Origin of the sequence: Pseudomonas frederiksbergensis (assembly GCF_003732705.1) — a bacterium.
In the GTDB taxonomy this organism is placed as follows: domain Bacteria; phylum Pseudomonadota; class Gammaproteobacteria; order Pseudomonadales; family Pseudomonadaceae; genus Aquipseudomonas; species Aquipseudomonas frederiksbergensis_F.
Genome location: NZ_MOBR01000041.1, coordinates 1 through 57,671, shown reverse-complemented (window position 1 = coordinate 57,671; position 57,671 = coordinate 1). Strand labels below are relative to the sequence as shown.

General features: G+C 59.5%; 51 protein-coding genes and 1 tRNA gene (1 of these 52 running past the window's edge). 37 read left to right on the top strand and 15 right to left on the bottom strand.

All coding sequences use genetic code 11. The features are described 5' to 3' along the window. The 4 genes in view from pgaA to pgaD are tightly spaced (at most 12 nt apart) and all read left to right on the top strand, a layout consistent with a single transcriptional unit that may run on beyond the window. Positions 1-1,288 carry the 3' portion of a poly-beta-1,6 N-acetyl-D-glucosamine export porin PgaA gene (gene pgaA / locus BK667_RS27980; protein ID WP_123599515.1) on the top strand. It extends 1,193 nt beyond the left edge of the window, so only the last 1,288 of its 2,481 coding nucleotides appear in the window; its start codon lies beyond the left edge, outside the window; it ends in the stop codon at positions 1,286-1,288. A 12-nt stretch (positions 1,289-1,300) separates the two neighbouring features. Further along, positions 1,301-3,298, top strand: a complete 1,998-nt coding sequence (gene pgaB / locus BK667_RS27975) for a poly-beta-1,6-N-acetyl-D-glucosamine N-deacetylase PgaB (RefSeq protein WP_123599514.1) — start codon at positions 1,301-1,303, stop codon at positions 3,296-3,298. Between the two features lies 1 nt (position 3,299). Continuing rightward, entirely contained in the window at positions 3,300-4,652 is a 1,353-nt protein-coding gene (gene pgaC, locus BK667_RS27970) for a poly-beta-1,6-N-acetyl-D-glucosamine synthase (protein WP_123599513.1), read from the top strand. Then, entirely contained in the window at positions 4,649-5,176 is a 528-nt protein-coding gene (gene pgaD, locus BK667_RS27965) for a poly-beta-1,6-N-acetyl-D-glucosamine biosynthesis protein PgaD (protein WP_123599512.1), read from the top strand. The genes pgaC and pgaD overlap by 4 nt, the downstream gene beginning before the upstream one ends. A 103-nt stretch (positions 5,177-5,279) precedes the next feature. Here the strand turns inward: pgaD and BK667_RS27960 are convergent, their stop codons facing one another. Further along, positions 5,280-6,809 (bottom strand): FAD-dependent oxidoreductase, encoded by a 1,530-nt coding sequence (locus BK667_RS27960; protein WP_123599511.1) that lies wholly within the window; start codon positions 6,807-6,809, stop codon positions 5,280-5,282. 142 nt (positions 6,810-6,951) lie between these two features. Between BK667_RS27960 and BK667_RS27955 the strand changes: the two genes are divergently transcribed. From BK667_RS27955 to BK667_RS27935, 5 genes are all read left to right on the top strand, one after another. Then, positions 6,952-7,512 carry a YbhB/YbcL family Raf kinase inhibitor-like protein gene (locus tag BK667_RS27955; protein WP_123599510.1) on the top strand — a complete coding sequence of 187 codons (561 nt, stop codon included), beginning with the start codon at positions 6,952-6,954 and terminating at the stop codon, positions 7,510-7,512. Between the two features lie 88 nt (positions 7,513-7,600). Then, on the top strand, positions 7,601-9,298 hold the full coding sequence (locus BK667_RS27950) for a vWA domain-containing protein (RefSeq protein ID WP_123599509.1): 1,698 nt from the start codon (positions 7,601-7,603) through the stop codon (positions 9,296-9,298). 17 nt (positions 9,299-9,315) lie between these two features. Beyond that, positions 9,316-9,897 carry an RNA polymerase sigma factor gene (locus BK667_RS27945; RefSeq protein ID WP_123599649.1) on the top strand — a complete coding sequence of 194 codons (582 nt, stop codon included), beginning with the start codon at positions 9,316-9,318 and terminating at the stop codon, positions 9,895-9,897. Further along, positions 9,894-10,514, top strand: coding sequence for a hypothetical protein (locus BK667_RS27940; RefSeq protein WP_123599508.1), 621 nt, complete (start codon positions 9,894-9,896; stop codon positions 10,512-10,514). Before BK667_RS27945 ends, BK667_RS27940 begins: the two co-directional genes overlap by 4 nt. A gap of 20 nt (positions 10,515-10,534) precedes the next feature. Then, the gene (locus BK667_RS27935; RefSeq protein WP_123599507.1) at positions 10,535-10,807 is read left to right on the top strand and encodes a hypothetical protein; all 273 of its coding nucleotides are present in this window, start codon (positions 10,535-10,537) and stop codon (positions 10,805-10,807) included. A gap of 192 nt (positions 10,808-10,999) precedes the next feature. Here the strand turns inward: BK667_RS27935 and BK667_RS27930 are convergent, their stop codons facing one another. After that, positions 11,000-12,004: an Abi family protein gene (locus BK667_RS27930; RefSeq protein WP_123599506.1), complete on the bottom strand. Its 1,005-nt coding sequence runs from the start codon at positions 12,002-12,004 to the stop codon at positions 11,000-11,002. A 350-nt stretch (positions 12,005-12,354) separates the two neighbouring features. Here BK667_RS27930 and BK667_RS27925 point away from each other — a divergent pair, with 350 nt between their 5' ends. Together BK667_RS27925 and BK667_RS27920 are read left to right on the top strand one after the other, a co-directional pair. After that, positions 12,355-12,507 carry a hypothetical protein gene (locus BK667_RS27925; protein WP_259698203.1) on the top strand — a complete coding sequence of 51 codons (153 nt, stop codon included), beginning with the start codon at positions 12,355-12,357 and terminating at the stop codon, positions 12,505-12,507. A 393-nt stretch (positions 12,508-12,900) separates the two neighbouring features. Further along, complete coding sequence (locus tag BK667_RS27920; RefSeq protein ID WP_123599505.1) at positions 12,901-13,344, top strand: hypothetical protein; 444 nt, start codon at positions 12,901-12,903, stop codon at positions 13,342-13,344. Between the two features lie 491 nt (positions 13,345-13,835). On the opposite strand, the gene BK667_RS27915 is transcribed toward BK667_RS27920, so the two are convergent. Next, positions 13,836-13,912, bottom strand: a tRNA-Arg gene (locus tag BK667_RS27915). A gap of 348 nt (positions 13,913-14,260) precedes the next feature. On the opposite strand from BK667_RS27915, the gene gabD reads away from it, so the two are divergent. The 3 genes from gabD (at position 14,261) to BK667_RS27900 (ending at position 18,508) form a co-directional block, all read left to right on the top strand. After that, positions 14,261-15,703: an NADP-dependent succinate-semialdehyde dehydrogenase gene (gabD, locus tag BK667_RS27910; RefSeq protein ID WP_054050229.1), complete on the top strand. Its 1,443-nt coding sequence runs from the start codon at positions 14,261-14,263 to the stop codon at positions 15,701-15,703. 185 nt (positions 15,704-15,888) lie between these two features. After that, positions 15,889-17,166, top strand: a complete 1,278-nt coding sequence (gene gabT, locus BK667_RS27905) for a 4-aminobutyrate--2-oxoglutarate transaminase (RefSeq protein ID WP_123515981.1) — start codon at positions 15,889-15,891, stop codon at positions 17,164-17,166. 127 nt (positions 17,167-17,293) lie between these two features. Beyond that, the gene (locus BK667_RS27900) at positions 17,294-18,508 is read left to right on the top strand and encodes a response regulator (protein ID WP_123515979.1); all 1,215 of its coding nucleotides are present in this window, start codon (positions 17,294-17,296) and stop codon (positions 18,506-18,508) included. Between the two features lie 126 nt (positions 18,509-18,634). On the opposite strand, the gene BK667_RS27895 is transcribed toward BK667_RS27900, so the two are convergent. Then, complete coding sequence (locus BK667_RS27895) at positions 18,635-19,624, bottom strand: GGDEF domain-containing protein (RefSeq protein WP_123515977.1); 990 nt, start codon at positions 19,622-19,624, stop codon at positions 18,635-18,637. Between the two features lie 226 nt (positions 19,625-19,850). After that, a complete protein-coding gene (gene desA, locus BK667_RS27890) occupies positions 19,851-21,035 on the bottom strand; it encodes a delta-9 fatty acid desaturase DesA (protein WP_123515975.1) in 1,185 nt (394 codons plus the stop codon). 147 nt (positions 21,036-21,182) lie between these two features. Between desA and dibA the strand changes: the two genes are divergently transcribed. The 6 genes from dibA (at position 21,183) to BK667_RS27850 (ending at position 27,601) form a co-directional block, all read left to right on the top strand. Beyond that, positions 21,183-23,102, top strand: coding sequence for a phosphodiesterase DibA (gene dibA, locus BK667_RS27885; protein ID WP_123599504.1), 1,920 nt, complete (start codon positions 21,183-21,185; stop codon positions 23,100-23,102). Positions 23,103-23,387: 285 nt separating this feature from the next. Beyond that, positions 23,388-23,570: a sulfur starvation response protein OscA gene (gene oscA / locus BK667_RS27875; RefSeq protein WP_059404116.1), complete on the top strand. Its 183-nt coding sequence runs from the start codon at positions 23,388-23,390 to the stop codon at positions 23,568-23,570. Between the two features lie 145 nt (positions 23,571-23,715). Continuing rightward, on the top strand, positions 23,716-24,729 hold the full coding sequence (locus tag BK667_RS27870) for a sulfate ABC transporter substrate-binding protein (protein WP_123515969.1): 1,014 nt from the start codon (positions 23,716-23,718) through the stop codon (positions 24,727-24,729). A gap of 174 nt (positions 24,730-24,903) precedes the next feature. Continuing rightward, positions 24,904-25,722, top strand: a complete 819-nt coding sequence (gene cysT, locus BK667_RS27860; RefSeq protein WP_123402746.1) for a sulfate ABC transporter permease subunit CysT — start codon at positions 24,904-24,906, stop codon at positions 25,720-25,722. Positions 25,723-25,735: 13 nt separating this feature from the next. Next, complete coding sequence (gene cysW, locus BK667_RS27855) at positions 25,736-26,608, top strand: sulfate ABC transporter permease subunit CysW (RefSeq protein WP_054050211.1); 873 nt, start codon at positions 25,736-25,738, stop codon at positions 26,606-26,608. A 3-nt stretch (positions 26,609-26,611) separates the two neighbouring features. Further along, the gene (locus BK667_RS27850; protein WP_054050209.1) at positions 26,612-27,601 is read left to right on the top strand and encodes a sulfate/molybdate ABC transporter ATP-binding protein; all 990 of its coding nucleotides are present in this window, start codon (positions 26,612-26,614) and stop codon (positions 27,599-27,601) included. Positions 27,602-27,700: 99 nt separating this feature from the next. On the opposite strand, the gene BK667_RS27845 is transcribed toward BK667_RS27850, so the two are convergent. Next, on the bottom strand, positions 27,701-28,219 hold the full coding sequence (locus BK667_RS27845; protein WP_123599502.1) for an Mpo1 family 2-hydroxy fatty acid dioxygenase: 519 nt from the start codon (positions 28,217-28,219) through the stop codon (positions 27,701-27,703). A gap of 85 nt (positions 28,220-28,304) precedes the next feature. Here BK667_RS27845 and BK667_RS27840 point away from each other — a divergent pair, with 85 nt between their 5' ends. Together BK667_RS27840 and BK667_RS27835 are read left to right on the top strand one after the other, a co-directional pair. Further along, positions 28,305-28,991 carry a Crp/Fnr family transcriptional regulator gene (locus BK667_RS27840; protein WP_123599501.1) on the top strand — a complete coding sequence of 229 codons (687 nt, stop codon included), beginning with the start codon at positions 28,305-28,307 and terminating at the stop codon, positions 28,989-28,991. Positions 28,992-29,183: 192 nt separating this feature from the next. Then, complete coding sequence (locus BK667_RS27835) at positions 29,184-29,549, top strand: response regulator (protein WP_123515958.1); 366 nt, start codon at positions 29,184-29,186, stop codon at positions 29,547-29,549. 127 nt (positions 29,550-29,676) lie between these two features. Here BK667_RS27835 and BK667_RS27830 read toward each other — a convergent pair whose 3' ends face one another. Beyond that, positions 29,677-30,681, bottom strand: coding sequence for an AraC family transcriptional regulator (locus tag BK667_RS27830; RefSeq protein WP_123515956.1), 1,005 nt, complete (start codon positions 30,679-30,681; stop codon positions 29,677-29,679). 100 nt (positions 30,682-30,781) lie between these two features. Here BK667_RS27830 and BK667_RS27825 point away from each other — a divergent pair, with 100 nt between their 5' ends. Further along, the gene (locus tag BK667_RS27825; RefSeq protein ID WP_123599500.1) at positions 30,782-31,855 is read left to right on the top strand and encodes a fatty acid desaturase; all 1,074 of its coding nucleotides are present in this window, start codon (positions 30,782-30,784) and stop codon (positions 31,853-31,855) included. A gap of 113 nt (positions 31,856-31,968) precedes the next feature. Here BK667_RS27825 and BK667_RS27820 read toward each other — a convergent pair whose 3' ends face one another. The 3 genes from BK667_RS27820 to BK667_RS27810 are packed head-to-tail and all read right to left on the bottom strand — an operon-like array spanning position 31,969 to position 36,004. Beyond that, entirely contained in the window at positions 31,969-33,579 is a 1,611-nt protein-coding gene (locus BK667_RS27820; RefSeq protein ID WP_123599499.1) for an arylsulfatase, read from the bottom strand. Positions 33,580-33,593: 14 nt separating this feature from the next. Next, positions 33,594-34,409 (bottom strand): ABC transporter ATP-binding protein, encoded by an 816-nt coding sequence (locus tag BK667_RS27815; RefSeq protein WP_123599498.1) that lies wholly within the window; start codon positions 34,407-34,409, stop codon positions 33,594-33,596. Beyond that, positions 34,406-36,004 carry an ABC transporter permease gene (locus tag BK667_RS27810; protein ID WP_123599497.1) on the bottom strand — a complete coding sequence of 533 codons (1,599 nt, stop codon included), beginning with the start codon at positions 36,002-36,004 and terminating at the stop codon, positions 34,406-34,408. The genes BK667_RS27815 and BK667_RS27810 overlap by 4 nt, the downstream gene beginning before the upstream one ends. A 404-nt stretch (positions 36,005-36,408) precedes the next feature. Here BK667_RS27810 and BK667_RS27805 point away from each other — a divergent pair, with 404 nt between their 5' ends. Then, entirely contained in the window at positions 36,409-37,422 is a 1,014-nt protein-coding gene (locus BK667_RS27805; protein ID WP_123599496.1) for an ABC transporter substrate-binding protein, read from the top strand. 114 nt (positions 37,423-37,536) lie between these two features. Here BK667_RS27805 and BK667_RS27800 read toward each other — a convergent pair whose 3' ends face one another. After that, positions 37,537-38,457: a LysR family transcriptional regulator gene (locus BK667_RS27800; RefSeq protein WP_123515940.1), complete on the bottom strand. Its 921-nt coding sequence runs from the start codon at positions 38,455-38,457 to the stop codon at positions 37,537-37,539. A gap of 183 nt (positions 38,458-38,640) precedes the next feature. On the opposite strand from BK667_RS27800, the gene BK667_RS27795 reads away from it, so the two are divergent. Beyond that, entirely contained in the window at positions 38,641-39,546 is a 906-nt protein-coding gene (locus tag BK667_RS27795) for a TauD/TfdA dioxygenase family protein (protein WP_123599495.1), read from the top strand. A gap of 127 nt (positions 39,547-39,673) precedes the next feature. Here the strand turns inward: BK667_RS27795 and BK667_RS27785 are convergent, their stop codons facing one another. Both BK667_RS27785 and BK667_RS27780 read right to left on the bottom strand, forming a co-directional pair. Next, complete coding sequence (locus tag BK667_RS27785; RefSeq protein ID WP_123599494.1) at positions 39,674-41,290, bottom strand: alkaline phosphatase family protein; 1,617 nt, start codon at positions 41,288-41,290, stop codon at positions 39,674-39,676. Between the two features lie 193 nt (positions 41,291-41,483). Next, a complete protein-coding gene (locus BK667_RS27780; RefSeq protein WP_123599493.1) occupies positions 41,484-42,428 on the bottom strand; it encodes a LysR family transcriptional regulator in 945 nt (314 codons plus the stop codon). A 165-nt stretch (positions 42,429-42,593) separates the two neighbouring features. Here BK667_RS27780 and BK667_RS27775 point away from each other — a divergent pair, with 165 nt between their 5' ends. The 12 genes from BK667_RS27775 (at position 42,594) to BK667_RS27720 (ending at position 54,895) form a co-directional block, all read left to right on the top strand. After that, positions 42,594-44,945: a TonB-dependent receptor gene (locus tag BK667_RS27775; RefSeq protein WP_123599492.1), complete on the top strand. Its 2,352-nt coding sequence runs from the start codon at positions 42,594-42,596 to the stop codon at positions 44,943-44,945. Between the two features lie 210 nt (positions 44,946-45,155). Beyond that, a complete protein-coding gene (locus BK667_RS27770) occupies positions 45,156-45,482 on the top strand; it encodes a hypothetical protein (RefSeq protein WP_123515931.1) in 327 nt (108 codons plus the stop codon). A gap of 371 nt (positions 45,483-45,853) precedes the next feature. Continuing rightward, complete coding sequence (locus BK667_RS27765) at positions 45,854-46,669, top strand: energy transducer TonB (protein ID WP_123515929.1); 816 nt, start codon at positions 45,854-45,856, stop codon at positions 46,667-46,669. A 45-nt stretch (positions 46,670-46,714) separates the two neighbouring features. Further along, entirely contained in the window at positions 46,715-47,440 is a 726-nt protein-coding gene (locus BK667_RS27760; RefSeq protein ID WP_123599491.1) for a MotA/TolQ/ExbB proton channel family protein, read from the top strand. Between the two features lies 1 nt (position 47,441). Further along, positions 47,442-47,843, top strand: coding sequence for an ExbD/TolR family protein (locus tag BK667_RS27755; protein ID WP_003220570.1), 402 nt, complete (start codon positions 47,442-47,444; stop codon positions 47,841-47,843). A gap of 488 nt (positions 47,844-48,331) precedes the next feature. Next, a complete protein-coding gene (locus BK667_RS27750; protein ID WP_123515925.1) occupies positions 48,332-48,913 on the top strand; it encodes an alpha/beta hydrolase in 582 nt (193 codons plus the stop codon). Positions 48,914-48,963: 50 nt separating this feature from the next. After that, on the top strand, positions 48,964-49,893 hold the full coding sequence (locus BK667_RS27745) for a sigma 54-interacting transcriptional regulator (RefSeq protein WP_123599490.1): 930 nt from the start codon (positions 48,964-48,966) through the stop codon (positions 49,891-49,893). Between the two features lie 497 nt (positions 49,894-50,390). Then, positions 50,391-51,173: a MetQ/NlpA family ABC transporter substrate-binding protein gene (locus BK667_RS27740; RefSeq protein ID WP_123599489.1), complete on the top strand. Its 783-nt coding sequence runs from the start codon at positions 50,391-50,393 to the stop codon at positions 51,171-51,173. A gap of 759 nt (positions 51,174-51,932) precedes the next feature. Then, complete coding sequence (locus BK667_RS27735; RefSeq protein WP_123599488.1) at positions 51,933-52,598, top strand: amino acid ABC transporter permease; 666 nt, start codon at positions 51,933-51,935, stop codon at positions 52,596-52,598. After that, positions 52,579-53,238, top strand: coding sequence for an amino acid ABC transporter permease (locus tag BK667_RS27730; RefSeq protein ID WP_123515920.1), 660 nt, complete (start codon positions 52,579-52,581; stop codon positions 53,236-53,238). Before BK667_RS27735 ends, BK667_RS27730 begins: the two co-directional genes overlap by 20 nt. Then, positions 53,235-54,017: an amino acid ABC transporter ATP-binding protein gene (locus BK667_RS27725; RefSeq protein WP_123515918.1), complete on the top strand. Its 783-nt coding sequence runs from the start codon at positions 53,235-53,237 to the stop codon at positions 54,015-54,017. Before BK667_RS27730 ends, BK667_RS27725 begins: the two co-directional genes overlap by 4 nt. Beyond that, a complete protein-coding gene (locus BK667_RS27720; protein ID WP_123599487.1) occupies positions 54,014-54,895 on the top strand; it encodes a transporter substrate-binding domain-containing protein in 882 nt (293 codons plus the stop codon). Before BK667_RS27725 ends, BK667_RS27720 begins: the two co-directional genes overlap by 4 nt. 143 nt (positions 54,896-55,038) lie before the next feature. Here the strand turns inward: BK667_RS27720 and BK667_RS27715 are convergent, their stop codons facing one another. Then, positions 55,039-56,199: an AAA family ATPase gene (locus BK667_RS27715; RefSeq protein WP_123515914.1), complete on the bottom strand. Its 1,161-nt coding sequence runs from the start codon at positions 56,197-56,199 to the stop codon at positions 55,039-55,041. Between the two features lie 62 nt (positions 56,200-56,261). Then, a protein-coding gene (locus BK667_RS27710) for an IS3 family transposase (RefSeq protein ID WP_123599648.1) occupies positions 56,262-57,628 on the bottom strand; the annotation gives its coding sequence in 2 pieces (ribosomal slippage) (positions 56,262-57,160 and positions 57,160-57,628; 1,368 coding nt in all). Positions 57,629-57,671: the final 43 nt, after the last annotated feature.

Genomic DNA, 57,671 nt, shown 5'->3' with positions numbered 1-57,671 from the left:
CGAACTCAAGGGTTTGCCAGTGGGCAATCCCAACGATGAATGGATGGACGCCCAACAACTCGCCGCCCAGGCCGGGACCTACGGCGCCGACCTGCCGTCCGGTGAGCAGCGTTTGCAGACGTTGGTGGATCAGGCACCGGGCAATATCGGCTTGCGCCTGGCTCAATCCGATTTGTACCTGGCTCGGGACTGGCCACGTCGCGCCGAATTGCAGCTCAAGGAAACCGAGAGCATGGTCCCGCGCGACATGGGCCTCGAAGTGGCCCAGGCTCACACCGCCATGGATTTGCAGGAATGGCGGCAGATGGATGCGCTGACCGACGATGTGGTCGCGCGTTTCCCGGACAACCGTCAGGTCCAGCGTTTGCAGCGCCAGCGTGACGTGCACGACATGGCCGAGCTGCGGGTGCAGAGCTACGGCGGCAAGGGTTATGGCGGTGGCGACAGCGGTGCCGGTGCGGTGTCCGGCAGCAAGGATTTCGGGATCGAAACCGTGCTCTACAGCCCGCCGATTGACGAAGACTGGCGGGTGTTTGCTGGTGTCGGTTATGCCACCGGCGATTTCCAGGAAGGCACCGGCCGTGATCGCACGCAACGGCTGGGCGTCGAACGTCGCACCCGCGACATGACCCTGGAAGCGGAAATCTCCAATCACAACTTTGGCTACGGCAACAAACAAGGCGCACGCCTGGCGATTGCACGGGACATCGACGATCACTGGCAGTACGGCGGCAGCCTCGCTTACCTCTCGGCGGACACACCGTTGCGTGCGTTGAACAGCGACGTCACGGCCAACGGCGGCAGCGGTTTCATTCGCTGGCGCGCCAATGAAAGCCGCGAGTGGAAACTGGCGGTCAGCCCGTCGCACTTCAGCGACGGCAACAACCGTGTCGAAGCGTTGCTCACCGGGCGCGAAGGCGTCTACACCGCGCCGAAAGTGCAAGTCGACCTTGGCCTGGAAGTCGGCACCAGCCACAACTCCGCGTCCGAAGACGTGCCGTACTTCAACCCCAAATCCGACTTCAGCGTGCTGCCGACGGTGAACGTCAACCACGTGCTGTATCGCCGTTACGAAACCTCATGGAGCCAGCAGTTCCAGGCCGGCGCGGGCACTTACAGCCAGCGCGATCACGGCACCGGCGGCATCGGCCTGCTGGGCTACGGCCAGCGCTACAGCTGGAATGACGTGTTCGAGGTGGGCGGCTTGCTGACCGTGATCAACCGGCCCTACGACGGCGACCGCGAAACCGATCTGCGCCTGCTCGTCGACCTCACTTACCGCTTCTAGAAGAGTTTGAAGATGCCTTTTATCTCGCGTTTCATCCTTCTGCTGGGAGCACTGCTGGTCAGCGCCTGCGCCCAGCAGGCCCCGGCGTTTACGCCACCCGCCGAGCGCCCGGTGCCGGCCAGCGAAACCCCGTGGCCGAAAAACCACGTGCTCGGGATTGCCTATCACGACGTCGAAGACCGTGACCCCGATCAAGCGGTGGTCGCCGTGCGTACCGAACGCATGATCGAGCAGCTTGCCTGGTTAAGGGAGAACAACTACAAACCGGTCACCGTCGACCAGATCATCGCCGCGCGCAACGGTGGTCCCGAGCTGCCGCCCAAGGCGATTTTGCTGAGTTTCGACGACGGCTATTCGAGCTTCTACACCCGGGTGATGCCGGTGCTGCGCGCCTACAACTGGCACGCGTTGCTGGCGCCGGTCGGGGTGTGGATTGATACGCCGCTGAACCAACCGGTGGATTTCGCCGGCACACCGCGCCAGCGTTCGGACTTCCTGACCTGGGATCAGATCCGCGAAATATCCAAATCCGGACTGGTGGAAATAGCCGCGCACACCGACGCCAGCCACAAAGGCGTATTGGCTAACCCGCAAGGCAATCTGCAACCGGCGGCGGCGACCCGTCGCTATGACGCGGTCAACGGTCGTTACGAAACCGAGGCCGAGTTCCAGGCGCGGATGCGCAGCGACGTTGCGACCATCACCGAGAAAATCCGCAAGGTCACGGGCTCCAAGCCGCGTGTCTGGGTCTGGCCGTACGGCGCGGCGGATGGTACCTCGCTGCAAGTCGTTACTGAGCAGGGCTACCAAATGGCCCTGACCCTGGACGACGGCCTCGATGCCCTCGACAACCTGATGAGCAGCCCGCGCTTTCTGGTGGCTTCGGACCCGGACGGCGAGCACTTCGCCAACAGCATTGTTTCGGTGCAGGCCGAGTCGCCGATGCGCGTGGTGCATGTGGACCTGGATAACGTCTACGACGCCGACCCGGCGCAGCAGGAAATCAACCTCGGCAAACTGATCCAGCGCATGGCTGACATGGGCGCCAACACGGTGTTCCTGCAAGCCTTCGCCGACCCGAAGGGCGATGGCCTGGTGCACTCGTTGTACTTCCCCAACCGCCATTTGCCGGTGCGCGCCGACATCTTCGACCGCGTCGCCTGGCAGTTGCGCACCCGGGCTCACGTCAAGGTCTTCGCCTGGATGCCGGTGCTGAGTTTTGCCCTGGATTCGAAGCTGCCGCGTGTCATGCGCTGGGACCCGAAAACCGGCACCACCTCCGTGGACCCGGACCAGTACAAACGCCTGTCGCCGTTCGACCCGAACGTGCGGCGAATCATCGGTGAAATCTACGAAGACGTGGCGCGCCTGACCTCGGTGGACGGCATCCTTTACCACGACGACGCGGTGCTTTCGGATTTCGAAGACGCCAGCCCCGAAGCGCTCAAGGTGTATGCCGCCAACGGCTTGCCGGACTCGATGGCCGCGCTGCGCGACGACCCGGCCACGTTGCACCGCTGGACGCGGTTCAAGAGTCGCTACCTGATCGATTTCACCCAGGAACTCACCGCCAAGGTCCGCGCCATTCGCGGACCACAGGTGCTGACCGCGCGCAATATCTTTGCCGAACCGATGCTCAATCCCCAGAGCGAAGCCTGGTTTGCGCAGAACCTCGACGACTTCCTCGGCACCTACGACTGGACGGCGCCGATGGCCATGCCGCTGATGGAAAAACAAAGCCACGCGCAATCCGGGCCCTGGCTCGAAGCGTTGGTGGCGACGGTCAAGGCGCGTCCCGGTGCGCTTGAACGCACGGTGTTCGAATTGCAAGCCAAGGACTGGACCAAACAGACCGATGCCGACATCGACGGCGCGCAGCTGAGCGACTGGATGGGCCGCCTCAAGCGTCAGGGCGCCACCAGTTTCGGCTACTACCCGGACAACTTTCTCGAGAACCAGCCGGACTTGAAAACCGTGCGGCCCGCGCTCTCCAACAAGTGGAATCCATAACATGCTGGATAGACTGCTGGCCCTGCTGGTTCTGGCGATCGTCCTGGGGATTCCCCTGGGGCTGATCTTCCTGGCCACCGGGCAATTTCTGATGGACTTCGTGTTCTTTTACCCACTGTTCATGTCCGGGCTGTGGATCGCCGGCGGCCTGTATTTCTGGCTGCACTGGGAGCGGCACTGGCCTTGGCAGGACGACACTTTGCCGCCGCCGCTGGCCGGCGAGCCGCTGATTTCGATCCTGATCCCTTGCTACAACGAAGGCGACAACGCCGCCGACACCATCCACGCGGCGCTGGCCCAGCACTACCCGAACATCGAAGTGATCGCGATCAACGACGGCTCCAAGGACAACACCGCCGCCGTGCTCGACGCACTGGCCGCGCAAGACCCACGCCTGCGGGTGCTGCACCTGGCAGAAAACCAGGGCAAAGCCGTGGCCCTGCGCATGGGTGCCATCGCGGCGCGCAGCGAGTATCTGGTGTGCATCGACGGTGATGCGCTGCTGGCGCCCAATACTGCGGCCTATCTGGTGGCGCCGATGCTGGATAACGCACGCCTCGGCGCCGTGACCGGCAACCCGCGCATCCGCACCCGCTCGACGCTGGTGGGCCGGGTTCAGGTGGGCGAGTTCTCGTCGATCATTGGTTTGATCAAGCGCACCCAGCGGGTGTTCGGCCGGATTTTTACCGTCTCCGGGGTGATCGTCGCGTTCCGTCGCACCGCGCTGAACCGGGTTGGCTACTGGAGCCCGGACATGATCACTGAAGACATCGACATCAGCTGGAAACTGCAACTGGATCACTGGAGCATCTTCTACGAGCCCCGTGCCCTGTGCTGGATCCTGATGCCGGAAACCCTCGGCGGCCTGTGGAAACAGCGTCTGCGCTGGGCCCAGGGCGGCGCCGAAGTGTTGTTCAAGAATATTCGCGGCATCTGGCAGTACCGCCATCGCTACCTGTGGCCGCTGCTGTTCGAATACTGCCTGTCCACCGGTTGGGCGTTCACCTTCCTGCTGTCGGTGATCTTCTGGGGCGTGGGCAAGTTTGTCGAAATGCCCTCTGCAATTGCGGTGGATCACCTGCTGCCGCCGGCCTTTACCGGGTTGCTGCTGGCGATGGTCTGCCTGGTGCAATTTGCCGTCAGCATCTTGATCGACCGGCGTTATGAAAAAGGCCTGGGCAAAACCATGTTCTGGGTCGTCTGGTATCCGCTGGTGTTCTGGTTCATCAGTTTGCTCACCACCCTGGTCAGTTTCCCCAAAGTGCTGTTCGGGCAACATCAGAAACGCGCGCGTTGGGTCAGCCCGGATCGGGGTATCAAGCCGCTGGACGATGAGGAAGAGGTCATCCAATGAAAATTATCAGAACCCGGCAGCGGCCTTTTCTGGTCGTGATCGATGCCTTCTTCACGGTGCTGGCCTGGATCGGTCTGCTCTATTTGCTGGTGCGCGGGTTGTGGCCGCTGATCGATACCCACGACGGGCCACGCATCGATGCGTCGGTGTTCGACGCGCTCGGCACCTTGCAGATTTATTTGTGGGTGGCGGTGTTGAACGCGGTGATCCTGATTTCCTGGGCGCGTTACCAACATCGCAAAAGCAAAAGCTTCGCCCAGCGCCGGTTGCCGGCACCCGTGGTGGATGATCATGGGTTGAGCAAAAGCTTCAAGTTGAGCGGTGATCGGTTGGAGAAACTGCGCACGCCAGGCTCGATGACGATTCACAACAATCAGGATGGCGATGTCAGCCATGTGATTACTCACTACTTCCCGATTGATCCCGCGTTGCATCCGTCACCGTTGGCGCCGCTGGAACATCCGCTGGTGATTCGATTGCCGGCTGAGGATGACGACAATCGGCAACCCGTCGGCCATCTCTAAATTCGACACGGACCCTTGTAGGAGCAAGGCTTGCCCGCGATGGCGATTTTACGGACGCCATCGCGGGCAAGCCTTGCTCCTACAGATGGGGTTCGATTCAACGTCAATTCAGATCCCGCACCAGCCGCCAAGCCTCATCCACCGGCAACGGCTGTTTCATCCGCTCGGCCAGCATCGCCATCGCCCGCTCTTCTTCGCAGGCCACCGCAGCCACTACCACCCCGTGCTTGCCGAACAGGCCAATAAACGGCGGATGGTCAGGATCACCCTTGAACTCGACCTCATCCCAACTTTCGGCATGGCCAAGGTAGTCGTAGTTTTTGCCAAAGTGCCAGGTCCAGAAATACGGCACATCGAGATAATGTTCATCGCCGCCGAGCATGTTCGTGGCTGCGATCCGCGCCTGTTGCTGCGCCAGACGCCAGTGCTCGATCCGTTGCGGCTGGCCGTTGAGCGGGAAGGTGGCGATATCACCGACCGCCCACAGCCCATCGGCCAAACGCATCCCGCCGTCGACCTTCAACGATTGGTCTTTTTCCTTCGGCAGGTCGGCAAACACCGCTGTGGCCGGGCTGACGCCGATACCGACCAGCACCAGATCCGCCGGCAAGCGTTGGCCGTTGTCCAGAAGCACCGCTTCGACCTTGCCTGTGCCCTCGATGGACGCTGCTTCACCTTCGGTGTGAAACACCACGCCATGGGCCTCATGCAGGGCGCGAATCGCCTTACCGACGTTTTCGCCAAATTGGGCGGCGAAGGGCACGGCGTGCCGGGCCAGCACGGTCACGTCCAAACCATAGGTGCGCAGGGCCGAAGCGGATTCCAGGGCGATAAAACTGTCGCCGATGATCACTGCTTTTTGCCCGGGTTTGGCCGCGTCGAGAATCTGTTTTGCCTGATCTTTCGAGCGCAGCACAAAGACCTGCGGCAGGTCGGCGCCCGGCAGTTCCAGAGGTTTTGGTATCCCGCCAGTCGCCAGCAACGCCGCGTCGTAGCCAAGGGTTTGTCCGTCGGCCAGTTTTAAGGTTTTGTCCTGCGCGTTGAGGCTCGCCACTTCGCCCCGGATGCGTTCGATGCGTTGTTTGCCATAAAAGGCGTCATCGCGCAGGGGCGGGACTTCTTCCGGCGGCATTTCCCCGGCGATCACGAATTTGCTCAGCACGGTGCGGTCGTAGCCGGCGTCGGCTTCTCGGTCGATCAGCTGGATCCGGCCGCCGAAGCCTTTCTCACGCAAGGCGGCCGCTGCGGCGGTGCCTGCGGCGCCAGCACCGACGATGACAAAAATTCGCTCATCGTCTGCGGGCGGCGTATGGGCATCGACCATCGGCTGGTCGTCGACCCAGACTTCGTCTTCGCGCATTTCAAGCGGATAACGCTGGAGCCCATCCAATGACGGTGGCTCGCACAGCGCCCCGTCCTCGATTCGGTAGGCTGCCTTGTGCCACGGACAGATCAGCCGCCCATGACACAGCGCCCCCTCGGCGAGCGGCGCCCCGGCGTGGGGGCATTCGCCCTGGAAGGCGCGCAATTGATCACCGACCCGCAGCAAAACAATTTTGGTGTCATTGATCCGGACCTCAAGGCCCCGGTTTTCCGGCACATCGGCGAAACGGGCAACGCGGTGCAGGGCCATGAGCGCTCTCCAGGCAGGGGTTTCTCTATTGAGTTTGGCCCTTATCCCGAGGTTCAGCTCAATTGACACTGCCACCGCGCGAACGGTCCGGCTATAGTCTGCCAGCCGACGACGGCCCAACCCCGCACAAGGTGCTCCGGTAATGACCCGATTGACCTCTCTGAACCCTTGGCTGGCGGCCGTTGCAGTCGCCCTTTGCGTGCAATTGCCCGTGCAGGCCCAGGAGCGTTTCACCCTCAATATCCCAGGTGTCACCGACGATCGACTGTTTACGTCGGCAGCGGCCAGCGATGCGCCCAACTGCGGCGGGCACAACCAGTCCCCGGCCCTGAACTGGAACGCCGGCCCGACAGGCACCCTCAGCTATGCGATCGTCATGCACGACCCCGATGGCGCGAAAGGCCAGGGCGTTGATCATTGGGTGCATTACGGCATCAAGGCGACCACCCACCAGATTCCGGCCGGTGTCGGTGCGAAAGGTGCCCTCGAAGGCGTCGGTGGCACCAACGTCAAAGGCACCACCACCTACGTCGGCCCTTGCCCGCCGGCCGGCGACAGCGCGCACCACTACATCATCCAGATCTACGCCCTGGACCTGGCTCCGGACGCCTTGCCCGCCGGCCTGACCCGCGCGCAATTGCTGGAAAAAATCAAAGACCACGTGTTGCGCAACAGCAGCGTAGTGCGGCGTTATCACCGCTGAAGATTTTTTCTTAGCGGTTTAACCCGAACCGGGCGGGCTGTCCGTCTCAGAGGATGAATGGATCAATTTCCTCCTGAGGTCAGCCCCCATGTCCCTCCCTCTGCATGTCCTGCGCCCGGCCGCCCATGGTTTCGCCATTGGGCTGCTGCTGGCGGTTGCTGGTTGTGGTGTTTCGTCCACGCCTGATTCGGCTGTCGTGGCGCCGCCGTCACCGTCACCGGCTCAAGGTGAGTTGAAAACTGAAGCGATCAGGGCGGATGCCACGATGGCCAAGCGCAGTGTGCGTGCGGCGCCGATCGCCAGTTTTGCACCGATGTCTGAAGCCGCTCCGCCCGGCTATCGGGATGAGCAGCGCGAGCAGTATCAGGCGTTGGCCGACAACCCGATCCACAGCGTCGCCGAAGCGCCGGTTTCGACCTTCAGCGCCGACGTCGATACCGGCGCCTACGCCAACGTCCGCCGATTGCTGAATCAGGGGCGTTTGCCCCCCGAAGGCGCGGTGCGGCTGGAGGAGATGGTCAATTACTTTCCCTACGATTACGCCCTGCCCACCGATGGCTCGCCGTTTGGCGTGACCACCGAGTTGGCGCCGTCGCCGTGGAACCCGCATACCCGATTGCTGCGCATCGGTATCAAGGCTTCGGACCGAGCGGTGGCCGAGTTGGCCCCGGCGAATCTGGTGTTTCTGGTGGACGTCTCCGGCTCGATGGATCGGCGCGAAGGCTTGCCCTTGGTCAAAAGCACGTTGAAGTTGCTGGTTGATCAGTTGCGCGAACAGGATCGAGTGTCGTTGGTGGTCTACGCCGGCGAATCCCGTGTCGTGCTTGAGCCCACTTCCGGACGGGAAAAAGCGAAGATTCGTACAGCCATCGACCAATTGACTGCGGGCGGCTCCACCGCCGGGGCGTCGGGCATCGAACTGGCCTATCAAATGGCGCAACAGGCGTTTATCCCCAAAGGCATCAACCGCATCCTGCTGGCCACCGACGGCGACTTCAACGTCGGCATCAGCGACTTCGACAGCCTCAAACAAATGGCTGTGGATAAACGCAAGACCGGCATTTCCCTGACCACCCTGGGTTTTGGTGTGGATAACTACAATGAACACCTGATGGAACAACTGGCCGATGCCGGCGACGGTAATTACGCCTACATCGACAACCTGCGTGAAGCGCGCAAGGTGCTGGTGGATCAACTCGGCTCGACCCTCGATGTGGTGGCGAAGAACGTGAAGTTGCAGGTGGAATTCAACCCGGCGCAGGTCAGTGAATATCGGCTGTTGGGGTATGAGAATCGCGCGTTGAAGCGTGAGGATTTCAACAACGACAAAGTCGATGCCGGTGAAATTGGGGCAGGGCATACGGTGACGGCGTTGTATGAAATTGTCCCTGCTGGTGAGAAAGGCTGGTTGGAGCCGTTGCGGTATGGTGATGCAGCGTCAGTCACTTCCGGGAAATCCGGCGAAATGGCCATGTTGCGTGTGCGATATCAGCTGCCGGAGGGTGGGAATAGTCGTCTGATTGAGCGGCCGATTGCTGCCAGTTCAGCACCTGCCAGCGATGATTTGCGATTCGCGGCGGCCGTGGCGGCGTTTTCCCAGCAATTGAAGGACGGCCGCTACACCGGTGACTTCAGCCTCAAAGACACCGAAGCCTTGGCCCGTGGCGCTCGGGGCGATGATCGCTTTGGTTTGCGCGCCGAGTTCGTGCAACTGGTCGAGTTGGCCCAGAGCCTGCGGACGTCCACGGCATCGAATCAAATGCCCAATGCCAACCGAATCGAGTGAAAGGGATCATCATCGACATGACTGCTCCTGAAATGAGCACCGATGCCAGCAGCGACGAATCGCTGCTGGCGCGCTATCGATCCGGCGACGGGCCGGCGTTCGAGATCTTGTACGCCCGTCACCGCCAGGGCCTTTATCGATTCCTCCTCGGCCTCAGCGGCAAAGCCGAACTCGCCGAAGAGGTCTATCAGGACACCTGGCTGAGCCTGATCCGCAGCACCAGCCAGCCACAAGGCCGGGCGAATTTTCGTACCTGGCTTTACCAGATTGCCCGCAACCGACTGATCGACCACTGGCGCAAACATGGCATCCACAACCCTTTGCACGACAGCTACGACGAACAGGCCCACGCCGTGATCGACAACGCCGGCGACCCCGAACAACTGCTGAGCCTGAGCCGCGACACCCAACGCCTCGAAACCGCCCTGCAAACCCTGCCCGCCGACCAACGAGAAGTCTTCCTGCTGCGCGCCCACGGCGACCTCGACCTGCCCCAAATCGCCACCCTCACCGAAACACCGCTGGAAACCGTCAAAAGCCGCTTGCGCTACGCCCAGCAAAAACTGCGTCGGCTGCTGGCCGAGGAGGTACTGACATGACTGACGCTCGTAAAACACCGGTCGATCCCGTGATCGAACATTTCCGCGAACACGGAAGCGATGGCCCACCGTCGCATCTCGACGCCTTCATCCTGGCCACCGCCCACCGTGAAGCGCCTGTGCGCAAACCGAGCCTATGGCAGCGTTGGGTCCAGGCCTGCCAGAAACCCCGTTGGCAGGTGGCGTTTGCCAGCCTCGTTGGCGTCGCGCTGATGCTGGCGTTGGTGCAACGCACACCCGAGCAAGAGCCGCAGTTCGACTCCACCCCGGCACCCAAAACTTCGTCCTTTGCAGCCAAGAAAGAAGCCCCGGCACCGATTGCACGTTCGTTGTCCGCCCCCGCCGGCGCGTTATCCGCCCCTGCACCCGCAGCGCCAATAGCTGATTACGCCGCGCCCGCACAGAGCGAATCCATCAACGCGGAAATGGCCGACGAAGCCAAGGTCAGCAAACGCGCCGCTGCTCCGGTGAAAACCCTCGATGACCAACTACGTGAAGTCCTACGCCTACAAAACACCGGCCAAACCCAAGCCGCCGCCGACCTGATGAAGACCCTACACAAACGTTACCCCAACGAAAACCTCACCACTCGACTCAAGGCCCTGAAGAAAAACTGAGCCCCGGCCCCACCACCCATTTGGCAACCAGCCCCGAAAGCGCGCACTATCGGGGCATAGCCGATGCGTTGGAGGAAGCCGTGGCGAAAAAAATCGATCGCATCGCCCAAATGCTCAACTGCCCGCAGAAGGGGGAAGAGCTGAGGCGGGGAATTATTGAGAGTCGTAAGGAATTTCTGCTGAACAAGCAGGAAGCAGGCGTTCCCGAGGAAGATGCCGTTGAGGAAGAGGTGTTGGAGGAGGGGGACGAGGACGATGAGGAATATGACGAGTTTGATTGGACGACTGAATGATAAAAAAACCGCTTAGGCGGTTTTTTTGTGCCGTCTATCAACGCAGTAGTTCGGCGAAACCGAATAGCTGAATTTCAACGATTTGACGATACGTTCTCAATCTCTATAATTGGCCACAACACGGCCCCTGTCGGTTGATGCGCTGAGGCGCTGAGACTGCTCAGGGGTTTTTTATTGTCTACGTTTTGTGCTTCACCAGTCGCGATTCTGCCAATCCTGATCAATGCCCATCCCATCCAGGCTTAGGTCCAGGTGAGCCAAATTCGGAAAACCTTCTCCTAGCAGTGTTTTCATGCGCCCTCCCCAACTGGACGAGGGGTTTATGACCTTCATCAGATGCTGGGTGATGCATAGCAGAATGAACGGACGAGCTCGACGCTGGGCGTCATCATGGAAGGCGGACAGTGCCGGGGCTTGCTCTACAGGTGGCAGTTTTGGTTGATCAACAATGTTTCGATTCCACAGACGACTGTGATGAGCACAGACGTTGCGCAGATAGTTCAGGCTGCGTAACCAACTGGCGAAAATCCTGCCATTGCTTATGCGGTACTTCTGGGAGATAGCGTCTTGATCAGCCTCAGTCATGCCGGCATAAAGCGTCGATAGGGTACCGAAATCCCAAACTTCACACGCGACCCAGACTGCCAACGGAAGGCCGTACTTTTCCTTGTTGTGGCGAATAAAGTCCTCATTCGAGCGATTAATCAACGCGGCGTGTTTGCCAAGCCATACGTTATGTTTCGTCAGCCCGGTTTTGCTATCGAGTTGAGTGGAAAAGCTTTCGTGGAAGTGCTCGGGCCGCAGATAGGCAAACTTTTCGTGTCTGCCAAGGCCATGGGAAATATCCACCCGCAAGGCAATCTCAATGCGTTCCAGCGCATCCAGGGTCAATAAACGCAGTTTTTTATCAAACACATACAAGTCGACGGCATTGTGGAATGTCGTGCCGGCTTTGAAATTGTCGAGAGGTAGGCGTGTCACTTTGGTTTTGGAAAGTTTCTTGCCCTGCTGATTGAGTGGGCAACACAGCTCAGAGCGCTCGCGAAAGGCAAACCAGTAACCGCTGAGGCGGTAGTAGCCAATGCGCTCAAGATATTCCAACGCTTTAGCCTGATCAGTCACAGTCATGCCGCGGGTTATCAGTAGATCAAGTTGTGGTTGATAGCTTTGCCACGGTTTTGGATAGCTTTGCATCATTTGCACGTCACCTTAGCCGTCCATGGCAATCTTGAATTTTTAGGGGGAAAGGGGGGCAAATTTACTTCTAGGGTGAATTTGACTGGACATACTGAAGCCGCCGACCCAATACGAAAGCTTTGGTTGGCGAGGTTGATTGAGGTATGGGTCAAGCAACATGGAACACCTCCAGCCCAAAAATAAGGCGCGTATGAAAACCTTAATGGGCGTATGACGGAAGGGGAGAGATGTATCGGAATTTGTTTAGCCCAGAGGCCAAGGCCGGTTGTCCGCAAGCCAGATTGGCGTTGACCACACGATAAAAAATCAAGTTCTATCAGGAACCTATTTTCCGTGCCTTGGAGCCGCTCATGGAGCAACTACTTGATCGTTTGAAAGCTGCCGAAATTCGCGAGGCGATCGCTGCCAGTAGAAATGATCCGCGTCCAGCTATTGATGCGGATACGGTTTTTTCGGAGTTGGATGCGATTGTTGATGATGCCGCTGCGCAAACTCGCCGATGACGTGACTGGTGTTCACCGCGATGGCGGGTGACGGTTTACAGAAAATTGCCGATTTTTTGCCAGGCATTGAGAGTCCGAGGCTCAGAGTGTTTCTAGCATCCACAAAAAAGCCCCAAACCCTACGGGCCGGAGGCTTTCTCGTTTCTTCTATATGGTGCCCAGACGTCGTTTGAACTGGAGGCTGAGAGGTCCGGTTTATATGGCTTCCGTTGTTGGTGTTTCGATTAGGCATACACGTGGGCATACACGAAGTGGATTGCTAGACCTGCAACGGGGTGAACCTTTGAAAATACTTCTGTCGCCTACACCGGTTTCGGCGCTACAGCAGTGGCGTTCTGCTGCTATACATCACAGCAGCATATTCAATGCCTCGGCAAATAGAAGGAATTCAGGATGAAGATTCTTGCAGGGCTGGTCGGTGGCTTAATATTAGCCATTCTTGTTTCGATGGTCGTAGCCATCGCCGGAGCGGCATCGCCAGCGGCTGGCGGCGCGACAAGCGCGATAGTTTTCTTCGTCGTGTGGATCATTGCACTAGTCGTCGCGGTTTATGCTCCCACTCCTGGTAAGGCATGGCGTCGGCTTCTAGTCACCTCGGGCATCGCTGCGTTCATGCTTCCTTTGGCCGGTATTATTTTCACTGGTAGCCATATCGCCACCAATATTAGTGGCGCTCACTCAAGTGCAGAAACGGCAGGAGCAGCGATCGGTGGCACCTTGGTTAGTGGATTCCTAGGATTTGTTGGCTTCTTCCTGGGAGTGATCTTCCTCATCGTCGGTCTGTTGGTGGGACGAGATAAACAAGTCGTTTACATTCAGTCTCCACCAAATTCATAAACGCATTCATTTGAATGGCATTCCAAAGATTTTTGCTCTGTGTGGAGTATCGAGCCTTCGGAGCAATGATCGTCGGATTTCGTGGCTGATAGTCGCCGGGGGACCCTGGCGATTTACGGAAAAGAGGGACAGATTTATTTTCTCGTAGCCCATCAGAATCCAGATGGTAGCTGGGTCTATGGAGGCGCACATGCCGAAGGTCATCAGAATCCCAATGGCACCTGGGTTTGTGGCGGTGCCCACCAGAATCCAAATGGACCATGGGTTTGCGCATAACTGAACGAGACACCACTAATCCCTCTCTTCCGGATTTCCGAATGCTGCGGGGGACTCGCGAGAGGTGGTTCACGGCAGTTGTAAACTCTAAGTTGACAACTGCCCTACCGACCCAAGCCCCATAGATCAAACCCCTGAATTGCCCACTTGGGATACCAACACCCACAAAAAAGCCCCAAACCCTACGGGCCTGAGGCTTTCTCGTTTCTTCTATATGGTGCACCAGGCGGGATTCGAACCCACGACCACTGCCTTCGGAGGGCAGTACTCTATCCAGCTGAGCTACTGGTGCAAGCGGGCGCCATGATACTCATATGCGTTGCGGGCGTCCATGCTGCTGAATCGCCTGTGTTTTTCTAACCTGTAACAGCCGTTTGCTACGTTGATCAGAAAAAATAGGCAAATGCGCCGTTTTCGTTCTTTTTTTCGAACGGCCTATTGTCCTTTCCCGGCATTGATCCTAGGATTCGTTCGAGATTTCAAACGCTCTTGTCTGGGTGCTGAACCGCACGAGTCCAATCCGTGCGCTATTTATGTGCTTCAGCCCGGTGAATGATTTCCCTGACGGCAGCCTTCGAGGCGCCTTTCTACAATCATAATTCGCTCCGCGCTGGTCGCGGTGCTGTTAAGGAAAGCCGACATGCAGCTTAAAGACACCCAGTTGTTCCGCCAGCAAGCCTTTATCGATGGCGCTTGGGTCGATGCGGACAACGGTCAGACGATCAAGGTCAATAACCCGGCAACGGGCGAAATTCTGGGCACTGTGCCGAAGATGGGCGCTGCCGAAACCCGCCGTGCCATCGAAGCCGCTGACAAAGCGCTGCCGGCCTGGCGTGCACTGACCGCCAAGGACCGTGCGAACAAGCTGCGTCGCTGGTTCGAACTGATCATCGAGAACCAGGACGACCTGGCTCGCCTGATGACCCTCGAGCAAGGCAAGCCATTGGCCGAAGCCAAGGGCGAAATCGTTTACGCCGCTTCCTTTATTGAGTGGTTCGCCGAAGAAGCCAAGCGCGTCTACGGTGATGTGATTCCGGGCCACCAGCCAGACAAGCGCCTGATCGTGATCAAGCAGCCGATCGGCGTGACCGCAGCGATCACCCCGTGGAACTTCCCGGCCGCGATGATCACCCGTAAAGCCGGCCCGGCCCTGGCCGCCGGTTGCACCATGGTGCTCAAGCCTGCTTCGCAAACCCCTTTCTCCGCATTCGCTTTGGCTGAACTGGCCCAGCGTGCCGGTATTCCGAACGGTGTGTTCAGTGTTGTGTCCGGCAGCGCCGGCGATATCGGCAGCGAGCTGACCAGCAACCCGATCGTGCGTAAATTGTCGTTCACTGGCTCGACCGAAATCGGTCGTCAGTTGATGGCTGAATGCGCCAAGGACATCAAGAAAGTGTCCCTGGAATTGGGCGGCAACGCGCCGTTCATCGTGTTCGACGACGCGGACCTGGATAAGGCCGTCGAAGGCGCGATCATTTCCAAGTACCGCAACAACGGCCAGACCTGCGTCTGCGCCAACCGTCTGTACATTCAGGATTCGGTCTACGACGCGTTCGCCGAGAAGCTGAAAGTGGCTGTGGCCAAGCTCAAGATCGGCAACGGTCTGGAAGAAGGCACCACCACTGGCCCTCTGATCGATGAAAAAGCCGTGGCCAAGGTTCAAGAGCACATTGCTGACGCGATCAGCAAAGGCGCGACCGTTCTGGCCGGTGGCAAGGTGATGGAAGGCAACTTCTTCGAGCCAACCATTCTGACCAACGTGCCGAAAAACGCTGCGGTGGCCAAGGAAGAAACCTTCGGTCCACTGGCGCCGCTGTTCCGCTTCAAAGACGAAGCCGAAGTGATCGCGATGTCCAACGACACCGAGTTCGGTCTGGCTTCGTACTTCTATGCCCGTGACCTGGGCCGTGTGTTCCGTGTGGCTGAAGCCCTGGAATACGGCATGGTCGGCGTCAACACCGGGTTGATCTCCAACGAAGTCGCGCCGTTTGGCGGCATCAAGGCGTCGGGCCTGGGCCGTGAAGGCTCCAAGTACGGCATCGAAGATTATCTGGAAATCAAATACCTCTGCCTGGGCATCTAAGTCCAGCCAGACGTTTTGCTTCAAGCGGAAAGGGCACGAGAGCGCTGTCCCTTTCTGCGCTTCAAATGGAATTTTCTCTGTGGCCGGGAAAGCTGTGGCAGTCGATCATCGCATGCTGCCGTAGTTGCCTCCCCGCCGCATTTTCCTTGAACCACGCCGCCCGATGAGCGGTGAATGAGGACTTTATGAGCAAGACTAACGCATCCCTGATGAAACGCCGCGAAGCCGCTGTACCACGCGGTGTTGGCCAGATTCACCCGATCTTCGCCGAGTCCGCGAAGAACGCCACCGTGACCGACGTTGAAGGTCGCGAGTTCATCGACTTCGCCGGCGGTATCGCCGTGCTGAACACCGGTCACCTGCACCCGAAAATCATCGCCGCCGTGACCGCGCAGCTGAACAAGCTGACTCACACTTGCTTCCAAGTACTGGCCTACGAGCCGTACGTTGAGCTGTGCGAAAAAATCAACGCCAAGGTTCCGGGCGATTTCGCCAAGAAAACCCTGCTGGTGACCACTGGTTCCGAAGCCGTGGAAAACGCCGTGAAAATCGCCCGTGCCGCCACTGGCCGTGCCGGCGTGATCGCGTTCACCGGCGCTTACCACGGTCGCACCATGATGACCCTGGGCCTGACCGGTAAAGTCGTGCCTTACTCGGCCGGCATGGGCCTGATGCCAGGCGGCATCTTCCGCGCGCTGTACCCGAACGAACTGCATGGTGTGAGCGTCGACGACTCGATCGCCAGCATCGAACGCATCTTCAAGAACGACGCCGAGCCGCGTGACATCGCTGCCATCATCATTGAGCCGGTTCAGGGTGAAGGTGGTTTCTACGTCGCGCCGAAAGAATTCATGAAGCGTCTGCGTGCTCTGTGCGACCAGCACGGCATCCTGTTGATCGCTGACGAAGTACAAACCGGCGCTGGCCGTACCGGCACTTTCTTCGCCATGGAACAGATGGGCGTTGCTGCCGACCTGACCACCTTCGCCAAATCCATCGCTGGCGGCTTCCCGCTGGCCGGTGTGTGCGGTAAAGCCGAATACATGGACGCCATTGCTCCAGGCGGCCTGGGTGGCACCTACGCCGGTAGCCCGATCGCTTGCGCCGCGGCCCTGGCCGTGATGGAAGTGTTCGAAGAAGAACACCTGCTGGACCGCTGCAAGGCAGTCGGCGAGCGTCTGGTGACTGGCCTCAAAGCCATCCAGGCGAAGTACCCGGTAATCGGCGAAGTCCGTGCCCTGGGCGCGATGATCGCCGTCGAGCTGTTCGTTGATGGCGACAGCCACAAGCCGAACGCTCCAGCAGTGGCAGCGGTGGTGGCCAAGGCGCGGGACAAGGGTCTGATCCTGCTGTCCTGCGGCACCTACGGCAACGTTCTGCGCGTCCTGGTACCGCTGACCTCGCCGGACGAGCAATTGGACAAAGGACTGGCGATCATCGAAGAGTGCTTCTCGGAACTCTGATTGCAAGTGTGACCTGATCGACAAAAAAACCCGCTTCGGCGGGTTTTTTCGTGTCCGCAGAACACATCGCGCTGTATCGAATGGCCAGCATTGACTAAGGTTCATGCATTGCCGTTGGAGTGTACGAATGACCGCTGTGGTGTTACCCGCTGTTCCGCGAGTGCTGATTGCCGAGGCCGACCCCTGGTCGCGTGACCTGCTCAAGCAAGTGTTGTTGAATGTGCGCTGCGACGCACGGCTGGACCTGTGTGCCGATGGCCAGCAAGCGATGGAGCTGCTGGCGGAGGTGCCTTACGACCTGGTGATTGTTGACTGGGAATTGCCCGGTATCGATGGCCTGAATGTCTTGCGCAGTGTCCGTCAGCGCAAACGCAATCCGCCGTTGCCATTCATTTTGTTGAGCAGCCGCAACGACAGTGCCAGCGTGCGCGAGGCTCTGCCCTTGGCGCCCACGGCGTACCTGACCAAACCCCTGGATATGGAAAACCTGACTCAGCGTCTGCAGGAGTTGCTGCTGAACGCGGGCGAAGAGGTGTCCTGCGAAGTGCCAACGCTGTCGCCGGGCATGACCTTGTCGGTGTACCTGGAGCGTCGACGTGAGTCGACAGACGGCGCGCCGCTGATGACCGACGTGCAGTTGGCGGTCAAACGCAGCCTTAACCCCAATGGCCTCGACCTGACGCTGCTGGAGGGCGAGATCCGTAATGACCCGCAAATCACCGCGGTGTTGATCGCGGCGGCCAACAGTGCGGCTCAGCACCATGGTGTCGGGGTACAAACCCTGTCCCAGGCCCTGCATCGCTTGGGCACCGCGCAAAGCATGAACCTGATTCTGGGCCTGGCTCTAAAACGCTGCGCGCGACTCAGCGATCCGCTGCTGGCGGACTATGCCGAACGCTATTGGGACCTGTCGCTGCGCACCGCCGAATATGGCCGGACCTTGGCGCGCTTGCTGGACCTGGACCAGGAGCGCTGCTATTGCGCGGGAATGCTGCATCGCCTTGGCGATCTGGCCTTGCTGCGTTGCTTGCAGGAATGGAAGCAGGCCGGTGGCGAACTGGATGAGTGGGAAGAGATCGGCGATGCGCTGGCCGAGTTCGGCGCGGGCTATGGCTCGGCATTGCGCACCCGCTGGCGCCTGCCGCTGGAGTTGCGAGAGCTGATTGCGGCGGTCTACCAGCTCGGTGGCGGGGTTTACTCCCGCGAAGCGCTGGTGATGAACATGGCCGCCCAACTGGCGCGCCTGACCGAGCATGAGGGCATTGAGGAACTGTCCAAAAGCCGCACGGCGCGGTTGCTCAAGATTGGGTTGCCGGAGTTGATGCGCCTGCGCAAAAAGTAACGCCGCGAGATCGTTCCCACGCTCTGCGTGGGAATGCCGCCCGGGACGCTCCGCGTCCCTTCCAAACGCGTGACGCGGAGCGTCACAGGATGCATTCCCACGCGGAGCGTGGGAACGATCACGAACTCAGGCCGAGATGATGCGGTTTTTGCCCTGGCGCTTGGCTTCGTACATCGCCGCGTCGGCGCGGGCGAACAGGCTGTCGAGGCTTTCGTCCTCGCTGGTAAGGCTGGTCAGGCCTTGGCTGACGGTGATGCCGAAAGTCTGTTGGTCATGGCTGAAGCTCAACCGCTGAATCTCCCGTTGCAGACGCTCGGCCACTTGCATGGCCATGTCCGGCGCACAGCCCGGGAATACGGCAGCAAACTCTTCCCCACCAATTCGCCCGAACAGATCACCCCGGCGTAACGCTGCGCGACCGCTTTCAGCAATGTGTTGCAGCACGGTATCGCCTGCCGGATGGCCGTAGCTGTCGTTGACCACTTTGAAGTCATCGATGTCCAGCAGCAGGAATGCGAGTTGCGCCCCTTGCAGCTTCGCCTGTTCAAATTCGCGATGAGCGCATTCGAAGAAGTGCCGGCGGTTGCTGCTCTGGGTCAACACGTCGGTGGTCGCCAGGCGTTGCAGCTCGGTTTCCATTTGCTTCTTTTCGGTGATGTCCTCGGCGATGCCGACGATGATCACCGGTTGCCCTGGATCGGCCTGACGGTTGATGAAGCACTTGTCGCTGAGCCAGCGCACCTGACCATCGGCGGCGATGATGCGGTATTCGCGGTCTTCGACGGCACCTTTGACCAATACTTCGGCCAGGCTGCGCTCGGCGTAGTCCAGATCGTCGGGGTAGATGCTGTCGCGCCACTGGTTGTAGTCAGCCAGCAACAGGCCGGCGGAACGACCGAAAATCCGTTCATAAGCCGGGCTGACGTACAGCACTTGCCGGGTTTCCCAGTTGAAGGCCCAAAGCACGGCGTTGACGCTGACCAGCAACGAGCTGAAGAGTTGTTCGCGTTCGCTCAGGCGTGCGACTTCACCTTGGGCATGCATCAACGCCATCAGGGTTTGCGCGGCCTCGGGCCACTGCGGGTGGGATGAGTCTTGTAGGTTTTTGGTGACCATCGGCACAGATCTCAAAGGGCGTGCGCCGCTCGAGGTTCGAAAGCGGCCACTACGTGGGCCCCTTATCGATTATTTCTTGTGCCACAGCAGGCGCTGTCACGCTTTGGTGGGAAATAATTGATAACAGGTCTCGGCCCGCCTGGATGGCGAAGTGTCTTTGAGATAGGGGATTTGGAGCTTAGTTCCGAAGGGTGCGCCCGCGAACGGGGCGCACCGATCAACGGCGTCAGACGGCGGCAGGGCGCAGGGAGTAGGTTTTCAGCTGGTCGGCGAAGTCGCGCAGGGACTGAATCCCGCTGGCTTCGGCTTCGTGTACCCAATCCTTGATAGCGGCAAGCATATCGTGACCATTTGAGCTGGTCTTGACCCAGATCTGCTGCAAGGCCAGGCGTTTCTCGTAAATTACCTTCAGCGCCTGGCTGTGCTCGAGCATGTTCTGGATGCGGATATGGTGTTTGTCATCCAGCAGGCTGGTTTCCCGGGAGAGCAGACGCTTGGCGCGGTGGAATTGGTGACGGACCGAGTGATCGACCTTCTCCAGCTCCTGCTTGACCAGCGGCGCGATCACCAGCTTGCGGTACTGGGCCATGATCTGGAAGCGGTTGTTGAGGATGGCCATGGCGGTGTCCATGTCCAGGCTGCCCTTGCCTTCAACCCGGTGGGCGATCGGCGCAACCCGCTGGACCTTGGCCAGACGGAAGAAGCTGAAGACTTGTATCCAGGCCCAGCCGAGGTCGAATTCCCACTTCTTCACCGACAGTTTTGCCGAGTTAGGGTAGGTGTGATGGTTGTTATGCAGTTCTTCGCCGCCGATCAGGATGCCCCAGGGCACCAGATTGGTCGCCGCATCGCGGCATTCGAAGTTGCGGTAGCCGATGGCATGGCCCAGGCCATTGACCACGCCGGCAGCCCAGACCGGGATCCACATCATCTGGATGGCCCAGATGGTGATGCCGATGGTGCCGAACAGCAGCAGATCGATGACGCCCATGATCGCCACACCCAACAGCGGGAAACGGCTGTAGAGGTTGCGTTCGATCCAGTCTTCGGGGCAGTTCTTGCCGTAGATGCGCAGGGTTTCCGGGTTTTCCGCTTCTTCGCGGTACAACTCGGCGCCCTTGCGCAAAACCGTGGAAAGGCCCTTGATGACCGGGCTGTGCGGGTCATCGACGGTTTCGCATTTGGCGTGATGCTTGCGGTGGATGGCTGTCCACTCGCGGGTGTTCTGCGCCGTGGTCAGCCACAGCCAGAAGCGGAAGAAATGTTTCAGGCCGGCATTGAGCTCCAGGGAGCGATGGGCTGAATAACGATGCAGATAGACCGTGACACCAACAATGGTCACATGGGTCATCAGCAGGGTGACTGCCACCAGTGACCAGGGCGACAAGCCGAGAAAACCTTCGTACCACATAGGCTATTGGGCCCTCGATAAATAAAAAAACAGCCGTTGCATTATCACTAAGCCCACAGATAAAACCAGTCGCCCTTTCAGATAAGAGTGGCTGGATGTTTCTTTAACCTATAATTCCAACCCTTTTGCAGGGACATGGACGGCCTGATGACAGCCACACACCGCGATGCCTTGCGTGCAGCGCTGCTTTACCTGGTGCTTTCAGTAGTCTGGCTCCAGTTCAGTGGTTATTTATTGAACAGTTTCTTCGATAGCTCTCATGAATTGCTGCGATGGCAACTGATCAACGGTTATGCGTGGGTGTTGCTCAGTGCCGGATTAATTTTCCTCGCACGGGCCCGATTATTCCGTTGCCTGGGGATCGGCGCGAAATTGCGCGAGCGCAGCGAAGACCGGGAACGCCTGCGCCAGGCCGCCGCCGTGTTCGATTGCACCCGGGAAGGGGTGCTGGTGACCAACAGTAAAGGCCTGATCGTGCATGTGAACCGGGCGTTTATGGAAATCACCGGTTACCAAAGTGAGGAAGTCCTCGGCCAGCAGCCCAGCCTATTCAAGTCCGGTCACCACCCGCCGGCGTTCTATCAGGCGATGTTCGCCATGCTCGACAGCGTCGGCGAATGGAGCGGAGAGATCTGGAACCGGCGTAAAAGCGGTGAGATCTACCCGCAATGGCAGACCATCCGCCTCATTCATGACGATCTGGGTCGGCTCAGTCATTACGTGGCGGTGTTTTCCGACATCAGCGCGATCAAGAACTCCGAGCACGAACTGACGCACTTGGCGCACCATGACCCGCTGACTGACCTGCCCAATCGCCTGCTGTTCACCGATCGAGTCGAGCAGGCACTGACCTCGGCGCAATTGCACAAGCGCGGCTGCGCGTTGCTGATGATCGATCTGGATCACTTCAAGATGATCAACGACAGCCTCGGGCACAACATCGGCGATCAACTGCTCAAGGCCGTGGCCGAACGTTTCAAGGGGCTGTTCGTGCCGGGCATCACCCTGGCGCGCCTGGGCGGCGACGAGTTTGCCGTCCTCGCGGAAAACTGTCCGCAACTGGTGCAGGCCGCGGCATTGGCGCAGCGGATCATCGATGGCCTCAAGCAGCCGTTCGAGATCGATGGGCATCAGTTGTTCATCAACGCCAGCATCGGCATCAGCCTGTTCCCCAGCGACGCCTTGAGCGCCGAGCAACTGCTGCGCAACGCCGACTCGGCGTTGTTCAAAGCCAAGAGCGCCGGCCGCGATGGATACGCGCTCTATACCGAAGAGCTGACTGCCCATGCCCAGCAACGGGTCGAGATTGCCTTCGAACTGCGCCGTGCCCTGGAATTGCAGGAACTGCGGGTCTATTACCAACCGGTCCATGACCTTAAAAGCAGTCGCCTGATTGGTGTCGAGGCGTTGGTGCGTTGGGAACATCCGCAGCGCGGGTTGATCTCGCCCGCAGAATTCATCCCCGTTGCCGAGCGCACCGGGCTGATTTCCGAGATCGATGCCTGGGTCATGCAGCAGGCCTGCCGGCAGATGTGCCATTGGCAGCAGGCTGGCGTGGTGTTGTCGTTTGTCGCGGTGAATGTGTCTTCGCGCTTGTTCGCCCGCCGCGAGTTGTATCAGCAGGTGGCGCAAGTGCTGCACGAAACCGGGCTGGACCCGGCGTATCTGGAACTGGAAGTTACCGAGAGTGCGGTAATGGATGATCCGGAAGTGGCGCTGGAGCAGATGCATCGCCTGCGTGAACTGGGCGTTCGGCTGGCCATCGATGATTTCGGCACCGGGTATTCGTCGTTGCTGCGGCTCAAGCGCTTGCCGGTGCAGAAGCTCAAGATCGATCAGGGGTTTGTCGCCGGGTTGCCGTGGGATGAGGACGATGGCGCGATTGTGCGGGTAATCATCGCGCTGGCCAAAAGCATGGGGATGCAGGTGCATGCCGAGGGGATCGAGCAAGTGGAGCAGGCCGGGTTCCTGCTCGAACAGGAATGCGATCTGGGGCAGGGCTACTGGTTTGGGCGGCCGGTGCCGGCAGAGCAACTGGATTGGGCGCGGGCTCCAGACATTCGCTGACGTTTGATCGTTCCCACGCTCCGCGTGGGAATGCCGCTCGGGACGCTCCGCGTTCCATTCCCGGGAGTGACGCGGAGCGTCACAGGATGCATTCCCACGCAGAGCGTGGGAACGATCAGGCCTGGAAAACCCCCGCAACCCCTTGTCCCATCAAATAATACTTTCTGGTTATATAAACATTCTTAAATAGTCTTTTTAAGAATATCCGCGCCTATCTACTATTGCCCTCACGCCGCAAGCAGTGCCGCCACTGCCAGGCAACCTCTCAGTCGAAGGAGCAGCACCATGAGCGCATCCCTACGTAGCGTTGACGGCCAGGACGAAGCAACCATTTTGCGTGAGATCCAGAGCGCCCTGCGCGATCTGCGTTTCGGCGCAGTGGAAATCACCGTGCACAACGCTCAGGTGGTCCAGATCGAACGCAAAGAGAAATTCCGCTTGCAGAACCCGGCCAATAAACCGAGCTGAAGCGAAAGAAAAATCACCGTCTTCGACAGTTCCTGCGGGGGACCCAGGCAGGAGCTGCCGAAGGCTGTGATCGTTTGACCGGCAACCGCGATCCCAGAAACCCATAAGAAAAGCCAACACAACCAGAATTCCAGGAGCTTTCACCATGTCGTCGATTCGTCATTTCGCTTTGGCCGCGCTGGCCAGTGCCCTTTTTGCAGGCTCCGCGGTTGCCAAGGATTACGAGCTGCTCAACGTGTCGTACGACCCGACCCGTGAGCTGTATCAGGACTACAACGCCGAATTCATCAACTTCTGGAAGAAAGACCACGCTGGCGACACCGTGAAAATCCAGCAATCCCACGGTGGTTCGGGCAAGCAGGGTCGTGCGGTGATCGACGGTCTGCGCGCTGACGTGGTGACCCTGGCCCTGGCCGGTGACATCGACGAAATCGCCAAACTCGGCAAGACCCTGCCGGCCGACTGGCAGACGCGTCTGCCGGATGCGAGCACGCCTTACACCTCGACCATCGTGTTTCTGGTGCGCAAGGGCAACCCTAAAGGCATCAAGGATTGGGGCGACCTGGTCAAGAACGACGTGTCGGTGATCACGCCGAACCCGAAAACCTCCGGCGGCGCCCGCTGGAACTTCCTCGCAGCTTGGGCCTACGGCCTGAAAGCCAACGGCGGTGACGAGGCCAAGGCCAAAGACTACATTCAAACCCTGTTCAAACACGTGCCTGTGCTGGACACCGGCGCTCGCGGTTCGACCATTACCTTCGTCAACAACGGTCAGGGCGACGTGTTGCTGGCCTGGGAAAACGAAGCGTTCCTGGCACTGAAAGAAGACGGCGGCGCCGACAAGTTCGAAATCGTCGTGCCTTCGCTGTCGATCCTCGCCGAGCCGCCAGTGGCCGTGGTCGACAAGAACGCCGAGAAAAAGGGCAACGAGCAAATCGCCGAAGCCTACCTCAAGCACCTGTACAGCCCGGCCGGTCAGGAAATCGCAGCGAAAAACTTCTACCGTCCACGTGATAAAGACGTAGCGGCCAAATACGCCAAACAGTTCCCTAAACTGGACCTGGTGACCATCGACAAAGACTTCGGCGGCTGGAAAACTGCCCAACCGAAATTCTTCAATGACGGTGGCGTGTTCGACCAGATTTACCAGGCGCAGTAACTTGATTTGAGCCACACACGAGCCTGATGCTCAGGCACGGACCATGTGGGAGCGAGCCTGCTCGCGAAGACGGAGTGTCAATCGACAGTGATGTTGGCTGACTCGACGCCTTCGCGAGCAGGCTCGCTCCCACATTGATGCGTTTAGCAGACTGCTTTTTGACCAAGGACTTTTATGTCGCGTCGTATCTCCCCCGTCATACCCGGCTTCGGGCTGACGCTGGGCTACACCTTGGTGTACCTCAGCCTGATTGTGCTCATTCCACTGGCGGCCATGTTTGTGCATGCCGCCCAGTTAACCTGGGATCAGTTCTACGCCATCGTCACCGCACCTCGGGTGCTGGCGGCGTTGAAGCTGAGCTTCGGCACCGCGCTCTACGCCGCGATCATCAACGGCATTATCGGCACGCTGCTGGCCTGGGTGCTGGTGCGCTACACCTTTCCCGGCCGCAAGATCATCGACGCGATGATCGACCTGCCGTTCGCCCTGCCCACCGCCGTGGCCGGTATCGCGCTCACTGCGCTGTATACGCCGACCGGACTGGTGGGGCAGTTCGCCGCCGACATGGGCTTCAAGATCGCCTACACCCCCCTCGGCATTACCCTGGCGCTGACCTTCGTCACGCTGCCGTTCGTGGTGCGCACGGTGCAACCGGTATTGGCCGACATTCCCCGTGAAGTCGAAGAAGCCGCTGCCTGCCTCGGTGCCAAGCCGCTGCAGGTGTTCCGCTACATTCTGGTGCCCGCGCTGTTGCCCGCCTGGCTGACCGGTTTCGCCCTGGCGTTTGCCCGTGGCGTCGGTGAGTACGGTTCGGTGATTTTCATCGCAGGCAACATGCCGATGAAAACCGAGATCCTGCCGCTGCTGATCATGGTCAAGCTCGACCAATACGATTACACCGGTGCTACCTCCATTGGCGTGTTGATGCTGGTGGTTTCCTTCGTCCTGTTGCTGCTGATCAACTTGCTGCAGCGGCGCATCGAAACCCCATAAGGAGGCGCGAACCATGTCCCAATCGTCTATTGCGGCCGCCTCTTCGGCCAACGCCGCCCGCCGTGGCAGTGCTACGTCGCGGCGCATCCTGATCGGCCTGTGCTGGCTGGTGTTCACCCTGTTTCTGCTGTTGCCGCTGTTCATCGTGGTGTCCCAAGGCTTGAAAAACGGCCTGGGCGCATTCTTCACCGCGATCTTTGAACCGGACGCCTTGTCGGCGCTGAAACTCACGGTGATTGCCGTGCTGATTTCGGTGCCGCTGAACGTGGTGTTTGGCGTCAGCGCGGCGTGGTGCGTCAGCAAATACTCGTTCCGTGGCAAGAGCATGCTGGTGACGCTGATCGACCTGCCGTTCTCGGTCTCGCCGGTGATCGCCGGTCTGGTCTATGTGCTGATGTTCGGCGCCCAGGGCCTGTTCGGGCCGTGGCTTCAGGATCACGACATCCAGATCGTCTTCGCCTTGCCGGGCATCGTGCTGGCGACGATTTTCGTCACCGTGCCGTTCGTGGCCCGTGAGCTGATCCCGCTGATGCAGGAACAAGGCACTCAGGAAGAAGAAGCCGCGCGGCTGCTCGGCGCCAATGGCTGGCAGATGTTCTGGCACGTCACCGTTCCCAATATCAAATGGGGCCTGATCTACGGCGTGGTGTTGTGTACCGCGCGGGCGATGGGTGAGTTCGGTGCGGTGTCGGTGGTTTCCGGGCACATTCGCGGGGTGACCAACACCTTGCCGCTGCACGTCGAGATCCTCTACAACGAATACAACCACGTGGCCGCGTTCGCCGTGGCGAGCCTGTTGCTGATCATGGCGCTCTTCATCCTGCTGCTGAAGCAGTGGAGCGAAAACCGTATTAACCGCCTGCGCGCCAGCGCCGCGGAGGAATAATTCATGTCGATCGAAGTGCGTAACGTCAGCAAGAATTTCAACGCGTTCAAAGCTCTGAACGACATCAGCCTGGACATCCACAGCGGCGAACTCGTGGCCCTGCTTGGCCCGTCCGGCTGCGGCAAGACCACGCTGCTGCGGATCATCGCCGGCCTGGAAACCCCGGATCAGGGCAACATCGTGTTCCACGGTGAAGACGTCTCCGGCCACGACGTGCGCGATCGCAACGTCGGGTTTGTGTTCCAGCACTACGCCTTGTTCCGCCACATGACGGTGTTCGACAACGTCGCGTTCGGCCTGCGCATGAAACCGAAAAACCAGCGCCCGAGCGAAAGCCAGATCGCGGTCAAGGTGCATGAACTGCTGAACATGGTGCAACTGGATTGGCTGTCGGATCGCTACCCGGAGCAATTGTCCGGCGGCCAGCGCCAGCGTATCGCCCTGGCCCGCGCCTTGGCGGTGGAACCGAAAGTCCTGCTGCTCGACGAACCCTTCGGTGCACTGGATGCCAAGGTTCGTAAGGAACTGCGTCGCTGGCTGGCGCGGTTGCACGAAGACATCAACCTCACCTCCGTGTTCGTGACCCACGACCAGGAAGAAGCGATGGAAGTCGCGGATCGCATCGTGGTGATGAACAAGGGCGTGATCGAGCAGATCGGCTCACCGGGCGACGTCTACGAAAACCCGGCCAGCGATTTCGTGTACCACTTCCTCGGCGATTCGAACCGTTTGCACTTGGGTGATGATAACCATGTGCTGTTCCGTCCCCATGAAGTGTCGCTGTCGCGGCATGAACTGGAGGATCACCACGCGGCTGAAGTGCGGGATATCCGGCCGCTGGGCGCCACCACTCGGGTGACGCTGAAGGTGGAAGGCCAGAGCGAGTTGATCGAGGCTGAAGTGGTGAAGGATCACGACAGCCTGGTTGGGTTGGCCAAGGGTGAGACGTTGTTCTTCAAGCCCAAGGTTTGGCAGAAAGTCGCCAACATCTAAGGCAAAAGCTTCGCGGGCAAGCCTCGCTCCTACAGGGTCAACGTTGTCATCACGACCGACGAAAATCCTGTAGGAGCGAGGCTTGCCCGCGAATGCGATCTACGCCGCTGCGTTTTTCTGACGCACACGCACACCCCCAACCCGCGCCTCAATCTGCTCCTTGAGGTCCCGCCGCAACCCCACCAAAAACGCCAACTCCGCCACCACAAACAACGGCCCGACAATCAACCCCGTCACATCATCGACAAACGCTGGCTTACGCCCTTCGTAATGATGGCCGACAAACTGAATCGCCCAACCAATCACAAACATCGCCACGCCGCTGCTGAGCCAGATCATGGTGCTTTGTTGCGCGAGGATTTGCCCTGCCCAAATGCACAAGCCCAGCAACACCGTCATCAGCACCCCGAGGCGCAACTCCAGGCGCAAGTAAAACCACGCCGATGCCAGCGCCAGCAACACCGCCGGCGAAACCCAGCCGCCGGCCCATTGCGGCCGCGACAGCAACACCGCCACGGCCACCACAATCAGCGGAATGCCGATAAAGTGGCTGGCAATATTGCGCGGGTCACGGTGGTAGGCGGCGTATTGACTGAGATGGTCAACGAGGCTTTTCATTGTTATTCCTCCTGTAGGGTGACTGATCATGCCCCGGGGGCCGACGTTCGCTCTGTCAGCCAGGCGACAATCTCTAGGAGACTTCATGGATATGCAGGTCTGGCGTCCACGCCTGATGAGTGGGCAGTGGTTCAGTCATTTACCCGTTTCCTTACAGGATAGTCTGCTGGCAGCGGCCCGCGTGCGACGCCTGACGCCGGGGCAACGGCTGTTCAAGCGTGGCGATCCGCCGTGCGGGTTGTACGCGGTGCTTGAAGGTTCGGTGCGCATCGGCGCGGTAAATGATCAGGGCAAGGAGGCGCTGCTGAGCCTGGTCGAGCCGCCGCACTGGTTCGGCGAAATCTGCCTGTTCGATGGCCAGCCACGGACTCACGACGCATTCGGCGCAGGCCAATGCACCTTGCTGCACATCCCGCAAACCGCGCTGCTGAAGTTGCTCGACGAGCAGCCGCTGTACTGGCGGCAACTGGCCCTGCTGATGAGCCACAAACTGCGCCTGACTTTCATCAATCTCGAACAACTCAGCCTGATGCCCGCCCCGGCACGCCTGGCCCATCGACTGCTGATGATCGCCGAAGGTTATGGCGAAATCGACCCACCGCGTCGGGTGCTGCAACTGCCCCAGGAGCAACTGGCGTCGATGCTGTCCTTGTCGCGCCAGACCACCAACCAGATGCTCAAGGAGCTGCAGGGGCAGGGGATTATCGGCTTGGGCTACGGCGAAATCGAAATCCTCGATGCCGAGCGGCTCCGAGCATTAGCCACAATCTAACCTCCAACACAAACCCCCGTAGGAGCAAAGCTTGCTCGCGAAGAGGCCCGGCCAGTCAACAAACATTCGCCGACTGGCCCGGCCTCTTCGCGAGCAAGCTTTGCTCCTACAGGTTTTGCAATCTTCGAAGTTTGTGGTGGGCAACCGACCCGAACGCGCCTAGCCTGTACCCCTGATTAATCGAGGTGTGCCATGCGTGTCCTTTTAGTGGAAGACGAACCCGAAACCGCCAAACTCCTGGCCAACGGCCTGAGCGAAGCGAGCTATTCGGTGGATGTAGCGCTGAACGGCATGGACGGCCGGCGCTTCATCGAATCCGGCGAGTACGACCTGATCATCCTCGACGTCATGCTCCCGGGCCTCAACGGCTGGCAGCTACAGCAACAAATCCGCAAACTCGGCGAAACCCCGGTGCTGTTCCTCACTACCAAGGATGGTATTGAGGATCGACTGCGTGGGTTGGAGTTGCATGAGGATGACTACCTGCTCAAGCCGTTCGCCGTGAGTGAATTGGTGGCGCGGGTTCGGAAGTTGTTGCGGCGGGATCGGGGGCGCTGAGGTTTTTGCGCCGTCCGGGCTATCGCCTTCGCGGGCAAGCCTCGCTCCTACAAGGAATACGCATAACCCGTAGGAGCGAGGCTTGCCCGCGAAGAGGCCCGTCCAGGCAACCCACCTTCCAAATCTGTCACCGCAACCCATCCCGAAACTGCCCCGGCGTCATCCCCGTCCAGCGTTTGAACGCCCGGCTGAAGCTGCTCGTATCCGCAAACCCCAGCAAATAACTGATCTCACTCAACGAGCACTGCGGATCCCGCAGGTGCAGCAGCGCGAGGTTTTCGCGGCTTTCGTTGAGCAGGGTGTCGAATCGGCAACCCTCGTCCGCCAAGTGCCGTTGAAGGCTGCGCAGGCTCAGGTGCAGGGTCTTGGCGATGTGTTCGGCGCTGGGTTCGCCTTCGGGCAGTTGTTCTTCAATCGCATCGCGCACTTTGCGTTCCCAGGTCAGCGGTTTGAGCTGGGCCAGGGTGCGTTTGAGCACGGTTTCGTTGTGTTCGGCCAGTTCCGGGTTGGCGTCATCGAGGTGGCTTTCGAAATCCACCAGAGCGAATTCCAGTCGATCTTCATCGGCGGCGAAATACACCGGCGAGCGGAAGACTTTGTGCCATTGATGCGGGTCCGCCGGTTCCGGTCGGCGCAGGTACACCGCCAGTGGTGCGTAGTCGCGGCCCAGGCGATTGCGGCAGGTGCGCACGTAAATCGCCGCGAAGGCGTCAATCGCTTCGAAGGCCGGGGCCGGGTTGCCGGGTGGGACTTTCAGGCGAAAACGGTAACGATCCTCGCCGCGGGTCAGCTCCAGTTCCAGGGCATCGCTGACCACCTGGTGATAACGCACGATCCGCTCGAACACCTCCCGCAAACTGCCGCTGGCTACCAGCGCATAACCCAGCGCGTGGAACGTGGTCGGGCTGACGAACCGCGACACCCGCAGACCAATCGCCGGGTCACCGCTGACTTGCACGGCGATTTCCCACAGGCGTGTGGTGTTGGACAACGGATAACGGGCGTTAGGGTCGTCCATCAACTGCGGGTCAAGCCCCGCCTGGTGGCACAGGGCGGTGCTGTCCAGGCCCAACGCATCGAGTTGCTTGCGCAGGGCGCGAGTCCAGCTGGCGAGGGAGGTCGGTTCAGTCATGCTGATTGGCGCTTCCGGTCAACAGGTTGGCGTTCACGGCTACTACGTTGCGAGGGTTCACAAGGCAGGATGCGAACATCAATAACCAGAGGATGGAAGCATGGACGGTACTTCTGCAAGTCCCCAGCGACTGAATGCAGCCCAACGATCAGCCCATATTCGCGAAGTAGTGCTGGCCAAGGGCGTCGAATTGCGCAAACGCTACCCGATTCTCAACCATCAGGACGCCTTGGGCGCAGGCATTCTGGCCTTCGCCCTGGCCGGAATGATCGGTTCGGCGGCGCTCTACATCACCGGGCACATGGCCTGGTGGGTGTGCCTGTTGCTCAACGCATTTTTTGCGTCGTTGACCCACGAACTGGAACACGACCTGATCCACAGCATGTACTTCCGCAAACAACGCGTGCCGCACAACCTGATGATGGGCCTGGTCTGGCTGGCGCGGCCGAGCACGATCAATCCGTGGATTCGCCGCCATCTGCACCTCAATCACCACAAGGTCTCCGGCACCGAAACCGACATGGAAGAACGGGCGATCACCAACGGCGAGCCCTGGGGCTTCGCGCGGTTGCTGATGGTTGGTGACAACGTGATGTCGGCGTTTATCCGCATGCTGCGGGCCAAAACCTGGGCGCACAAATTCAGCATTATCAAACGCACCTTGAAGGTCTACGCGCCGCTGGCGCTGGTGCATTGGGGCGCGTGGTATGTGTTTCTCGGCTTCCATGCCGCCAACGGCATCGCGTACCTGATGGGCACGCCGATTGAATGGTCAGCGACCACGTTGTCAGTGATGCAGGTGATCGATATCGCGGCGGTGGTGATCATCGGGCCGAACGTGTTGCGCACTTTCTGCCTGCACTTTGTCAGCTCGAACATGCATTACTACGGTGATGTGGAATTGGGCAATGTGATCCAGCAAACCCAGGTGCTGAACCCTTGGTGGATGTGGCCGATGCAGGCGTTCTGCTTCAACTTCGGCAGCAGCCACGGGATTCATCATTTTGTGGTGAAGGAACCGTTTTACATCCGCCAGATGACCGTGCCGGTGGCGCATAAGGTGATGCGCGAGATGGGCGTGAGGTTCAATGATTTCGGGACGTTTGGGCGGGCGAATCGGTTTGTGCGCAAGGAGGAAGTACAAGGGCAAACCGTAGAGGGTGTGCGGGTGTGATGATCGTTCCCACGCTCTGCGTGGGAATGCCTCACCGGACGCTCTGCGTCCGCTTCTGGGACGCGGAGCGTCCCTGGCTGCATTCCCACGCGGAGCGTGGGAACGATCGGTGGTTAGTCGGGCTGAAACGGCGATTCACTCAAGATCACCCCGGTCTCATCCACATACCGCTGCCAATGCTCGATCAGCGCCGTAAGTTTGTCCGGCTGCAACAGCGCCAAATCATGAATCTCCCCCGGATCACTCCCCAGGTCATAAAGCTGCCAGGTCGCCGGCCCCACCGGCCCGGGGATGTACACCGCTTTCCACTGCCCCTGCCGAATCGCCCTGCGCCCAAACAGCTCCCACCCGGTGACCGTGTGTTCGTCATGCACCTGCGCCGTTTCGCCGGACAGAAACCCCAGCCACGATTTGCCGCGCAGTTCCGCCACGTCCTTGCCACGCCAACGCTTGCCCGGATGGCGCACACCGGCCAGGTCGAGAATCGTCGGCGTGATGTCCATCACCGTGCCAAACCCATGGCTGATCTGGCCCTTGAGCGAGAGCTGCGGGTAGTGCACCAACGCCGGCACGCGGATCCCGCCTTCGGTGGTGAAGGCCTTGAACAACCGTGATGGCGCGGTCGCGACCTGGGCCCAGCTCGGTCCGTACCAGACGTAGGAGTTGGCGCGGCCGATGTTGTCCAGGCTGTTGTTGTAATGCTGATTCAGATACGTCAGCAGCTCCGGGCCGAATTTCGGAAAGGCTTCCAGCAGCGCCCCTTCGGCGCCGTTGTCGGACATGAACAGGATAAACGTGTTGTCCAGTTGCCCCTGTTTGCGCAGGTACTCGACGACGCGCCCGATGTTCCAGTCCATGCGCTCGACCATCGCCGCATAAACCTCCATGGCCCGCGCGGACACCTGCCGTTGTTCGTCACTCAAGGCATCCCATTGCGCGTTGAGCTGGATCAGCGGATGGGGTTCGACATCGTTGTCTATCAGCCCCAGGGATTTGAGTTTTTCCAGACGCTCAAGGCGCAACACTTCAGGGCCGGCGTCATAGCGACCACGGTATTTTTCGACCACGTCCGCGGGCGCCTGCAACGGCCAATGCGGCGCGGAAAACGGCAGGTAGGCAAAGAAAGGACGCGTCTGATCGCGCTCCTTGAGGTACTGCAAAAGCTTGTCGCCAAAGGCGTCGGAGGAATAGAAATCCTTCGGCAGTTCATCGACAAAAATGTCGTCTTCGATGTACAGCGCTGGCGTGGATTTCAACAGCCCCGGCGTGTGTTCATCGTAAGTCGGCTCAAATCCGTAGTGGTTGGCTGCCCCCGGCAGCAGCGAGAACGAACGCTCGAAACCCCGCGCGTGCGGCGCCAATTCTGCAGTCAGACCCAGGTGCCATTTGCCGCTCATCAACGTCTGGTAACCGGCGTCGCGCAGCAGTTCTGGCAACGCTACCACGCGGTCGTTGAGATGACCTTCGTAACCCGGTTTGCCGATCAGGTCCGGGGTCAACGCTTCGGCCATGGTGCCGATGCCGGCGATGTGGTGGTCGGTGCCGGTAAGCAGCATCGAACGGGTCGGCGAACAGGTGGGCGCGGTGTGGAAATCGGTCAGGCGCAGGCCGTTGTTGGCCAGGGCATCAAGGTTCGGCGTAGCGATTTCGCCACCGAACGCGCCGATATCGGAAAAGCCCAGGTCATCGGCCAGGATCACCAGAAAATTGGGACGTTGCGGCATCAAAAGTCTCCTGTTCAGCAGGCAATGTAAGACAGCGGCAGGTCGCGGATCTGTACCGGCACGGTGGGTTGGTAATGGTCGTCGCTGGTGAGCTCGTGCAGCAGCTCTTCGCGCAATTGGTGGAAGTCGAAACTGCTGCGCTGGCGCGGGTGGGGCAGGGCGATGTCCACCACTTGCTTGATCCGTCCGGGACGCGGTTCCATCACCACCACACGGTCGGCGAGGAAGATCGCCTCTTCCACATCGTGGGTGACCAGGATCGTGGTGATCTTGGCTCGGCTGCGAATCGCCAACAGCTCGTCCTGCATCTGTTGGCGGGTCAGGGCATCGAGGGCGCCGAAGGGTTCATCCAGCAGCAGAATCCGAGGGCTGGCGACCAGGCCGCGAGCAATCGCCACCCGTTGCGCCATGCCGCCGGAGAGTTGATGCGGGTAGGCACGGGTGAAGTCTTTGAGGCCGACCAACTCGATGAAATCGTCTACACGTTTTTGCTTTTGCTCGGCGCTCAAGGGTTCGTTGACCAGGCCCAGGCCGATGTTGTCGGCCACCGTCAGCCACGGGAACAAACGGTGTTCTTGGAAGACGATCCCACGCTCGCCGCCGATGCCGCTGACCGCTTTGCCGTCCACGGTAATCTGCCCGCGAAACTGTGTGTCGAGCCCCACCAACAGCCGCAATAAAGTGGATTTTCCACAACCGCTGGAGCCGACAATGGCGACGAATTCGCCCTCGGCAATCTCCAGGTTGAATTCGCGAATCGCCTCCAGTTCAAAGCCATCGACATCGAAGGATTTGCCCACGTGGTTGAAGCTGACAATCGGTGCGTTCATGCGTGTCTCCAGCGGGTCGCGCGGATTTCCAGGCGTTGGCCAATAAGGTTGAGCAGGGCGCCGGTCAGGCCCACCAGGAGCATGCCGGCCATGATCAGGTCCATGCGCAGCAGTTGTTGCGCGCCGATCATCTGGCTGCCGATGCCGCCGTTGGACGGCATGAAATATTCGGCGCCGATGGTGCCGAGCCAGGCGTAGATCAGGCTCAGCCGCAGGCCGGCGAAAATCCCCGGCGCGGCGCCCGGCAAGACCAGACGGCGCAGACGTTGGCCAAGGTTCAGGCGCAGCACTTGAGCGGCTTCATTGAGTTGTGGCGAGAGGTTGGCGACGCTGCGTTGGGTGGCGATGAACAGCGGGAAAAATGCGGCGAGGGCGACGAACACCCATTTAGCCAACTCCCCCAAACCGAACCACGCGGTGAGCAACGGTACCCAGGCGAAAATCGCGATCTGGCGGATGGCGGCGAGGGTTGGGCCTAGCACCCGTTCACTGGTGCGCGACAGTCCCAGCAGCAAGCCCAGCGCAAATCCAAGTCCGCCGCCCAGCAACAGACCGCCCAGTGTGCGGCCCAGGCTCAGGGCCATGCCGCCGGTCAAGGTGCCGTCGAGCAAACCGTGCCAGGTGGTTTCCAACACGGCCAATGGGCTGACCAGAATATTCGCATCGATCCATTGCTGATCCGTCGTCACTTGCCACAACGCCAACAGCGCCAACGGCAGCAGCCACGGTTGCACTCGCTGCCAACCTGCGTAACGCGGCCCGCGCCGAATCTCTGCGGTGGCCGGGTGCGGCCAGTGCACCAGTTTTTTGTCCAGCAGACCGATACCGCGATCCATGGCCACACCAATAAAACCGATCACCACGATGACCACGAAAACGATGTCGAGCATGAACAACTGCCGCGCCCAGACCATCAAGTAACCGATGCCTTCGCTGGAGGCCAACAGTTCCACGGCCAGCAACGACGTCCAACCGGCCGCCAGCGCCAGCCGCACACCGGCCATGAACGCCGGCAACGCGGCGGGCAACACCAGGCGCCGAATCAACAATCGGGTGGGCAGGCGCAACACGGCGGCGGCTTCGCGCAGTTTGGGTTGTGCATCCCGCACGCCGACCAACGTGTGCAACGTCACCGGCACCACAATGGCCTTCACCAGCACCACCAGTTTCAACACTTCACCAATGCCGAAAAACACCATGAACAACGGAATCCAGGCCAGGGTCGGGACCTGCGCCAACCCGGCGAAGGTCGGGAACACCAAACGTTCCAGACGCCGACTGAAACCCAGCGATGCACCCAACACGGCACCAGCGCTGACCCCGGCGAGCAAGCCCCAGAACAAGCGTTGCAGGCTGATCCACAGATGACTCCACAATTCGCCCTGGGACAGTTCGACGGCGCTGCTCCAGACCAGGGATGGCGCCGGCAGGATTTGCTCGCTCATCCAGTGATTGCGGCTGGCCAGCCACCAGAGGGTGAACAGGCTGATGGGCAGCAACCAGGGCAACAACCGATGGCTCAGGCTTGGCCAAAGGCGCCGGCCATTGAGCGGCGGGGCGGCCAGCGGCAGGCTGAGAAGGGAAACACGGGCCATGGATGACCTCCGTTTTTGACCTTGTGTAGGAGCGAGGCTTGCCCGCGAAGAGGCCGTCAGATCCAGCATTGATGTTGGATCTGGCATCGCCTTCGCGGGCAAGCCTCGCTCCTACAGAGGATCGGTGTACGCAAAAGAGGATCGGTGTATGCAAAATCGATCTATAAAAATTCAAATCAATACTATTGAGAGATAAGCCAAGCCATTTAAGGCCTCCAGGCCACACGCATCCAATGCATTCGAAGAATATTTTCGATGCTGTTTATGCATACCCACCGGAAAGCCCCGCGTTGACTGGTATAGATCCAAAAGATATAAAAATGTGAATTTATAGTATTTAAGTGCTGGCTCCGATTCAGCCTACGTTCTGCTCCTCAACGCTGTCGCCACCAGGAGCCGCACCCATGAATCGTCCCTTCAAACGTGTCATCAGTCTGTTCGCCATACCGGCGCTGGCGGGGTTGCTGGCGTTTACCGCCAACGCTGACGAACTCAAGGAAATCCGGATCGCCGTGCCCGACCTCAGCGCCGGCACCCAGCACAGTGGCGGCGGCATCGCGGATGTATTGCGCGACCAGCAGATCTACGAAAAAGCCTTCGCCGATCAGGGCATCAAGATTCAGTGGAGTTTCTTCAAGGGTGCCGGCCCGGTGATCAACGAAGCGTTCGCCAACGGTCAGGTGGACCTCGCCTATCTGGGTGACCTTGCGGCGATCATTGGCAAGTCCAACGGGCTGGACACGCGCCTGCTCAGCGCCTCCGCACGCGGGGTGAAACAGTATCTGGGCGTGGTGCCCGGCTCGGGGATCAAAACCCTGCAAGACCTCAAGGGCAAACGCGTGGCGATCTTCCGTGGCACCGCCACGCAGTTGTCGTTCGATGCGGCGCTTGCCAGCCAGGGTTTGAGCGAGAAGGATGTGAAGGTGATCAATCTGGACTTCAACGGCGCGGTGGCGGCCCTGGCGGCCAAGCAGATCGATGCGTCGTGGGGCAGCTCTGGGCTGACCGCGTTGCAAGCCAAGGGCCTGGCCGAGTTGCCGTTGAATACCAAGGATTTGGGTGGGGCGGGCAGTGTGCAGGCCGTGTTGGTGGGCACCGGCAAGTTTGTTGACGAGCATCCCGACGTCGTCGCGAAACTGCTCAAGGCGCAGCAGCAAGCGGTTGAGTGGTTGACTCAGGACAGCAACAAAGACGCGTACATTCAGTTGGTGTCGGGGCTGGCGAGTTATCCACCGTTGATTCTTCAGCAGGATTTGCAGGATCAGAAATTGAGCGAAGTGTTCCCGTCGACCCTGGATCCGGTGTTCCTGGGGAAATTGCAGGATGCGGTGGATCTGGCGTCGCAGCAGAAGCTGATTCGCAAACCGTTCAAGGTGACGGATTGGGTGGTGCCGGAATTGGCTGCGGCCAAACTTTAACCGATCGTTCCCACGCTCCGCGTGGGAATGCCTCAACGGACGCTCCGCGTTCGGCTTTGGATGGGACGCGGAGCGTCCCGGGCTGCATTCCCACGCGGAGCGTGGGAACGATCATCACACCGCGACGGCGATCTGCTGCTTATCCACCGCCACCAATGTCTCAATCATCGCCCGCGCTGCCGGCGACAACCGAAACCCCGTGCGACTGACAATCCCGCACCGCGCATTCATGCTTTCAATGTTCTGTGGCAAGTTGCGCCAGTGCAGCAACATCAGCGAACCCTTGGCAATGTCCTCGACAAACGCCTCTTCCGTGCCGACGCCAATCGCGTTGGATTGCAGCACGATCTTCACCAGCGCCGGAAAGTGTTCGGTCTCAATGGTCGGTGAAAAATCCATCCGCCCACTGAGGTTCGCCAGCAGTTTGCGAATGCCCGGCGGGATCAGCGTGGTCGCCAGTGGATAGTCGAACATGTCGTTGGTCGACAGGCTGTCCTTGACCAGCAGCGGATGCCCCGGCCGGCAGAAAAATACGCCGCGCTTGGGCGTCAACGCCTGGGTCTGGAAATTCGGGTCGGCCTCGAAATGGCGAATGTCGGCGATGAAGAATTCGATCTCTTCGCGGCTCAGGGCGCGGCTGAGTTTTTCCCAGTTATCCACCTGAAAACAGGTGCGCACTTTAGGGTGTGCGTTGATGAATTGCGCCACCGCATCCGGCACCAGTTTCACCGCTGGCGCGGGGCCGCAACCGAAGCGCAGTTCACCGGCATCGAGCTTGGTCATCTGCGTCACTTCGGCGCTGAGCAGCGCTGCGCCTTGTACCAGGGTCAGGGCGTGTTGCAGCACCACCTGGCCCTCGGGCGTGGGGCGCAAATCCTTGTTGCCACGGTCCACCAACACACAGCCGAACTCTTGCTCCAGCCCTTGGATACTGCGGCTGAACGCCGGTTGAGTGATGCCCATGGCGTCAGCCGCGCGGACAAAACTGCGGTGTTCGTTGAGGGCGATGAAGTAGCGCAACTGGCGAAGATCCATATGCTTTTGCGGCATCCTAAAAATAGCTCGAAGGCATTTGCGACGAAGGTTGCTTGAGGTTTTAAATGCAAGCTCTTATTCCGTCAACGAAGCATGTGAATATCTATTAGACCTAAATTGAATATAGATAGAGCATTGTTTCGCTGTCGTTCAACCGTCAGCAGTCCGATCGAGGGTCTACCCATGAGCAATGCCGCTTTAGCTGTAAAACCCGCTGTTCACGCGCTTGAAATCCATCCGGTGGCCGGTCGGATTGGTGCCGAGATCCGCGGCGTGCAACTTTCCGGCGAGCTGGACGCCAGCACCGTAGAAGCCATTCAGCAGGCGCTGGTGCAGTACAAAGTCGTGTTCTTCCGTGAGCAGACCCAGCTCGACGATCAGAGCCAGGAAGCCTTCGCGCACTTGCTCGGCGAACCGGTGGCGCACCCGACCGTACCGGTACGCGACGGCACCCGTTACCTGCTGGAGCTGGACGGCGCTGAAGGCCAACGCGCCAACTCCTGGCACACCGACGTGACCTTCGTCGAGGCGTACCCGAAAGCCTCGATCCTGCGCTCGGTGGTCGCCCCGGCGTTCGGTGGCGATACGTTCTGGGCCAACACCGCCACCGCCTACAACGAACTGGCGCCGGAACTGCGGGAACTGGCGGACAAACTCACCGCCGTACACAGCAATGAATACGACTACGCCGGCGCCAAGCCCGACGTGTCGGCGGAGAAGCTGGAGCGCTACCGCAAGATCTTCACCTCCACCGTTTACGAAACCGAACACCCGGTGGTGCGTGTGCACCCGATCAGCGGCGAGAAGAGCTTGTTGCTGGGGCATTTCGTGAAACGCATCAAGGGTTACTCCCAAGCGGATTCGGCGCACTTGTTCGGGCTGCTGCAAAGCCATGTCACGCGTTTGGAAAACACCGTGCGCTGGCGCTGGAAGGCCGGTGATGTGGCGATCTGGGATAACCGTTCGACCCAGCATTACGCGGTGGATGATTACGGAACCCAGGATCGAATCGTTCGCCGGGTGACGTTGAAGGGTGAAGTGCCGGTTGGGGTGGCGGGGCAGCGCAGTCAAACCATCAAAGGCCTTTGAGAACCTGATCGTTCCCACGCTCCGCGTGGGAATGCAGCCCGGGACGCTCTGCGTCCCATCCAGGAGCCGAACGCGGAGCGTCCGTGGAGGCATTCCCACGCAGAGCGTGGGAACGATCAGAGGAGCGTCACCACACGCCGATCTGGACCAGTTTCTCGGTCTCCGGCTCGCCATAACGAAACCGCTGCCCACGCAAATCAATCTCCTGATGACTGATGGTGGTACGCCGCTTCAACCCCCGCACCCACTCGAACAAATACCCCGCATGTTCCTCGCGCACCACCGCAAACGCCGGGTCCGCGCCTAAATCCTGCAACTCCTGCGGATCATTCAGCAGATCAAACAGCTGCGGCCGAAACCCGTCATACGCCAGATACTTCCAGCGCTCGCTGCGCACCATGGTCATGCGGCAACGATCAATCGGCTGCGCCAGACGCTCCCGCGCCGGGGCCTGGAAGGCGTAGTCGTATTCGCTGATCGCATAGCGGCGCCAGTCGGTCTGCACGCCGTGCAATAGCGGGATAAGTGAGCGTCCTTCCAGCCTGTGTTCGGCGCTCGGCAAACCCAGTGCTTCTAGAAAGGTCGGCAACGCATCGATGGTTTCCACCAGTCGATCATCCACCGATCCACGGGTAACATCCGCCGCCACACGCGGGTCGCGAACGATCAGCGGAACCCCCACCGCAGGCTCCAGCAAAAACTCTTTTTCCCCCAGGTAATGGTCACCCAGGAAATCACCATGATCGCTGGTGAACACAATCAGCGTGTCATCCCAGCGCCCATTGCTCTGCAGAAAATCGAACAACCGCCCGAGCTGATCGTCGATCTGTTTGATCAGCCCCATGTAGGTCGGCACCACGTTCAACCGCACCTCGTCCCGGGAGAAATTGAGGCTCTCTTCATGCTGGCGAAACGCGTTGTACACCGGGTGATCGCTCGCCTCCCCAGCCGCTGCGCGTACCGGTTTGATCACCTGATCGGCGCCGTATAACGCGTGATACGGCGCCGGGGCGATGTAGGGCCAGTGGGGCTTGATGTACGACAGGTGCAGGCACCACGGCTGCTCACCTTGCTCACCGATGAAGTCGATAGCGCGGTCGGTGGTGTAGACGGTTTCCGAATGCTGTTCGGGGACTCGCGCGGGGAGATGGGCGTTGCGCATTTTCCAGCCGCTAAGGATTTCGCCGCTTTCACCTTCGGCTGCATTGGCCCAGTCGTGCCATGGGTTGCGACCCTCGAAACCGTGCTCGCGCAAGTAATGGGTGTAGGGCGCGGACTCGCGTTTGTCGTCGAATATCGGGTCGTCGGGGAAGATGCCGTCATGGCGAAAGTACGCTTCGAAACCGACCTCGTTCAGCACTTCGGCTTGTTCGCTGGAGGGATGGATCGCCAGCCGTTGCAAGGCATCCAGATTAGGTGTGGCGTGGGTCTTGCCCACCAGCGCGGTGCGGATGCCATGGGGGCGTAGATAGTCGCCGATGGTCAGTTCTTCCAGGGGCAACGGCACCGCGTTCCACGCCACTTGATGGCTGCTGACATAGCGCCCGGTGTAGGCCGACATCCGCGATGGGCCGCAGATAGTGCCTTGGGTGTAAGCGCGGCTGAAACGTACGCCTGCGGCGGCCAGGCGATCGATATTCGGCGTGTGCAAATGCGGGTGGCCGTAGCACGACAGGTAATCGCGGCGTAGTTGATCGCACATGATGTACAGCACATTGCGTACGGGTTTTTGGGTGTTGGGCATGGGGTTCACCGATCGGAAGACAGGCGAGGGTTTTCGCTGGTGGGGCGGGGTTGGGGCAAGTGCATTTGGGGAATGGGTTTTATGCAGTGGGTGCATCGGCGGCCAGAAAATCGCCATCGCGGGCAAGCCTTGCTCCAACAGGTCCGGGCGCCACAAACCCGTAGGAGCAAAGCTTGCTCGCGATAGCGGTATGTCAAACAGCCAGATTCTCCAGCGAACACACGTCCTCATCCTGCTGATCAATTGCCTTGATCTGCGCAATCATCGCCTCGGCCAACGGCGACAACCGATACCCGGCGCGACTGACAATCCCGTACCGCGTGTACAACTCCTCCAGATCATCCGCCAACCCATCAATCTTCAAACAGACCAATTCACCCCTGGCCAGGTGCAGCGCATCTGAATAAGCGCCGACAATCCCGATGGCATCCGAACGCATCACCACGCTCAGCAAGCTGTAGCTGTTTTCGCATTCCACATTCGGCGTGAAATCCGGACGCCCACTTAAATCGACGATGACTTTGCGCAGGTTCGGCGGGCGAATGCTGACGGCCATCGGATAGCTCATCAACTCTGCAGCAGTGACGCTTTCGCGCCCCGCCAATGGATGCCCGGCACGACAGCAGAAATGCCATTTGCGCGGACGCAAGCGTTGGGTCAGGTAATCCGGGTCCGCTTCGAAATAGCGGGTGTCAGCGACAAAGAACTCAAACTCCTCGCTCAGCAACCGCTTGCTCAAGCTCTGCCAATCGTCCACCTGAAACTGCACCCGTGCTTTCGGATAGCGCCCGATGAAGGCGCCGATGGCACGCGGGATCAACCCCGCCGCCGGCGCCGGGCCACAGCCGAAACGCAACTCCCCAGCTTCCAGGCCATTGAACTGGCTGATCTCGTTGGCCATCTGCTGCGCGCCGCTGACCAGACGTCGCGCATGTTCGAGCAACACCTGGCCCTGTTTGGTCGGCGCCAGGTCCTTGCGTCCACGGTCCACCAACTGACAACCGACGCTGTGTTCCAGGGCCTGGATGCTGCGGCTGAAGGCCGATTGCGAGAGGTTCACCGCCAGCGCGCCCGCGACAAAACTGCGCTGGTCGGCGAGGGCGATGAAGTGGCGGAGTTGGCGCAAATCGATATGCATTTTTCACATAAAAAATATCGGGCGAATGCATTGGATATGCATCAGGTGGACTCCTTATAAAGGCAATCTCTTATGCAGTAAATCTTTGTAAAAACATAAATAAATAACTTAAAAGAATATGCACTGTTGAATGTCACTGCGTGTTTTTTGACCAGGAGCCGCCCCATGAGTCCGTTGAACCTTGCCTCGCCCCTCTCGCCCCGACGGCTCAAACGCCTGCCCCTGGCCCTGTTGCTGGTGGGGAGCGCCCAGGCTTATGCGGCTGACAGCACAACCCCAGAAGCGGCCCCCGCCGGTAAAACCACCGCCGACAGTTCGCAACTGGAAACCGTGACCGTCACCACTCGCCGTCGCGAAGAAAGTTCGCAAGACGTACCAACGCCGATGAGCGTCATCAGCGGCCAGGCCCTGGAAACCCAACGGGTATATCGCATCCAGGATTTGCAGCAACTGGTGCCCAGCGTCAACGTCGCCTACATGCATGCGCGCCAGTCCAGCGTGTCGATCCGCGGTCTCGGTAACAACCCGGCCAGCGACGGTTTGGAAGGCAGCGTCGGGCTCTATATCGACAACGTTTACCTCGGGCGGCCGGGCATGGCGGTGTTCGACTTGATGGACATCGAACAACTCGAAGTCCTGCGCGGTCCGCAAGGCACGTTGTTCGGCAAAAACACCACCGCCGGGGTGATCAACATCAGCACCCGCGCGCCGTCATTTACCCCGGAGCGCAGCATCGAAACTTCGGTGGGCGAGGACGGTTACTTCCAGACCAAGGGCACGATTTCCGGGCCGCTGAACGACGAACTCGCCGGGCGCTTTTCCGCGTACCGCACTCGCAGCGATGGCGACATCAAAAATGAATTCAACGGTCATGACTTGAACGGTGGTTCTCGCGACGGTTTCCGTGGGCAATTGCTGTACAAGCCCAACGAGTCGTTCAACCTGCGCTGGATCGGCGACTACAACGAAGAGGATTCCAGCGCCGGCACCCGCGTGTTGTACAACACCGGGCCGACCATCAACGGCGTCAACCTCTACTCGGCGCGGGCCGCAGCGGCCGGTGCGACGCTGGTCAACGGCGCCCACCGCAAGGTCAATCTGGATAACGATCAACACGTCACCGTGCATCAGGGCGGCACATCGGTGGAGGCCAATTGGACCTTGCCGAATGACTTCACCCTGACGTCGGTCAGTTCCTATCGCTGGTGGAATTTCACCCCGCGCAACGACGACGGCCTGAACGTGCCGGCGAGTTATAACGCCGGGGTCTCGGTGGAGGATAAGCAGTACTCCCAGGAATTTCGCCTGGCGTCGCCCAAGGGGGAGTTCTTCGATTACGTCCTGGGTGCCTACTACTTCGGCTCGGACCTGGACAACAAATCCTTCTCCTTCTACGGCCCGCAAGCCGATATCTGGAACGGCACGCCCCGTGGTGCGCTGGCCAACGTCGATAGCGTCGGTAACGGCCATATCGAAACCAACAGTTTTGCGCTGTTCGCCCAAGGCACTTGGCACCTCACCCCACGGCTGGACTTTACCGCAGGCGTGCGTGGCACCTATGAAGAGAAAAACGCCTGGGTGACGCGAGATGCACCGCTCGGCGGCGCGGCGGTGACGGGCGCGGCGGCCACCGCCAGACGCGGTCGCGCCGGGGCTTATGACTCCGGGGATTTGAATCAGTACAGCTCCAGTCCTTCAGGCTTGCTGAACCTGAGTTACCGCTTCACCGATGATTTGCTCGGGTACGCGACCCTGTCCCATGGCGAGAAGTCCGGTGGCGTAAACCTCGCCGTGGGGTCCGCACCCACGGCGGGCGCCGACTCGTTACTGATCGGCACCGAGCGCGCCAACAACGCCGAACTCGGTTTCAAAAGCACCCTGTGGGACAAGCGCCTGCAACTTAACGCCAACGTGTTCTGGACTCAGGTCAACGCCTACCAGACCAACGCCTACGACGACGTCAACCGTGTGCAATACCTGACCAACGCCGGCTCCGTGCGCTCTCGCGGCGTGGAAGTCGAAAGCACGATCATCCCGTTGCGCGGCCTGACCCTCAACCTCAACGGCTCCTTCAACGACGTCAGCTACCTCTCCTACAAAGATGCACCGTGCCCGCCGGAAGTCAGCCTGCGCCCAGGCGCACCGGCCTCTTGCGACCTCAGCGGCCACCAAGTGGTCGGCGCGTCAAAATGGATCGGCAACGCCAACGGCGAATACAAATGGAACCTGAGCAACGGTTTCGAAGAGTACGTCACCGCCAGCTACGCGTTCCGCTCCAAAGCCGTGGGCACGGTGGAAGATTCTGACTACGGGCAGATCCCGAGTTACGCGGTGGTCAACTTATCCACAGGCCTGCGTGGCGACTTCAACCAGGGGCAGTGGGATGTGTCGCTGTGGCTGAAAAATGCGTTCGATAAAACTTATTACACGACACTGTGGACCGGTGGTAACGGCGGCTATGAAGGCTTGCTGGGCACGCCTCGGACTTTGGGGCTGACCGGTCGCTATGATTTTTGAATCGGCTTAGTGCGAACCGAAGTAATGTTTGAATGTTTTGGAATAACTTATAAAGACTTCGCATAGTGGCTATCGCATTTTCGTCGAGCAATAGTATGTTTCGCCGTGGACAAGAAGCGATTGTCGAACCATGCTCTGTTGCGTGAGTTTCCAGGAGGAAACTTGCTCTCATCGGAAGACACTTATTTAACAGATAAAGGAAGTCGAACCATGTCGAGCATTAATGGTACTTATGTAAACTCCAACGCGGGCGCCAAACTGGTGATTACCGATGGCAACGATTCCAACGGTACATTCAGCGGCACGTTTAGCCAGGGCGGCGTCAATTACGACGTCAGCTATGGGCACTACCACTTCCAGAACAGTACCGGACAACCTACCACCATCACGTTTGTCGGTCTGAATGGCAGCAGTGGTTTCCAGGCCTGGTCGCTGTTCTCGCCAGATCACAATTACTCAAAAGTTCGTGCGGTGGGCTCCCGCACTAATTTCGATGGTGAAGTAGTTGGCCTGGCTGGCGAATTCGTCAAGCAATAAACAATGCTGTAGTAAGCAACAGGCTGATGCATTGAACATGCTTCGGCCTGTTTTTTTGTGGACGTCATTAATTGGGGTGTTAGTTGTTTCTCTTCGAACGTTGACCCTAAATCCATGCTTTGCGCGAATACTTTCAATGCATGAAAAGCATCGTTTTCCCGACGCTACGCTGCAAGCCTTGTACGGCGTGGCTTTGAAGGCATCGACGGATTTTTATATTCGATCCAGATCTATCCATAACTTCAAAGATTACTTTAAGAGATAAGCGTCTGGCCCAATGATTGGCCTGTCGATACGCCTCGCGGGGGATTCAGTGCGGGGTGTGTCGCGTCTTTTGTAGAGATCGCAAAGAGACCGCAGGGAGTTAATCAATGGGCAATGTCCAGACCGCCGCCGGCGCACAAGAGGTGCTCTGGCGCCAGGCGCCGAGTGGCGAGTTGGTCGACCTCGGCCGGGTGCATCGCGTGCCGTTGGGCCAGTTGCGTTTGCAGCGTGCGCCCAAGGGCATCCTGAGCCGGCGCGAGGCGATCCTGCTTGGCGTGCTGGCGTTGCTGGTGCATGGCGCGGTGATCTATTGGGTCAATCAGCAACCGATCAAAGAACTGCCGATCGTGCCGCCGGAAATTCCGCCGATGACCATCGAGTTCTCGCGCCCGGCGCCGCCCGTGGTCGAGCCGCCACCGCCGCCACCTCCACCGGTTCAACAGGTGGTCGAGCCTCCGCCGCCAGTGGAAGACGAGTTGGCCGTGAAGCCGCCGCCACCGAAGCCGATTCCTAAACCGAAACCGGTCGCCAAACCTGTACCGAAACCGGCGCCTAAAGCGGTCGAGCAACCACCGGCGCCGCCACAACCGACAGCGCCTGTCGCGGCTCCAGCACAGCCCGCGCCACCAGCGCCTGCACCGGTGACTCCAGCGTCGGCCAACGCCGCGTACCTGAAGAACCCGGCGCCGGAATACCCGTCCCTGGCCCAGCGTCGCGGTTGGGAAGGCACGGTGTTGTTGCGGGTGCATGTGCTCGCCAACGGCAAACCGGGTGAGATCCAGATTCAGAAAAGCAGTGGTCGCGATCAGCTCGACGAGGCCGCGCTCAACGCGGTGAAACGTTGGAGTTTCGTGCCGGCCAAGCAAGGTGATGTCGCCCAGGATGGCTGGGTCAGCGTGCCCATCGATTTCAAGATTCATTAAACCGAAACCAATTTCGCGCGAAAAATTTACACGAGGGAATACATCATGACGTTACTGGCCTCTCCACTTGAATCCATCGAAAGCGCGGTGATTTGGCTGCTGGTGGTTTTTTCCGTTGCCACCTGGGGTTTGGCGTTGCTCAAGGGCGTGCAGTTCGGTCGCCTGAAAGCTCAGGATCGCAAGTTTCATAAACAGTTTTGGGCGGCGTCGAGTCTCGATTCGGCGGCTGAGTTGAGTGAAACCCAACCGGGCGCTGCGGCGCGTGTGGCCCAGGCCGGTTACGCGGCGATCCAGGTCGGTGAAACGCCGGCCACCAATGATTTGAGCCAGGCGATCAATCATCAGGATCGATTGGAGCGTGCCTTGCGTCAGCAGATCGTCCGTGAGCGTCGCTCGCTGGAAACCGGGCTGGCGGTGGTGGCGAGTATCGGCAGCACCTCGCCGTTCATTGGTTTGTTCGGCACGGTGTGGGGGATCATGGAAGCGTTGAAAGGCATCAGTGCGGCAGGCTCGGCAAGCCTGGAAACGGTGGCCGGACCGATTGGCGCGGCACTGGTGGCTACCGGTGTGGGGATCGCCGTCGCGGTGCCGGCGGTGCTGGTTTACAACTACTTTTTGCGGCGTTTGAAACTGACAGCGGCGGACCTGGATGACTTCGCCCATGACTTCTACAGCCTGGCGCAGAAGAGTTCGTTCCGCCTGTTGATTCACCCGACCTCGCACAAAGTAGTCGCCCAGGGCGGCGCGCAGAAAGTGAAGGAGGCGTCCTGATATGGCCTTCTCCACGCAAGACAGTGACGAGGTGCTGAGCGAGATCAACGTGACACCGCTGGTGGACGTGATGCTGGTGCTGCTGGTGGTGTTTATCGTCACCGCGCCGCTGCTGACCAACGCGATCCCGATCAACCTGCCCAAGACCGAGGCCGTGGCCCCGGTGGAGCAGAAAGATCCGCTGGTGGTGAGCATCGATGGCGCCGGCAAGCTGTTTATCAACAAGGATGAAATCCAGCCGGACTTGCTGGAATTCAACCTCAAATCGGCGAAGGCCAAGGATCCCGAAGTGCGCGTGCAATTGCAGGCCGATGACGGGGTGAATTATGGCGAAGTGGCGCGGGCCATGGCCTCGATTGAGCGGGCGGGAATTACCAAGTTGTCGGTGATTACTGCGCGTTAACAGATTTCAAGTTTTCCGGGGCCGTCTCCTTGGCAGGGTGCGGCCCTTTTTTTTGTGTCGGGCTTGAGAGACACCCCTCACCCCAGCCCTCTCCCCAGTGGGGAGAGGGGGAAAGGGAGCAGACCTTCATGCTTTTCAAACCCGAGCTCGACTCAGCACTTCAGGTTGCAGCATCTCGCCTAAACACCTCGGTCAGTCCCCTCTCCCCAGTGGGGAGAGGGGGAAAGGGAGCAGACCTTCATGCTTTTCAAACCCGAGCTCGACTCAGCACTTCAGGTCGCAGCATCTCGCCTAAACACCTCGGTCAGTCCCCTCTCCCCTCTGGGGAGAGGGTTAGGGTGAGGGGTGGTTTCGAAGCCAATCACAAATATCCAATTCAACATGCATATGCATTTAGGGTCTTAATAAATAGCTTCTTATTCCTTAACGAATATAACTCTCGTCCCTATACTCGATCAGGAACAGACAAGCAGCAGGAGAGCTCCCCCATGCGCAACGAATCAATTCGCTACCTGATTGTGCCGGGCTGGCAAGGATCGCCAGAAGATCATTGGCAAACACATTGGCAGAACAGCCTGCCAAACAGTGCACGGGTGGAGCAGGCCGACTGGCTGACGCCGCGCCGTGAAGACTGGGTCGCGGCGCTGGCCGAGGCGATTGCTGCCGACAGCACGCCGGTGATCCTGATCGCCCACAGCCTGGGTTGCATCACCGTTGCCCATTGGGCTGCCACCGCGCCCTTGCAGTTTTTGCGTCAAGTGCGGGGTGCCTTGCTGGTCGCGCCAGCGGACGTCGAACGCCCGGCCTGCTCGCCAGCCCTGCGCAACTTCGCGCCGATTCCGACCACGTTGCTGCCATTCCCGAGCCAGGTTGTCAGCTCCGATAACGACAGCGCCGTCAGTGCGCCCCGTGCAATGGAGCTGGCGCGCAACTGGGGCGCCGAGGCGGGGATTCTGGCGGGGGCTGGTCATATCAATGTCAAGTCCGGTCACCAGCGCTGGGAGCAGGGTTTTGCCTATCTCTATCGCCTGCAAAACCGCATGGAACATCACGCCCTGCGCCGCGCTTAAATTTTTTTTGAACGCCCCCGTCTCCCGGCGGTTTTGGGCGGGAGTCTGCCATGAGTTTTGAAACTTTCGGTCAGCCATTGCTGACCTTCCCCGACGCCGAAAAAAGCCCCCTGAGCATCCGCGCCAAAGCGCTGGTGTTTGTCGATCCGCGTTCGCGACAGTTGCGCCAGGAATTGGAGCAACTGGCGCCACGCGCCATATCCGTATTGATTCGCGGTGAAACCGGCAGCGGTAAGGAATTGCTCGCGCGGCACATCCATCGCGCCAGTGATCGTGGCGGATTGTTCGTGTCGGTCAATTGCGGCGCGATCAGCCCGACCTATGCCGATGCCGAATTGTTCGGTTATGCCGCTGGCAGCTACAGCGGTTCGGCCAGCAGTCGTGCCGGCTGGTTCGGTTCGGCGAATGGCGGAACGCTGTACCTGGACGAGATTGGCGACTTGCCGTTGCCGATCCAGATCAAATTGCTCTCGGCGCTGGAAAACCACGAAGTCACCCGCGTCGGCGCCCCCCAACCGAGCCCGGTGGACGTGCGCCTGGTCGCCGCCACCAGCATCGATTTGGCCCAAGCGGTGGCGGCCGGGAAATTCCACGAACGGCTTTATCACTACCTCAGCGAAGGCCAACTCGAATTGCCGGCGTTGCGTGAGCGGGTGGGGGACATCCTGTCCTTGGCCGAGTACTTCCTCGGCATCTACAGCCAACGCCTGGACCTGCCGGTGCCGCTGATCAGCGAAGCCGCGCAACAGGTACTTGAGGCTCACAGTTGGCCGGGTAACACCCGCGAGCTGGAGAACGTCATTCACTTTGCGCTGTTGGTGAGCACCGGGGACGAGATTTTGCCGGAGCATTTGAATTTGCCGGAGGTGCCGCCGTCGCTGGCGCAGATCGAGCGGCAACTCAAACAAATCCTCGCCAATGGAACCGCTGCCGATCAAGCCGCCCTGAAACAACTCCTCAAAAACACCGCACTCTTGTAGGAGCAAAGCTTGCTCGCGAACCAGGCGACACGGTGTATCAGGAAGAACGCCCTCTCTGTAGGAGCAAAGCTTGCTCGCGAACCAGACGACACGGTGTATCAGGAAGAACGCCCTCTCTGTAGGAGCAAAGCTTGCTCGCGAACCAGACGACACGGTGTATCAGGAAGAACGCCCTCTCTGTAGGAGCAAAGCTTGCTCGCGAACCAGACGACACGGTGTATCAGGAAGAACGCCCTCTCTGTAGGAGCAAAGCTTGCTCGCGAACACAGACGACGCGGTGTGTCAGGCAGGACGCCTTCGCGGGCAAGCCTCGCTCCTACGGGTAACCCGCGAGCCAGAGCCGTATGAACAAAATGGAATATCAAAGTGAATAAAAGATATTGTTCGGGAATAAAAAATCCCGGTATTGTCCGCTTCACGCCAGCGATAGCACTTCACTGGCACTCGTACTAATAGCCGTCGTCGATGACGACCGTGATTTCGGATAAGGACACTGCATGAAAAAGGTTCTGTTGTTCACCGCATTGGCGGCTGCCCTCACTGCGGGCCTGGCCCAGGCTGGCGAGAAACTGGTGGTTGCGGCGACCCCGATCCCACACGCCGAGATTCTGGAACTGATCAAACCGACCCTCGCTAAAGAAGGCGTGGATCTGGAAATCAAAGTCTTCACCGACTACGTTCAGCCGAACGTGCAGGTCGATCAGAAGCGTCTGGACGCCAACTACTTCCAGACCCTGCCGTACCTGAAAAGCTTCAACGAAGGCAAAGGCACTAACCTGGTGACCGTGATCGGCGTGCACGTCGAACCGTTCGGCGGCTACTCGAAGAAAGTCAAAACCCTGGCTGAGCTGAAGGACGGCGCCACCATCGCCATCCCTAACGAAGGCAGCAACAGCGGCCGTGCCCTGATCCTGCTGCAGAAGGCTGGCCTGATCGAGTTGAAAGACCCGAAAAACGCCCTGGCCACCCCGAAAGACATCGCCAAGAACCCGCACAACTTCAAGTTCAAGGAACTGGAATCGGCCATGCTGCCGCGTGTGCTGGACCAGGTCGACCTGGACATGATCAACACCAACTACGCGCTGGAAGCAGGTCTGAACCCGGCTAAAGACGCGCTGGTGATTGAAGGTGCCGATTCGCCTTACGTGAACTTCCTGGTCGCTCGTCCGGACAACAAGGACAGCGACGCCATCCAGAAACTGGCCAAGGCCTTGACCAGCCCGGAAGTGAAAGCGTTCATCGCCAAGAAGTACAACGGCGCGGTACTGCCGGCGTTCTGATTTGACGCAGTTTTAACCCCCTTCAAGGTTTCAACGCCGACGGCTAACACTAGCGTCGGCGTTTTTTATGATCGTTCCCACGCTCTGCGTGGGAATGCCTCTAGGGACGCTCCGCGTCCAGTGACGCGGAGCGTCACGGGGCTGCATTCCCACGCAGAGCGTGGGAACGATCGTCTTAGGCCACCCCGGCCTTCAACGCCCGGCGCAACGCCACCAACAACTTCACGATGTCCTGCGGGTCCAGCCGCTGCGGTGCTTTTACGTCAGCCATATTGATCGTTCCCACGCTCTGCGTGGGAATGCCTCTAGGGACGCTCCGCGTCCAGTGACGCGGAGCGTCACGGGGCTGCATTCCCACGCAGAGCGTGGGAACGATCGTCTTAGGCCACCCCGGCCTTCAACGCCCGGCGCAACGCCACCAACAACTTCACGATGTCCTGCGGGTCCAGCCGCTGCGGTGCTTTTACGTCAGCCATAGTCTTCTCTTCCTTGTGATGGGTTTGGCCGGGAGTCTGGCCAAAAGCTGTGCGTCCTTGGAGGGGCTTTTTGAAAAAAAGATCCTTCCTACAGCGCAAAGGAAAATAGTCGTCTTCCGTTGCCGCCGCAAATCCAGGGGATAGTTTTTTGCGTGATATCAATATGCTTTAACGGTATTTAAATTCTTCTTTTTATACCTTTAAAGTCGGTGCCTGCCGGGTGGTTATCCGCCGCCCATGGACTGCACCACCGTCGCTTACCGAGCGGCGTCCAGGATGTTCAATGACCTTCGATTACGCTTTTATCCTCAGCACCCTGCCGGCGTTTCTCAAAGCCGTGGGCGTGACGCTGCAGGTCGGCTTCATCGCCATCGGCACGTCGCTGCTGGTGGCGCTGATCAACGCGACGATTCTGGTGTTCCGCACGCCTTACCTGCAGCGCCTGGTCGGGTTGTATGTGGAACTGGCGCGCAACACCCCGCTGCTGATCCAACTGTTCTTCGTCTACTTTGCCCTGCCGGCGCTGGGCATCAGCGTTTCCGGGTTTGCGGCGGCGATCATCACCATGACCTTTCTTGGCGGCGCCTACCTCACTGAAGTGCTGCGTGCCGGCGTCGATGCGGTGCCGCAAGCGCAGCTGGAATCGGGCCGCTCCATCGGCCTGTCCCACGGGCAATTGCTGCGCTACGTGATCCTGCCGCAAGCCGGGCTCCTCAGCCTGCCGTCGTTGTTTGCCAATTTCATTTTCCTGCTCAAGGAAACCACCGTGGTCTCGGCGGTGGCGGTGCCGGAGATTCTCTACACCACCAAAAGCTACATCGCGCTCTACTACAAAACCTACGAAATGCTCGCCGTGCTGACGCTGATTTGCGTGCTGCTGTTCTTGCCGCTGTCGCTGTTGCTCAGCCGTCTGGAAAGGAGGCTCCAGCATGGCCAGTTCGGGTCTTGAGTTGTTGTGGGTGTCGTTGCCGCAACTGGGCAAGGGCGCTGCGCAAACGTTATCGATTTCCTTCCTGAGCATCGCCATCAGCACAGTCGGCGGCGTGCTCTACGGCGTGTTGCGCACGCTGAATTCGAAATGGCTGAACGCGATCCTGCGGGTTTACCTGGAACTGTTCCGGGCGATTCCGGTGCTGGTCTGGTTGTATCTGCTGTTTTTCGGCCTGCCGATTTTCTTTGGCCTGAGCATCCCGAGTTTCTGGTGCGCGGTGCTGGTGCTGTCGCTGTGGGGCGCCAGCGAGGTCGGTGAAGTGGTGCGCGGCGCGTTGCTGTCATTGCCGCGCGGCCAGCGTGAGGCGGGGTTGTCGATTGGCCTGGACGGCCCGCAACTCTACGGCTACGTGCTGCTGCCTCAGGCGTTGAAACGCATGACGCCGCCGACCATCAACGTCTACACCCGAATCATCAAGACCAGCTCCCTGGCGGTGCTGATCGGTGTGGTGGACGTGATCAAAGTCGGTCAGCAGATCATCGAACGCACCTACGAATCAGTGCTGATCTACGGTGCACTGTTCCTGTTTTTCTTTTTTATCTGCTACCCGCTCTCGGCCGCCTCGCGCGTGCTGGAGCGGCGCTGGACGCAAGCATGAGCGCATTGATCGAGTTCAAGGGTTTCAACAAGTTTTTCGGCGAGCAACAAGTGCTCAACGAGATCGACCTGAGTGTGAAATCGGGTGAAGTCATCGTCATCCTCGGCCCCAGCGGCTGCGGCAAAAGCACCTTGCTGCGCTGCCTCAACGGCCTGGAAGTGGCCCACAGCGGCAGCTTGAAATTCAACGGCCGCGAGCTGCTGGACAAGGGCACCGACTGGCGCGAGGTGCGCCAGCAGATCGGCATGGTGTTCCAGAGTTATCACCTGTTCCCGCACATGAACGTGCTCGATAACTTGCTACTCGGCCCGGTCAAAGTACAGAAACGCGATCGCCGTGAGGCCCGTGAACAAGCCGAAGCCTTGCTCGCGCGCGTAGGCCTTTCGGACAAGCGCGACGCCTTCCCGCGCCAGCTCTCTGGTGGCCAGCAACAACGGATCGCCATCGTCCGTTCGCTGTGCATGAACCCTAAAGTCATGCTCTTCGATGAAGTCACCGCTGCCCTTGACCCGGAAATGGTCAAGGAAGTGCTGGAAGTGATTCAGGGTCTGGCCCGTGAAGGCATGACACTGTTGATCGTCACCCACGAAATGGCCTTCGCCCGCGCCGTGGCTGACCGTATCGTGTTCATGGATGCCGGGCGCATCCTCGAACAAAACCCTCCCGAGCTTTTCTTTACGAACCCGCAAACCGCACGAGCGCAGCAGTTCCTGGAGAAATTCTCCTACGTCGAAGCCCTGCCCAAAAAGACTCAAACAAAGGAACTGGAACTGCTATGAAAACTGCCAAGTCTTCACTCTTTTTACTGCCGCTGTTCGGCCTCGCACTGCTGGCCGGTTGCAACAAATCCGAAGAAGCGCCCAAGCCAAAAGTCGCCAGCGAAAGCGCGGCGCCGGCCAGCTACCTGGACAAAATCAAGGCACGAGACAAGCTGATTGTCGGCGTCTTCACCGACAAGCCGCCGTTCGGTTTTGTCGATGAGGCCGGGCGCTATGTGGGTTTTGATACCGACATCGGCCGTCAATTTGCCAAGGATTTGTTGGGCGATGAAAACAAAGTCGAATTCGTCGCCGTGGAGCCGGCCAGCCGGATTCCATTCCTGCAAAGCGACAAGGTTGACCTGATCCTGGCCAACATGACCGTGACCCCGGAACGCAAGGAAGCGGTGGAATTCACCAACCCGAACCTCAAGGTTGCGGTGCAGGCCCTGGTGCCACAGGGCAGCTCGGTGAAAAACCTCGACGACCTGGCGAGCCGCACCACCATCGTGACCACCGGCACCACCGCCGATATCTGGCTGACCAAAAATCACCCGGACTGGAAACTGCTGAAGTTCGAGAAAAACTCCGAGTCCCTGCAAGCCCTGGCCAATGGTCGCGGCGATGCTTATGCACAAGACAACCTGGTGCTGTTCAGCTGGGCCAAGCAAAACCCCGGCTACCGCGTGCTGGAGCAAACCCTCGGTGCCGAAGCGCCGATTGCGCCGGCGGTGAAGAAGGGCAACATCGAACTGCGCGACTGGGTGAATACCGAGTTGGCGAAGTTGGGTGAAGAGAAGTATTTGCTCAAGCTCTACGACCAGTACGTGCGTAAAGAACTGAGCGATGACACCAAGCCTGAGAGCGTGATTGTCGAGGGTGGGAAGTGGCAGGGTTGATGCTCTGACCTGATCGTTCCCACCTCTGTTGATCGTTCCCACGCTCCGCGTGGGAATGCAGCCCGGGACGCTCCGCGTCCCATTGGAACGCAGAGCGTCCCTTGAGGCATTCCCACGCAGAGCGTGGGAACGATCGGTCGACCTCAATCCGGCCAATTCCACGCCGGCTCATCCAGAATCCGTTGCCCGACGATCCCGGTCTGGCCCAACGTTTTCTCCAGCACAATGCAATTGCACTCCAGGTCTTCCTGCAACGCCGAGATCAACCGTCGGGCATGGGACACCACCCACACCTGGCATTGCCCGGACGCCCGGATAATCAGCCGCGCCAACGCCGGCAACAAGTCTGGATGCAGACTGGTTTCCGGCTCGTTCAGCACCATCAGCGTCGGCGGTCGCGGCGTCAGCAGCGCGGCAACCAACAGCAGATAACGCAACGTGCCATCCGACAATTCCGCCGCCGACAACGGCCGCAACAACCCTTCCTGATAAAACTCGATGGCGAAGCGTCCACCCTGCAACGGTGCGATGTTCAATCGCGCACCGGGAAACGCATCGCTGATCGCCGCCTGCAACGCCTCGGGGTCGCCGATTTCGCGGATGGTCTGCAACGCCGCCGCCAGGTCGCGACCGTCGTGGTGCAGCACCGGCGTGCGCGTACCGAGTTGCGGTTGGCGCACCGGGGCATCGGCGTCGCTGCGAAAGTGATCGTAGAAGCGCCAGCGGCGGATGAATTCGCGCAGGTGCATGACTTCCGGCGAGGTGCGAAAACTGCCGACCTGATCGAACAGGCTGTCGAAATTCGGCGTGTGCTGGGCCAGCACGTCCCAGTTGCGCCCTTCGCGAGCGCGGATCATCGGGCCTTCGCGATCCACCAACAGGCTGGCCGGGCGATAGAGCGGCCCGGCCCAGATGCATTCTTTTTTGATTTCCGGGTCGAGGGCAAAGTAAGACTCGGTCGGCGCAGGCAAACCCAGGGCAATCGAATAGCTGAAGTCTTCCCCGGCAAATCCCAGGCGCAGGCGTTTGACGCCCTGGCGCACGGTGGCCTCAATCGGCACATCACCGTTGCGCATACGCCGGCTGATGTTCTCCGGCCCGGCCCAGAACGTCGAATCCAGCCCGCCCTCTCGGGCCAGCGCATTGACCACGCCGCCCTGGGCCGTCTCCGCCAACAGGCGCAACGCGCGATAGAGGTTGGACTTGCCGCTGCCGTTGGGGCCGGTAATCAGGTTCAACCGACCCAGCGGGATCACCAATTTATTGATCGAGCGGTAATTGGCCACCGCGAGGGTTTTGAGCATTACGTTCTCACTGATCGTTCCCACGCTCTGGTCTGCACCCCAAAAGTTGGACGATTGTGGCTCTAGGCCTGAACGGATTGAGTCCTGTATTCCACAGGGCTCATTCCATTTAGTCTCAGCTTGATGCGCCGGTGATTGTAATAGTCGATGTAGTCCACTAATCCGGTCTGAAGCTCGTCAAGAATACTGAATTTGTTCAGGTAAAAGAATTCGGATTTGAGCGTGCCAAAGAAGCTTTCCATGGCCGCGTTGTCGTAACAGTTCCCTTTGCGCGACATGCTCGCTGTGACCGAGTGCGCTTTTAGGCGTTGGTCATAAATAGGCATCCTGTACTGCCAGCCTTGGTCTGAGTGCAAGATGGGTTTTTCGCCCGGTTTTAGTCGCGCAAACGCTTTACTAAGCATTGCCCCGACCATGCTGAACAACGGCCGTCTGGCGATATCGTAGGAAATGATCTCGGCGTTATAGAGGTCCAGAATTGGCGATAGATACAGCTTCTGTCCTCCCACCTTAAACTCCGTGACGTCGGTTACCCATTTCTGATTGGGTTGTGATGCTTGGAAATCGCGGTTCAGAAGATTGGGGGCGGCTCGCCCCACTTCACCTTTGTAGGCGCGGTACTTCTTCACACGTACTCGGCATTTGAGGCCAAGTTCAGCCATAAGGCGTTGCACGGTCTTGTAGTTGATCAAGAAACCGGCCTTGCGCACTGCCAGCGTCACGCGGCGATAGCCAAACTTACCTTCTTCTTCGTTGAAGACCTCACATATCTTGGCTTTCAGCTCCGCATACTTATCAGCCGCCTGGAGCACTTTCTGCTGATAGTAGAACGTGCTGCGCGCCAATCCGGTGATTTTCAACAAGGCCTCGAGAGAGTGCCGCTGCCTCAGTTCAATTACGATTTGCGCTTTTTCTGTTGCGCTGCTCGTTTTTTCTGAACCAAGGCATCGAGCTTTTTTAGATAGTCATTTTCCAGCCGAAGTTGATTCAGTTCTGCGATCAACTCATCCCGGGAACGGGACTCATCAGGTAACAGAGGCTGGGCAGGTCCGGGCGGTTTGGGCATTTTCTTTGTCGATCCAGTTCGTCTGGGTTGGCTGAGCAGGGCATTTTCACCGCCCTCATCATAACGGCGCTGCCAATCGCCGACGATGTTGAATTTGCGGATATCAAATAGCGCGGCCACTTGGCGGTAGGAAAGCTGCTCTTCACGCATCCGCTTCAAGACGGACATCCTGAATTCAGCACTGTAGTGCTGCACCTTTTTTACTTCCAGAGCGGCCGGGCCGTGCACCTGGTAGGCCGCGACCCACTGGCGCAACGACGAAAAATCCACGTCGTGACGATGCGCTACATCTCTAAGCCCCGCTTCGCCGGCGCAGTAATCCCGTACCGCTGACAGCTTCGCTTGAACCGTGTACTTCCTCATGAAACACCCCATCGGTTGTGTCCAACTTTTGGGGTGCAGACCA

Coding starts and splice junctions, on each gene's coding strand:
- pgaB (WP_123599514.1), top strand. CDS start 1,301: ATGCCTTTTATCTCGCGTTTCATCCTTCTGCTGGGAGCACTGCTGGTC.
- pgaC (WP_123599513.1), top strand. CDS start 3,300: ATGCTGGATAGACTGCTGGCCCTGCTGGTTCTGGCGATCGTCCTGGGG.
- pgaD (WP_123599512.1), top strand. CDS start 4,649: ATGAAAATTATCAGAACCCGGCAGCGGCCTTTTCTGGTCGTGATCGAT.
- BK667_RS27960 (WP_123599511.1), bottom strand. CDS start 6,809: ATGGCCCTGCACCGCGTTGCCCGTTTCGCCGATGTGCCGGAAAACCGG.
- BK667_RS27955 (WP_123599510.1), top strand. CDS start 6,952: ATGACCCGATTGACCTCTCTGAACCCTTGGCTGGCGGCCGTTGCAGTC.
- BK667_RS27950 (WP_123599509.1), top strand. CDS start 7,601: ATGTCCCTCCCTCTGCATGTCCTGCGCCCGGCCGCCCATGGTTTCGCC.
- BK667_RS27945 (WP_123599649.1), top strand. CDS start 9,316: ATGACTGCTCCTGAAATGAGCACCGATGCCAGCAGCGACGAATCGCTG.
- BK667_RS27940 (WP_123599508.1), top strand. CDS start 9,894: ATGACTGACGCTCGTAAAACACCGGTCGATCCCGTGATCGAACATTTC.
- BK667_RS27930 (WP_123599506.1), bottom strand. CDS start 12,004: ATGATGCAAAGCTATCCAAAACCGTGGCAAAGCTATCAACCACAACTT.
- BK667_RS27925 (WP_259698203.1), top strand. CDS start 12,355: ATGGAGCAACTACTTGATCGTTTGAAAGCTGCCGAAATTCGCGAGGCG.
- BK667_RS27920 (WP_123599505.1), top strand. CDS start 12,901: ATGAAGATTCTTGCAGGGCTGGTCGGTGGCTTAATATTAGCCATTCTT.
- gabD (WP_054050229.1), top strand. CDS start 14,261: ATGCAGCTTAAAGACACCCAGTTGTTCCGCCAGCAAGCCTTTATCGAT.
- gabT (WP_123515981.1), top strand. CDS start 15,889: ATGAGCAAGACTAACGCATCCCTGATGAAACGCCGCGAAGCCGCTGTA.
- BK667_RS27900 (WP_123515979.1), top strand. CDS start 17,294: ATGACCGCTGTGGTGTTACCCGCTGTTCCGCGAGTGCTGATTGCCGAG.
- BK667_RS27895 (WP_123515977.1), bottom strand. CDS start 19,624: ATGGTCACCAAAAACCTACAAGACTCATCCCACCCGCAGTGGCCCGAG.
- desA (WP_123515975.1), bottom strand. CDS start 21,035: ATGTGGTACGAAGGTTTTCTCGGCTTGTCGCCCTGGTCACTGGTGGCA.
- dibA (WP_123599504.1), top strand. CDS start 21,183: ATGACAGCCACACACCGCGATGCCTTGCGTGCAGCGCTGCTTTACCTG.
- oscA (WP_059404116.1), top strand. CDS start 23,388: ATGAGCGCATCCCTACGTAGCGTTGACGGCCAGGACGAAGCAACCATT.
- BK667_RS27870 (WP_123515969.1), top strand. CDS start 23,716: ATGTCGTCGATTCGTCATTTCGCTTTGGCCGCGCTGGCCAGTGCCCTT.
- cysT (WP_123402746.1), top strand. CDS start 24,904: ATGTCGCGTCGTATCTCCCCCGTCATACCCGGCTTCGGGCTGACGCTG.
- cysW (WP_054050211.1), top strand. CDS start 25,736: ATGTCCCAATCGTCTATTGCGGCCGCCTCTTCGGCCAACGCCGCCCGC.
- BK667_RS27850 (WP_054050209.1), top strand. CDS start 26,612: ATGTCGATCGAAGTGCGTAACGTCAGCAAGAATTTCAACGCGTTCAAA.
- BK667_RS27845 (WP_123599502.1), bottom strand. CDS start 28,219: ATGAAAAGCCTCGTTGACCATCTCAGTCAATACGCCGCCTACCACCGT.
- BK667_RS27840 (WP_123599501.1), top strand. CDS start 28,305: ATGGATATGCAGGTCTGGCGTCCACGCCTGATGAGTGGGCAGTGGTTC.
- BK667_RS27835 (WP_123515958.1), top strand. CDS start 29,184: ATGCGTGTCCTTTTAGTGGAAGACGAACCCGAAACCGCCAAACTCCTG.
- BK667_RS27830 (WP_123515956.1), bottom strand. CDS start 30,681: ATGACTGAACCGACCTCCCTCGCCAGCTGGACTCGCGCCCTGCGCAAG.
- BK667_RS27825 (WP_123599500.1), top strand. CDS start 30,782: ATGGACGGTACTTCTGCAAGTCCCCAGCGACTGAATGCAGCCCAACGA.
- BK667_RS27820 (WP_123599499.1), bottom strand. CDS start 33,579: ATGCCGCAACGTCCCAATTTTCTGGTGATCCTGGCCGATGACCTGGGC.
- BK667_RS27815 (WP_123599498.1), bottom strand. CDS start 34,409: ATGAACGCACCGATTGTCAGCTTCAACCACGTGGGCAAATCCTTCGAT.
- BK667_RS27810 (WP_123599497.1), bottom strand. CDS start 36,004: ATGGCCCGTGTTTCCCTTCTCAGCCTGCCGCTGGCCGCCCCGCCGCTC.
- BK667_RS27805 (WP_123599496.1), top strand. CDS start 36,409: ATGAATCGTCCCTTCAAACGTGTCATCAGTCTGTTCGCCATACCGGCG.
- BK667_RS27800 (WP_123515940.1), bottom strand. CDS start 38,457: ATGGATCTTCGCCAGTTGCGCTACTTCATCGCCCTCAACGAACACCGC.
- BK667_RS27795 (WP_123599495.1), top strand. CDS start 38,641: ATGAGCAATGCCGCTTTAGCTGTAAAACCCGCTGTTCACGCGCTTGAA.
- BK667_RS27785 (WP_123599494.1), bottom strand. CDS start 41,290: ATGCCCAACACCCAAAAACCCGTACGCAATGTGCTGTACATCATGTGC.
- BK667_RS27780 (WP_123599493.1), bottom strand. CDS start 42,428: ATGCATATCGATTTGCGCCAACTCCGCCACTTCATCGCCCTCGCCGAC.
- BK667_RS27775 (WP_123599492.1), top strand. CDS start 42,594: ATGAGTCCGTTGAACCTTGCCTCGCCCCTCTCGCCCCGACGGCTCAAA.
- BK667_RS27770 (WP_123515931.1), top strand. CDS start 45,156: ATGTCGAGCATTAATGGTACTTATGTAAACTCCAACGCGGGCGCCAAA.
- BK667_RS27765 (WP_123515929.1), top strand. CDS start 45,854: ATGGGCAATGTCCAGACCGCCGCCGGCGCACAAGAGGTGCTCTGGCGC.
- BK667_RS27760 (WP_123599491.1), top strand. CDS start 46,715: ATGACGTTACTGGCCTCTCCACTTGAATCCATCGAAAGCGCGGTGATT.
- BK667_RS27755 (WP_003220570.1), top strand. CDS start 47,442: ATGGCCTTCTCCACGCAAGACAGTGACGAGGTGCTGAGCGAGATCAAC.
- BK667_RS27750 (WP_123515925.1), top strand. CDS start 48,332: ATGCGCAACGAATCAATTCGCTACCTGATTGTGCCGGGCTGGCAAGGA.
- BK667_RS27745 (WP_123599490.1), top strand. CDS start 48,964: ATGAGTTTTGAAACTTTCGGTCAGCCATTGCTGACCTTCCCCGACGCC.
- BK667_RS27740 (WP_123599489.1), top strand. CDS start 50,391: ATGAAAAAGGTTCTGTTGTTCACCGCATTGGCGGCTGCCCTCACTGCG.
- BK667_RS27735 (WP_123599488.1), top strand. CDS start 51,933: ATGACCTTCGATTACGCTTTTATCCTCAGCACCCTGCCGGCGTTTCTC.
- BK667_RS27730 (WP_123515920.1), top strand. CDS start 52,579: ATGGCCAGTTCGGGTCTTGAGTTGTTGTGGGTGTCGTTGCCGCAACTG.
- BK667_RS27725 (WP_123515918.1), top strand. CDS start 53,235: ATGAGCGCATTGATCGAGTTCAAGGGTTTCAACAAGTTTTTCGGCGAG.
- BK667_RS27720 (WP_123599487.1), top strand. CDS start 54,014: ATGAAAACTGCCAAGTCTTCACTCTTTTTACTGCCGCTGTTCGGCCTC.
- BK667_RS27715 (WP_123515914.1), bottom strand. CDS start 56,199: ATGCTCAAAACCCTCGCGGTGGCCAATTACCGCTCGATCAATAAATTG.